The organism is Bacteroidales bacterium, assembly GCA_021648725.1.
Taxonomy (GTDB): domain Bacteria; phylum Bacteroidota; class Bacteroidia; order Bacteroidales; family JAADGE01; genus JAADGE01.
This window is the reverse complement of record JAKISF010000005.1, coordinates 57,672-115,342: the sequence shown is the minus strand read 5'-3', so window position 1 is coordinate 115,342 and position 57,671 is coordinate 57,672. Positions and strand designations below refer to the sequence as shown.

Genomic DNA, 57,671 nt, shown 5'->3' with positions numbered 1-57,671 from the left:
AAACATTATATATTTCTAAATTTAATTTAAAAAAAGTTGAATTAAGAGAACTCAATAAACTTGAAAACATCAAATTAAATAATTGTAACTTAAGCATAATTCCTAAATCAATTTTTACACTTAATAGTTTAAAAAAGTTAGAATTAAAAAATAATAATATTAAAGAAATATCTCAAGAAATTAAAGAATTGAAAAAACTTAAAGATTTAAATTTGTCATCTAATCAAATTTCATGTATTCATAGGAATATATCAAAATTAAAAAATCTGAAGAGGTTAAAATTAGATAATAATAACCTTACTGAACTTCCGGATGAGCTGTTCAAACTAATAAATTTAAATGATTTGATTTTAGCAAAAAATCCAATTAATGAAATTTCAAAAAAGACAGGAAAACTGATAAACTTGGAACAATTGGCAATAAGTGATACAAATATTTCAGATTTACCGGTGGAACTGAATGCATGCATAAACTTAAAGAGTATTTATATAAAAGGAACACCTTTGGCAAAAAATAATAAACGTATAAAAGAACTTGAAGAATTACTGAAAAAGAAATTAAGAATATATCCGGAAATGTAAATTTTACTATTTATTAAGAAAACAAATGCAAACCCAAACAAAAATAAAAATAAAAATCATAACAATACTGTTACTAATCCTGCAACTAACATTTTCAGCAACAGCACAAAAAATAAACAAAGCAGACACAAGCCAAACAGAAGAACCGAACCCAAAAATTCATGTATTGGCAAAAGTAAGCGATACAGAAATTGTATTACGTTGGGCTCCGGATAATCCTATTGCATGGCATTATGCCAACCAATACGGTTATACCATTGAGCGGCACACCCTAATCAGAGACGGCAAACAAGTTATTCCTGCCGATAAAAAAATAATTACAAAAAACATTAAGCCCTGCTAATCGAAGTTTGCAACTTCGATTTTTCATTATAGTCGTTTTCAACTACTATCCGTTGTAAAACGGACAGGTTACTTCCCAAATGTTTAACTAGGGCTTGCTGAAAAGCTCAGATGTGCGTCTATTTTGGATTTTGTGAGATGTAGATGTATATAAATACTTCAAATTGAACAAAATACAAAAGAGATGTGCAGTTGAGCAGCAAAAATTTGGTAGTTTTATTAAAATAAGTGCAAGGGTTTTAAAATGTTTCATTCAGAAACCTTGCACTTTATCGCAAAAATGCAAATATAAAGTATTGAATTACAACATATTTAGCGTTTTAAAGCAAGCCCTAAATAATGGTATGGCAGCTTTAATACTACTGCGTTTATTGTTTGTATCTTTAAAAATATTAAAGGCCTCTTGATGCAAAGCCCTTAATATTGTAGCATTCATTATATGTATTCTATATTAGTCTGTATATTCACCATTTTTTGGCTTTAACCCTTTAACAATAATCAAAATAAAATCAATTAAAGTCCATATTCCAAAAAACCCCAAAGTTAGCAACTGAATAACTCCTATTACGGGATAACCTAAATAAAACCTATGTATCCCTAAGGCTCCCAAAAAAAAGCACAAAAGTAATGCTGCAACCCAACTTTTATCATTACCTTCCTTTATATCTTTTATTCTTTTCTTGATTTTAACAAATCTTTGTTTTTTTATCTTATTAACAGTTGCAGGTTGTACAGAGCTTTGTGTTACTCCTGCTTGCGATAACTCAATATTCGAATTAACTTTGTTTATAACATAACTTTCAACGGAATATGCATTTATGTTTATAATAAACGCAAAAATAATTAATGTAATAATCTTTTTCATCATAAATAATTTTGTTTAACTCCGACCCAAAAGCTGTTAGAATTATAAATAAGAGGCGTGAGTCTGTAACTTGCCGGTATCAGAGGTATCACCAAACACCCACTTACCAAATAAGAACAGCCCACGCCAAACGTGAGCGTCTTACTTTTTTTCGGTGAGTTTTGAAATTGATGATTTCCTGATACCGGATAAAAGCTAACGCTGTTTTATATTTTATTACTTTATATTATGTCATATTATTTTAGAAATACAAACTAAAATTAAACAATAATTCAATTACACAAAAAAAACAGAAGAAAAATAATTGATTTCCTTTCACTATTAACCGATATGTTTATATTTGCATATTGAAAAATTCAAAAAATGGCAGGTTCAAAAGGTTCAAAATATTTCGATGTTTTTTTAAACTATAAGTTTTGGTTAAATACAAAAGCAGGTATCGAAATTCTTAACGAAAATACTATTAATATTTTAAAAGATATTGACAAAGAAGGTTCAATGCAAGCAGCAGCAGCAAAAAACAATGTAAGTTACAGAAAAGTATGGGGAGATATTAAAAAGGCAGAAGAAACTTTAAACTTCTGTATCACCGAAAAAAAACGCGGCGGAAAAGAGGGAGGAAAAACATTATTAACAACTGACGGGAAAAATATGTTAAAAGCATTTGCAGAACTCGAAGATGAATTTGACAAAGCAATTTATAATACGGCAAAAAAGTTTTTTCACAGTTTAAATAAAAAGTAGATGCAGTCCGGCGGGCTGTCTCAAAATAAAAAAACACACATGATAACATTTGAAGATGCTTATAAAATAGTAAAAAAGTCTGTAAAAGAAATCGGTACGGAAACAATACCTTTTTCAGAATCAGTAAATCGGGTTTTAGCCGAAGACGTAAAATCCGATATTGAAATGCCGCCTTTCGATAAATCGGCAGTTGACGGTTTTGCCTGCAAAGAAGAAGATTTAGATATGACTTTGGAAGTAATTGAAGTTGTGCAAGCAGGACAAACTCCTTCAAAAAAAGTTAAAACAGGACAATGTACACAAATTATGACAGGTGCTCCCGTTCCTAAAGGTGCAAATACGGTTGTAATGGTTGAACATACGAAAGTTGCGGGCAAGCAGGTTACAATCAAAAAAAAACAACCAAAAACAAATATAAGTTATCAGGCGGAAGATGTAATAGAAGGGCAAACAGTTCTTAAAAAAAGTATTATCATAAAGCCTCAACATATTGCAATATTCGCTTCGGTGGGTTATACAAATGTTCTTGTATATAAAAAAGTAAGAGTGGGAATAATATCAACCGGTGACGAATTGGTTGAACCGAATGAAAAACCCGGCATTTCAAAAATCAGAAACAGCAACGGTCACCAACTTATGGCACAAGTTGCAGCAACAGGAGCAACACCTGTTAACTACGGTATTGCAAAAGATACTTATGAAGATACCTTCAAAATTGTTACAAAAGCATTATCTGAAAATGATATTATTCTTTTAACCGGCGGTGTTTCGGTAGGTGAATTTGATTTTGTTCCTGAAGTTCTGAAAAAAGCCGGAATTAAAATTCTGTTTGACAGCATTGCGGTTACTCCCGGAAAGCCCACAACTTTCGGAAAATCAGACACAAAATTTTGTTTCGGTTTGCCCGGAAATCCGGTTTCATCTTTTGTTCAATTTGAATTATTAACAAAACCGTTTATATACGGAATGATGGGTTATGATTATAAAGCACCGGAAATAAAGCTTCCCGTTGCAAAAGATTATTCACGAAAAAGAACAAGCCGAAAAGCTTTTATTCCCGTTCATATAAAAAACGGAAAGGTTGAACGTGTTGAATATCACGGTTCAGCACATATTCATGCACTTTCGTCAGCAAACGGAATTATTTCTTTCCCGATAGGAAAAGAAACATTAAAAAAAGGAGAACTTGTTGATGTACGACAAATATAAAAGAAAGATAAATTACTTGCGGGTTTCCGTAACCGACAGATGCAATTTAAGATGCACCTACTGTATGCCTGCCGAAGGTGTTAAGTTGATGCAACATAAAGACATTTTAAGATTTCACGAAATTGTTGAAACAATTAAATATGCCGTAAGTTCGGGAGTTAATAAAATTCGTATAACCGGCGGTGAACCTCTCGTAAAAAAAGGAATTATTGATTTGGTGAAGATGATTGCCGAAATTGACGGCATTAAAGATTTCGGAATGACAACAAACGGTATTTTACTTGATAAATATGCACAAGATTTAGCTGATGCCGGTTTACACAGAGTAAATATCAGTTTAGATACCTTAGATTCTGAAAAATACAGAAAAATTACAAGAGTCGGAGATATTACAAAAGTTTATGCAGGAATTAAAGCTGCAAAAAAAGCCGGTTTAACACCTGTAAAAATAAATTGTGTTATTAAAAATTCTGTTAATGAACCCGATGCGATTGAAATTGCAAAATTTTGTAAAGAAAACGCTTTGCAAGTTCGTTTTATTAATGAAATGAATTTAGAAACAGGAAGTTTTTCGGCAGTAAAAGGCGGAACAGGAGGAAATTGCAGTATCTGCAACCGATTAAGACTTACTGCAAAAGGAGATATCTTACCATGTCTTTTCAGCGATGCAAGATACAACATAAGAGAACTCGGAATTGAAAAAGCATTTGAGAAAGCAATCTCAAACAAACCAAAAAGCGGACATATTGCCGTAAAATCAAAGTTTTATAATATCGGAGGATAAAATTAAAACTAACAATTGCCAGATAACAAAAAGATGCCAAAACTAAGTCACGTAGATAATTCAGGAAAAGCAAACATGGTTGATGTAGGTAGTAAGCCTAACCAAAAAAGAGTTGCAGTTGCCGAGGGTCATATAAAAATTTCCGAAGACGCAATAAAACTGATTAAAGAAAACAGCAATAAAAAAGGTGATGTTCTTACAATTTCAGAAATTGCAGGCATTATGGGCGGCAAAAAAACTTATGAACTTATTCCTCTTTGCCATCCTTTGCAAATAACAAAAATTGACGTGAAAGCAAACCTGAACAAAACAGGTGTAAAAGTTATTGCCGAAACAAGATGTATCGGTCAAACCGGAATAGAGATGGAAGCACTCACGGCAGTTTCCGTTGCATTACTGACAGTTTATGATATGTGCAAAGCTGTTGACAAAAATATGGTAATTGAAGAAATCACTTTGATGAAAAAAACGAAAGAAGATATTATGTAAAACTTTATCATACTAATAATGATACAGTTCTGCATTATGCGGTATTTCTTAAAAACTGTATAAATACCAATTTCCTTCCCTTTTTACAAGTACCATTACCTCTTTTTTATCTCCGTTAGGTCCGAAACTAAAAGGAAGTTCAGCATATTCTACTCCGTCATCTTTTTCGATATCAACTTCTCCGGTAATTTTTCCTTTTGAGAAATACTTTTTAAATTCTGAAATAAGTTCTTTATCCGCATTTTCTGCGGCAACTTCACAAATCATTTGTACATCTTTGTCTCCCTCTCCTTTCGGGTCACAAAAATCTTTCAGTAAAGCATAGTCTCCGGAATTTGCAGCACTAAATACAGCATTTAAGATACTCTCAGGTTTTGTTTGGTCAACTTCGGAACTCCCGCCGCAAGAAAAAAGAAAACCCGCAACTAAAATAATAATAAAATTTTTCATAAGTAATATTTTTAAATTTAATAATTTGAGGTCGAATATATCAATTTTCTTAGAATTTTTAAAAAATATTTGATAAAAATAATCGTCATGTATCCTTCGATAGCTGAAACAAAACAGAAGTTTAAAGTCTTTCGGATGTTTCTGCATTTAGCAAAGGCTTCCCTTTTTTAACACCCGAAACTTTACATTTTAAACTTTTAGGATTTATTCCGTCAATCAGCAAACTCTTTTCAGACATAAATTTCACATATTCTCCGAAAATATCCTTTACCGTAATATCATAATCTCCTGTAATCTTACTTTTTGCATCTTTTTCTTCTTTCACAAATTCAAACTCATAAGTTTTCCCTATTTCATAGTACGGATGCTTCGGTTCTAAAATATAATAGCCTTTTGAGCTGTATTTAATTATTGTACATTCAATTATTTGCCCCTTTTTTAAATTATGATGCCGGTAAAATTCACACTTTAAAAGATTAATATTGTTTTGTTCATCTGTTAAAATGTAATATTTTATATTATCTTTCAAAGTTTTAATGTCAGAAATCTTAAACTTATAATATTCTCCTTTATTAAAATCTACTTGTGATTTTTGATTTACAAGAGATAAATACAACTTTCCTTTTTTTATTCTTTCCACCTTGCAACTTAAATGTCTGCCGACCGTATACTCCTGAAAATCAGCACTTCCCAGCGTACAAGTTGCAACATTGCCTATATTATCAATAAACTTAATTGAAACAACACCCTTTCCTGTTCTGTCTTTTGTAATTTCGGCTTTATTAATCTTAAAATCATAAATTTTCCCTTCCTTATAAAAAGGATGCTCAGGTTCAAGGAATATTTTTCCGGAACAATTAATATGATCAACTCTGCAAATTATATCTTGTCCGATTTTGAAATTATAATTCTCATAAAAATCCGATTTCAACAATTGCTTTCTTCCGAATTCATCCTTCAAAACATAATAATTCTCATTTTCAGACAATTCAATATGCTTATTAATCTTAAATCGAATACTTTCCCCTTCTTTATAACTTATAGATTGTGCCACTTTTACGTTTAAAGTTTAAGCAAAAGTACAAAATCATTTAACAACATTTGATATACAACAAATATTCATTCTTTTTTGGATATGTTTTATATTACATATCGTATTTTTTCATATTTTTGCATAAATTTAATGAAATAAAGAATGCAATATAAAGGAACTGTTATTTCAGTCAATATATCAGAAAAAAAAGGTGTCATAAAATCACCTGTTAAAAATATAGTTCTCAATAACAAAGGAATTGAAAACGATGCACATGCAGGCGATTGGCACAGGCAAGTCAGTCTTCTTGCCGATGAAAGTATAAACCGTTTTAAAGGTGTTCTCGGCAGAGACATTGAATACGGCGAATTTGCCGAGAATATTACAACCAAAGGTTTGGTTCTTTTTGAAATGAAACCGGGCGATATTATTAAAATAGGAAAAGAAGTTGTTATGGAAGTAACGCAAATCGGCAAAAAATGCCACGGTGACGGTTGTGCAATATTTACAGCTGCCGGAAAATGCGTTATGCCGAAAGAAGGAATATTCTGTAAGGTTATAAAAGACGGAAATATTACCGTAAATGATAAAATAATATATTTACCTGCAAACAAAACAGAACTTCAATAAATTTAATTTTTAAAATTTCTTTAAGTAACTTTGTATTTAATATTTTTTAAATACGAAACATGAAAGAAATAAAAATACTTTCCGTAAACCTTAAAAACGAAAAAGGAATAAAACACCCGGTTAAAGAAATTGAATTTACTGAAAAAGGTATTAAAGGTGATGTTCATTCAACTGCAAATGGCAAAATAAGCATAATAGACAGCGACCATATTGAATTATTCAAAAAAATAACCGGCACAAAAGATATAAAATTCGGAGAATTTAAGGAAGACTTAACCGTTTCCGGAATCGGAAAAACTAAAATTATTCCTTTCGATAAATTTAAAATCGGAAATGCCGAGTTAGAAGTTACACAAATCGGGAAACCCTTTCATGATAAATTTAAAGAACTCGGAAATTATGTAATGCCTCGCACAGGAATTTTTTGCAGAATAAACAAAGCCGGAAAAGTAAAAGCCGGAGACATAATGCAATATATTCCTAAAACATATAAAGCTCTTATTATTACTTTAAGCGACCGAGCAAGCAAAGGAGTATATAAAGACAAAAGCGGTCCTGCTGTTTATATGCAATTAACCGACCTTTTCGACAAAAAAGAGCTTCCGCATAAAATTGAGACAAAAATAATTCCTGATGATGCAGATAAACTGAAAGAATTAATTAAACAGGCTGCAAAAGAAAAATACGATGTAATTATTACAACCGGAGGAACAGGAATAGGCAAAAGAGACATAACCGTTGAAACCGTTCAACCCATGCTCAATAAAGAAATTCCCGGAATAATGGAACATATTCGTTATAAATACGGTTCAATAAAACCAAATGCTCTTTTAAGCAGAGGTGTTGCAGGAACAATTGACGAAAGTTTGATATATACTCTTCCCGGCAGCATAAAAGCCGTCAACGAATATATGACCGAAATATTAAAAACCTTGCATCATTTATTTTATATGCTGCGTGGGGTTGATGTACATTAACACATTAAGCAATTAGTTTTACAGGTAATTGTTCTAATTTGTAGCATCTTGAAGAAAATTTAATTCAAGAACATTTTCATTCTCTTTACTTAAAAGAACACGAGAGTTTTTAATATATAATTTCATTTTTGCATAATCGGCAGGATTTTTAAAGAAATCTTTTTTATTTTCATAAAGTGATGCAGGTAAAATAAAAAAATCATAAATATTTCCTGTTCTCAGCTTTTTATATACCCAAGTTAAAATATAATTACTCGTATCAATAAATGTTTTTCCGTTTTCTTTTCTTAAAACTAATCTTGCCATAACACCTCCGTCAGTCTTTGTTTTTCTTTGATTCGAAACAAAATTGCCGAGCGAATATGCAACAAATTTTTCTTTAATGCTGTCATTTTCCGGCAAATACATCATTTTTTGAATTACGTGAGGATGTGAGCCTATAATAATATCAGCACCTTTCTTAAACAGAAAAGAAACTAAATCTTTTTGAGTTTTATTCGGGTAAGATTGATACTCACTTCCGAAATGAAGAACAATAATTAATTTATCTAAACTGTCTTTTTTTGCAGAATTAATATCTTTATGCATTACGGCAGTATCAATTAAATTAACAACAGCAGGCTCAGGAACGGGAATGCCGTTAGTACCGTAAGTATAATTCAAAATTCCTACTTTAATACTGTCTTTCTCTAAAATAATAAGATTTGTTGTGTCTCTTGCATCTTTATTTTTAAAAGTTCCTGTATGCGTTATTTCTAATGTATCTAAAACATCAATTGTTCTGTTTAATCCTTGTAAACGCCTGTCAACACAATGATTATTTGCTGTTACAAAAACATCAATCCCGGCTTTTTTACCGGCTTCCGCCAAAGCATCGGGCGAACTGAATTGAGGATAACCCTTATAAATAGGACCTGCCAAAGTAACTTCTAAATTTGCAATTGTAAAATCCGGTTCTGACATTACATCGTTTAAATAATAAAAAACCGTATCATAGTTATAAGTATTAGTTTTAATATTATATGCTGAACGAATTTGAGAGCCGTGCCCCATAACATCCCCGATAAATAATAATGACATTGTTTGAGGCTGTATCGAATCATTAAAATTATTTGATATTGTATCAGAAATATTAACTGTTGTATCTTTTTCAAAACTGACAGAATCAATTTGTGCATCAGAAAGCTTAATAAAAATAATGCTTAAAAATGTTATTAAAACAAGTCTATACATGATAATTCTCATATTTATATTTTTTAATATATTGCAACTTTGAATTGTCAAAAATAACATAAAATATCAATAATAAATATCCAATTAATTATGTGTTTAGCAGTACCCGGTAAAATAATATCAATTGATAAAAGCAATTCTGAATTTGTAACCGCAAAAGTAAGTTTCGGAGGAGCAATAAAAGAAATAAATATTCAATGGTTACCTGAGGCAAAAGTCGGCGATTATGTTATGGCTCATGTAGGAACGGCACTTGAAATAATTAGCACAGAAGAAGCCGAAGAAGCAATAAAAACTTCAAACGAGTTTGCCGAAATGCAAAAAGAAGAAGACGATAAATTCTCAAAAAAAGCAGAATAAGATGAAATACGTTGATGAGTTCAGAAATATCGAAACAGTAAAAAATCTTTCAAAAAAGATAAAAGCCGCAACAAAAAATAAATGGACAATTATGGAAATATGCGGCGGTCAAACGCATTCCATAATGAAATACGGATTGCAAGAATTTTTGCCCGAAGAAATTACACTTGTTCACGGTCCGGGTTGCCCTGTATGCGTAACTCCTTTGGAAATTATTGACAAGGCTCATTTTATTGCTCGAAAAGAAGATGTTATTTTTACCTCATTCGGTGATATGCTTCGAGTTCCCGGCTCCTCAACAGATTTATTAAAAATAAAAGCCGAAGGCGGTGATGTAAGAATTGTTTACTCTCCGCTTGATGCCGTTAATATTGCCGAAAAAAATCCTGACAAAAAAGTTGTTTTTCTTGCAGTGGGTTTTGAAACAACAGCACCGGCAAATGCAATGTCGGTTCTTGAAGCAAAAAGACGCAAACTTAACAACTATTTGATTTTAAGCTCTCATGTTTTGGTTCCGCCTGCAATGCATACAATATTATCTTCGCCCGACAATTTAATTCAAGGTTTTTTAGCCGCAGGGCATGTGTGTACAATTATGGGTTATGAAGAGTATATACCTATTGCCGAGCAATATAAAACCCCGATTGTTGTAACAGGTTTTGAACCCGTTGATATTTTAAAAGGAATTTTGGCAACCGTAAAACAATTAGAAAGCAAGAAATATATTGTTGAAAATGAATACAAAAGACTTGCAAGAAAAGAAGGTAATATTCCTGCACAAAAAACTATGTTTGAAATTTTTGAAATAACCGACAGAAGTTGGCGAGGTATCGGTGAAATTCCGAAAAGCGGTTTAAAAATTAAAGAAAAATATAAAGAATTTGATGCCGATAAAATATTCAAGTTGGAAAAATATAAAATTGAAGAGCCTAAAATTTGTATTTCAGGCGAAATTATGCAAGGATTAAAAAAACCTTCTCAATGTCCGGCATTCAGGAAAGAATGTAAACCCGAAAATCCGCTTGGTGCACCTATGGTTTCCAACGAAGGAGCATGCAATGCATATTTCAGATATAAAAAATAAAAAACATGTTAAATTTTATTTTACTGCACGGCAGCACAGGTTTAAGTTATTCCGAAATACCGATTTTGGCAGGTTTAGTAATGAGTATGATTCATGTAATTTCCGGGCCCGACCATCTTGCAGCCGTAACACCTTTAACAATCGACAGCAAAAAGAAATCATGGTCAATAGGTTTTTCTTGGGGCATAGGACACACACTCGGAATGCTTATTATCGGTATTATTTTTATTTTACTGAAAGAACAAATAAATATTGAAGCAATTTCCGAACACGGAGAAAAATTTGTAGGGTTTCTGTTAATTGCAATCGGTATTTTTGCTTTTTTAAGAATCAAAAAAAAACACGGGAGCAAACACAAACATAGTCATCCGCATACACATGACAATGAAGTACATATACATTCACACAAACACGGAGAAGAAGAAAAACATACCCACAAGCATAAAAGAAATCATAGGCAAAATGTATTAAGTGCATTAGGAATAGGAATTATACACGGTGTTGCAGGTGTTTCTCATTTAATTGCAATATTACCGACATTAGCATTGCCTTCAAAAATTGACTCAGTAATGTACTTAAGCGGTTTCGGTGCAGGAACTATTTTAGCAATGGTTGCATATTCCGTTACATTAGGAATAATTACACAAAAAACCGATGAAAAAAACAACAAAAAGCTCTCAATTTTTTTAAGAATCTTCGGAGGTTCGGCAGCTGTTATTGTGGGAATAATATGGATTATTATTGCATTTTAAACTATTCATAATACTCAAAAGCATCAATAATATCTAAATAAACACCATCGAATCCGGCATCAAGTATTTTTTTTAGATATGAGTTGCTGTTTCCGTAAATAATTGCTTGCCATTCGCTGTTCCAATACCAAACTTTATAGTTTCCTTTCCAATTAGGGTTTTCTTTATCCAACCATTCCGGTTTATCTTTATTCCATTCGTCTTTCCAATAATACCTGTAATCTTCGGCTTCACCTATGCTCATATATGAAATCACCAAACGTTTTCCTCCGTTTAATTTTGTTTTTAGAGAAGTGATTTCACTTACAGTAAATTCTTCTTCATTAAAGAAATAATCTATTAATACAAGGTCATAATTTGTTTGCGAAATTGCATTTATAAAATCTTGTTTTACTGAATAGCTCTCAGGATTAATAAGATACAGAAAATTTTTTGCGTCGGCAAGTATATTTATATCATCCGAATTTACATTGTAAGGCACTGCCGGATAATCCGGAATTACATTTAAATTTCTTTCGGATGCCGCAAAAGAAATAAACCCGAGATTATTATTTTGAGAATATGAGTCATCCATTTTTGAATGTGTATAGCAATAATCTGTTACCATAACCTTCACGCCTGCATTTTTTTCAATAAGAAGAAAAGTTTTTAAATAATTTTTATCTTCTTCCGAAGTTGCTCGGTCATCATTGTTGTAACCGTAAAATAAATCCTCTTGTCCTTGTCCGTCAACTGCATTTAAATATGTTGTTGCAGGGTTTCCGTTTTCATCTCCGTTTTCTGTTGCAAGTTCGTTTCCGTTTTGCGGAATAATAATAAAATCGGGATTTATATTCTTTGCATAAGAACTTATTCCTTGCACAAAGTTTCTCATTTCTTGTTTAAAATCAAGATTATCCGGAATATTGTTTCTTTTACAATTTACTGAAAACAATATAGGTGAAAATAAAATTATAAATATTTTTTTCATAATAAAAATTAAAAAGGGGTAACTGTTAAGCTACCCCAAATATATGAAATATTTATTAAAGTTATTTAAAATCCGGTATTCTTCCCGGTGACCAAGGGCTTCCTGCTGCATTTGCTCTTTTTTCAAGTAATTGTAATTTTTGGTCAAGAACTTTTACTTGTTTTATAAGTGAGCTTACACCTTTTCTTACAATAACTAAGTTATCTTTTAAAGTTTGTGTTGCATCAGAGCCGTGATAAGCACCGTAAGTTACCGCCGAAATTCTCCAGTTTAAATTCGGAGATTCATTTTCGTTCATTTTTTCAATTATTTCATCTCCCGAAAGCGTTCTCTTCATTTCTCTTAAATCTGCTATAATTTCATCAGCTCGCATAATATCCTCTTCGGTAGAACCGCCGCCGTTTATTAATGCTGTTCTTAATGCTTTTACATCCTCGCTCATAGCATCAACATATTTGGTTAAACCTACGGTTACGCCGTAAACTTCCGCCGCTTCTTTTTTAAACTTCTCTAATGCAATCGGGTCCTCAGCGGGTAAACTTAAATTATCAAGTCTTTTGAGATTAAAAATTTGTTGTTCGTCTAAAATTGTTTCAATTCCGTTAACAACTTTTGACATCATTACAAAATATTTACCCGGAGGAACAGGTATTCCGCCGGTTTGTTTATTATGCATAGGCGAACCGCCTTTTGTTACAGGATACATATTAAATCTTCGTAATCCCCAATTAAATCTTTTTAAACCGGGAGAAGCACTTCTTTTAATTCTGCGAACAATTTCACCTTCTTCATTCCTAATCGTAAACATCAAATATGGTTTAATTTCATCTGCTTCCTCTCTTAAAACGTCAAATGAAGGAAAATTAATTTCAGCATTACTTTCTTTTGCTTTTTTCTCAGCTTCTAATCTGTAATCTTTTTTTGTTTTAATTTTATCTTTGATATAATATGTGAAAGTTACGCCGTATTCAGGATTTTTTCCGCTGTAAACTGTTGCTCCCTGTCCGTATTTTTTTGAAGTTTGAGAATAAATAAGTCCGTCTTTAACAGGAAATAAAATATTATCTTTTTTTAATGTCTTGTCCGTAATCTTTCTTAAGAGAGAAAAGTCATCTAAAATATAAAAACCTCTTCCGAATGTAGCCAGAACCAAATCATCTTCATCTTTTTGAATTTTCATATCTCTTATTGCTATAGTCGGGATTCCTGATTTAAGCTGTATCCATTTACCGCCTCCGTTAACGGAAAAATAAATTCCGAACTCTGTTCCCGCAAATAATAATTGAGGTTCAACAGGGTCTTCAATAATTGAATAAACTGTACCTCTTTCGGGCAAATCAGTTACAATTTCAAACCATGTTTTCCCTTTATTCATACTTTTCATTAAATACGGCTTTAAATCGTTATTTTTTCTGCCGTCAAAAGTAGCATATACAACATTTTCATCATGTTGCGATGCAAATAAACAACTTACATAAGTCATTTCGGGAACATTTTTAATTTTTTCAATTTTTCGCCAATTTGCTCCTCCGTCTTCGGTAATTTGAATTAAACCGTCATCGGTTCCGACATATAATAAGTTTTCATTAACAGGAGATTCGTCAAAAGCTACAATATTACCGAAAATTGATGTTGAAGAATTTTTTGCCACCGCATCAATTGGTTGAACAATACCCATTACTTTTAATTCATTACGGTTAAGCTGTCGAGTTAAATCAGGGCTTATTACTTTCCAAGAATTTCCTCTGTCATCACTTCTGAATAATTTATTTGCTGCAAAATATAAACGCTTATTATCAAAATTACTTATTTTAAAAGGTGCATTCCAATTCCAGCGATAAGCTTCGCCTTCGGGCGGTAAAGGTTGTATATAAACTCTTTCTCCGCTTTTTTTATCATACCTGACCATTCCTCCGTATTGCGATTCGGAATACATAATGTTCGGATTTTTTGTATCAAAAGCCGAAAAGAAACCGTCGCCGCCCTGAGTAACTTTCCAGTCTCCGACAAAAATTCCGTCTCTGCAAATTGTTTGCGAAGGACCTACCATGCTGTTATTATCCTGTGTTCCTCCGGCAACATTATAAAATGGTTTTGAATTATCAACAGCAACTCTGTAATATTGTATAACAGGAAGATTCGGAGCATGCCTCCAATTCGCTCCCATGTCAAATGTTTCATAAATGCCTCCGTCACCGCCTATTATAAGGTGTTCAGTATTATTCGGATCTATCCATAAAGCATGATCGTCAACATGTCGATTTGAGAGTCCGAACTTTGTCCATGTTTTTCCGCCGTCGGTCGAATATCTGCTTTGTGTATCCATTGAATATACTTTATCAGGGTTAACAGGGTCACAATATATTCTGTTGTAATATTGCGGACTTGTAGAAACATACGAATTCATTTTAGACCATGTTTCTCCTCTGTTTGTCGTTCTGTAGAATCCTCCCGAGCCGTTTGTTCCTTCAATTATTGCATAAACATAATCCGGATTAACGGGAGAAATTGCTAAACCAATTCTTCCTACTAAACCTCCGGGTAGTCCTCCTCCTAATTTGTTCCATGTTTTACCGGCATCTTCAGATTTGTAAATTGCCGACTCAGGTCCTCCGTTTATTAATGTAAAAACACGACGTCTTCTTTGGTATGAAGACGCATATAATACATCAGGATTTTTAGGATTAATAACAATATCATTAAAACCTGTATTTTCACTGATTGTAAATAATGTATCCCAAGTTTTACCCATATCTGATGTTTTAAATATTCCTCGTTCACCTCCCGGTCCCCACAAAGGTCCTTGTGCTGCGATATAAACATCAGAGTTTCTCGGGTCAATTGCAATTCTTCCGATATGCTCAGTATTTTTTAAGCCTACATTTTTAAATGATTTTCCTCCGTTTTTAGAAAGATAAATACCGTCTCCGTAGCCGATTGCCCTTTGACTGTTATATTCTCCTGTTCCTACCCAAACAACATTTGTATTATTGGGATCAATTTCAACATCTGCAATTGAATATGAACCGTAATTATCAAAAATAGGGCTAAAAGTCGTGCCTGCATTATTTGTTTTCCAAACATTTCCTGCTGCAACTGCAACATAAAATTCAGAATGATTATCGGGATTTACTGCAAAATCTGCAACTCTGCCCGATGCATAAGCCGGACCGATGCTTCTAAATTTAAAAGCTGAAAACGTTGATGATTTCATTAAAGATGTCTCATCTGATTTATTCTGGGAGATAACTTCAAAAGCAGGAAATAAAAGCAAAATTGCAATTATTCCGGTAATAGAAAATTTAAATAATTTATTCATAGTTATTAATATTAGATATTTTTACTAATTTAGATAGAATTTAATTCACTTATTAACACATGATTACAATACAAGCATAAAAGTAAAGTATAATATATACAAAAGTCATGCAATAATTTTTTATTCAACTAATATATTGCTACTTAATATGCTTTTTATAACCTAATATTTAATTTATTAGTTTAATTTTTATAAATTTGTTAAATTAAAATTAAAATTATTTAATATGAATGCAATATTCTTTAAGAAATCAAACTTAACAATCTTATTTCTGTTATTTAATATATTTGTAATAACAGGGCAAATTGATTCGAAAACAGACAGTATTAAATCTGTTATCAGCACAATGCCCGATGATTCAACAAAAGTTAATGAATTAAATGATTTAGTATGGCAAATAAAAATTTCCGATTATGAAAATGCCGTTAAATACGGAAAAGAAAGCTATGAATTGGCAAAGAAAATTAACTATACAAAAGGTGTTGCGTATGCAACTAAGAACCTCGGTGCGGCTTATTTCTACAGAGCCGATTATGAAAATGCTTATCAATATTACCAAGAGAGTTTAGAAGCATTTAATAAAGCCGAAAATAAGAAAGGGATTGCTATTGCATTAAGAAATATAGGTAATGTTTTTTATCAAATAGGAGACTGGAAACAAGCACTGGATAATTACTTTAAAAGTCTGGCATTAAGAGAAGAAATCGGAGATAAAAAAGGAATTGCCGCAGTAAATGATGCTATTGGTTTGGTTTATGCTTCGTATAAACCGGAAGACTTTAATACTCCTGCCGAGTATCATAATAAAGCATTAGAAATAAATAGAGAATTAGAAAATGATTACGGCTTATCAACTTCCTATTTATATCTTGGAAGACTGTATTACGGAAAATTTATTCTTGATACTTTAAAAACTTCAGCTGATACTGCAATTTTATATTTGAACAAATGCAGGAAAATAAGTAAAAAAATGCAAAATATCAGATACCTAACAACTATTGATGATATTTTGGGACAAATTTATCTTGCCTCCGAACAATATGATTCTGCATACAATTATTTTAAAGGCAGTTTGGATTTGAAAGAACAAATAGGAAACGCATACGGTATTGTTAGTTCATATATATATTTATCTAATTACTACGGTAGTAACGGGAATTATATTAAAAGTGAAAAATATCTTAACGATGCTTTAGGTTTATCAAAAAAAATAAATTCGAGAAATCAAATAAAAGAAATTTACGGTTCGTTGGCAAACGTATATTATCAACTTGGTAATTATAAAAAATCAGCAAAAGTTTTACAAAAATATATCGGATTAAAAGATTCCCTCCAAAATGAAGAAAAAACAAAAGAAATGACCCAGCTTGCCATGCAGCATGAATTTGATAAAAAAGAAAAATTAAGGCAACTTGAAGAAAAGAAAAAAGCAGAATTGCAGGCGGAACAGGACAAAAGAGATAAACTGGTAAAATTGGCCTTGAGTGCCGGATTATTATTTATGCTTATTATAGCTTTTACAATGGTTCGTTCATATAAACGGAAGGTAAAAGCAAATCAAATACTTAAAGAAAAAAACAATGAAATTTCTCAAAAAAATGCTGTCCTAAATCAACAAAAAGAAGAAATACTGGCACAAGCCGAAAATTTACAGGAAGCATACGATAAAATAGAAAAACAACATCGTAATATTACCGACAGTATTATCTATGCTCAAAGAATTCAAGAAGCAGTTTTACCGCCGAAAGAATATTTCGATACTTTACTTGAAAATTATTTCATATTATATAAACCCAGAGATATTGTCAGCGGTGATTATTATTGGGCAAGAAAACATAATAACATAAAAATTATAATTGCAGCAGATTGTACAGGACACGGTGTTCCCGGTGCATTTATGAGCTTGTTGGCAATCTCTAATTTAAATGAAATAGTTAATCATCTGTTCCATAAATTTGAAAATAACATAAAAGCTTCAGAAATTTTAAATAGACTGAGAACTTCGATTAAAACAGCTTTAAGGCAAACCGGAAAAGACGGTGAATCAAAAGACGGAATGGATATGTCCGTTTGTGTTATTAACGAAGATAAAATGACAGCAACTGTTGCAGGAGCTCAAAACCCCGTATTACTTATAAGAAATAATGAGATTATTAAAATAAAAGGTGACAGAATGCCTGTAGGTATTCACTACGGAGAAGAAAAACCTTTTAGTGATACAGAAATAACATTAATAAAAGGGGATAAATTTTATATGCTTTCTGACGGATATATCGACCAGTTTGGCGGTGAAAAAAGCAGAAAATTTATGATACATAACCTTAAAAAACTTTTACTGGAAATTTATACCAAACCTATGCCGGAACAAAAAGAAATATTAAACAAAGTAATTAATGATTGGCAGAATAAACCCGACAAAACAGGGAATAGTTTCGAACAAATAGATGACATCCTGGTTATTGGATTTGAAATATAAATCTCGGTATTTTATCTAAAAAAAAAGAATGTCTAATATTTTTTTACGACATTCTTTTTTTTTTCGTATATTTATATTTTTAAAATCTTAAAAAAATATTATGAAAACTTTCAAAAAAATATTCTTATTTGCAGGAATATTATTTATGACTAACGGGACAGTAAAATCTCAAATTACGGGTCCCGGAGGCACTTTTAACACTTTCTCCGAAGTCGTTTCTTATTTACAAGGAGTTTCGTCATTTACCCAAGACGTAATATATGAGGTTATGCCGGGAACATACAACGAACAAATTGTTATGCCCTATTTGCCTGCAAATACAAGTTTTAAAATAATTTTTCAAAAAAAATTGGGAGAAACAGGTGAAGTATTTGTAATATATGCTCCTTCCGGCTCAGACGGAAATTATGTCATAAAAATTGAAGGTGCTCATTATCAGTTTGAAAATATCCATTTTCAAAATACTTCAAGTGAAACCGAAAATAAAGGAACAGTTCTGACATTTTTAAACACAAGTAACTATAATGATGATAATTGGTTTAAAAACTGTAAATTTACCGGGCTTACATTAAGTAATTCTTCAAATTTCTATGCTCAAAATTTTTCCGTAATCGGATATTCAGATAATTATTATATAAGTAATACACAATTTGAAAATGATACTATTGTCGGAGGTTCAAACGGTATTTACCTTGAACATTTTGCAATAAGATCTTATAATATAGGAATTAAAAATTGCATTATCAAAGATTTTACAAGCACCGGAATATTTATGAATAATATGGGAAGTGTTATTATATCCGGAAATAAAATTATTACCTCATCAGGAGATAATTTAAATATGGTCAGCGGAATAGTTTTAATGTCAATTGACGGCACATTTACCGTAAAAACCAATAAAATAGATTTATCTTCTCAGACATATAAAACTTGTATTGATATTTCGGATATAAATACAACAACTTCCTGTTCTGTCTTAAATAATATGCTTACTATTCGCGGAGCAGGAACATCATATCAATCAACAGGAATTTCATTAGGAGCATACATTGATTTATTAAGTCCTGACATTTTATATAACAGTATTCATGTACAAGACGGCAATAACCTAAGTGCTGCAGTTTCTATTGATCCTAGTGCTTCCGGCATTAGGTCCTTTAATAATTTGTTTATTAATACCGGATTAGGAAATGCCTTAATACTCGATAATCAAACTCAATTACAATCATCAGGTAACAATGTTTACTATACTCCTTCAAAAAACAATACAATTGATATGTTAGGTTACACTTCATTACATGATTGGCAATTTATTGATATTCAAAACATATTTGAAGCAAGTTCTTTCTATGCCTTTCCTGTTTTTGTCGCCCCCGATGATTTACATATTCTTTCGCAAGAATATACTGTTGTAGAAAGCAGAGCCGACCCAAATTGGAACGGATCTGTAAATTATATTGATTTTGACGGAAACGCAAGAGATAACAGTTTCCCCGACATCGGTGCCGACGAAGGAATGTTCTCATTATTATGGGTAGGAGATATCTTGGATAATACCTTTTGGCACGGAGATTTATTTGTTAAAGATACAGTAACGGTTTATTATTTCCCGCTATTTAAATCAGGTAATTTAACAATCTTACCAAATACAAAAATAAAATTTCTGACCGACGCAAAATTAATTGTTGCCGGTACAATTAATGCAACAGGAACAAAAGATGCGTTAATTACGTTTACGGCTGCCGACACCCTGCAATCTTGGGCGGGTATAGACCATGTGACAAACGAAATTTCTTATTATAAGTTTTGCAAATTTGAATATTCCTCAACAGATTTGGGTGGAGTTTTTAATTTTTCTAATAGCAGCAATACAAAAATAGAACATTCAGCTTTTTATAAAAATACGGCAACACAATACGGCGGTGCAATATACAGCTTCGACTCTTATCCGACAATAAATGCAAATATGTTTTATAAAAACTCAGCAACTGAAGGCGGAGCAATATATCATACCGGTATTGAACCTGCAATTTTAAACAATATTTTTTACGATAATTCTGCCGTAAATTCCGGAGGTGCTGTTGTAATTAATAATACTTCATCTGCGGGGCGTATTTATAACAATACCTTTTATAAAAATGTTGCCGGAAATACACAGGGGAATGATTTGTATCTGAACAATACAAATGTACCGATAACAAATTGTATATTTTGGAATGATGAAATAAATAACAGGGTGTATGAAATTAACGGTCTCGGAAATTCAATTAATAATTGTATTATTAAAGGCGGTGCTGCGGGTACAAATTTAAGCAGCCCGACATTAATCCCTTGTACCGATCCCGGATTTACCGCCCCTTTGAATCTGAATTTTTCGCTTCAACCTAATTCCGATGCAATTAATACGGGCACATATTATACAAATGCAGAATTTGATTTGGATTTTACCGGTGAAAACAGAATTTATGAATATAGTTTCGGGGGACAAATAGATATAGGAGCTTATGAACTTCAAGCTCCCAAACTTGTTGCCGATGCAGGTGCTGATATATCCGCTTGCAACAGTATCCAATATCCGATTTTTCCTGATCCGTTCCCATATTTCGGAAATTTAACAACAAACTCTCCCGGTGTTACTATAAGCGGAATTGATTATTTTGTTGAAGTACATAATATACCTCCGGGAACAACCGAATTCTATTGGACAGTTACAAACGGAATCGTTTCAGATACAGATACATTATTGATAACTAATATACAACCCTATGTAAACGCCGGTGAGGATATTTTTATGATTAATCCGGATATTAATAATAATATTTATCCCGATACAATATTCAATGCAAATCCTTTGCAGGGAATACAAACAGGAAATTGGTCTCAACTTTCCGGAAATCCAATAACAATAAGCAACTCATCAATAAATAATCCTGTTGTATCAGATATAACATACGGTCAGCATTTGTTTAAATGGACAATAAATGATAACGGATGTTTTAACAGCGACAGTATAATGTTGATTGCCGGTCACAGTTTTGTATCGGTTCCCGATGACGGAATATTAGATTGGAATAATCCTGCCGACTGGGATGTAAACAGTATCCCCGGATCCGCCGATTCGGTTACTGTTTTCAATTGTACGGCAAATGTCAATATCCCGGATGCAAAATGCGACAGGTTAATTGTCGGAAACGGAGGAAATTTAAATTTTGAAGGAACAGCAAAAGTTCCCGTAAATTTCTCTTGCAGAACAATTTTTATCGAACAAAATGCAAAAAAATTTAAAGATATAAAGGGAACAGCAAATATACATATCGGAGCTAATTCAACGGTAAATATCGGAAGCGGGTACTTATCGAAGTCAATGTCAACAAGCGGCTCCGGATTATTTATTGACGGAGGCGGCTCCGTATTCGTTAATACAAATATTGCAAAAGCCGGCGAAGCTACACTTAATATCGGAAACGGAAGCATAATTTTCATTGAACAAAATGCTGAAAAAGGTGTCGGAGATGCAGGGTTTCATATTGGAGACGGCGGATTTGTATTTATGGAACAAAATGCAGAAAAAAATAAAAACACTGTTAAAAGTGCAGGAAATTCCGATTTTTATGTAGGAACCGGAGGTTATGTATTTATGGAACAAAATGCTGAAAAAGGAACGGGAGGATTTTTGCATCTTTCACCCGGCAGAACAATGTTTGTAGAACAGAGTATTGTTAAATCCGAAACAGGAGGAGCTCACATAGGTCTGTACGGAGGAACGATTTTTATAGAACAAAATGCTGAAAAAAATAATAAAAACTCACAAGTTTACGGTTTGTATTTGGGACAAGGCGGAACAATATTTATTGAACAAAATGCAGAAAAAGTTCTTTCAGATCCGATGCTCATAGTTCCTCAAGCTGTAATTAACGGAGGTCAAATAAAAGTCGGAAATGCAACTAAATCTGCAACCGGAATATTTCAATTCAGAAATTTATTTATTGAACAAAATACTGTAAATAACTCTCTTGATACTGCTTTAATTGTCTATCCTTCAGGAACTTTTATTCTTAGTGACTCTTCTTACTTGAACTTACCCGAAATTTATATAGGAAAAGGAAATATAGTTGAATTTGCCGAAGGTACAACAATAAATATGTCCAATACACTTTTAGAGCAAGTAATGCTTAATGTTGACGAAGGAGCATCTTTTATTGACTATAATCCCGGTACGACATATTACGGAAAGCGTTCTCATATTTTTTACGGAGACAAAGAAGAACTTTATTCTCCGATTATTAAAAATTTTGATGTATTTAATTTCTATCAAAATACAGAGATTTCAGATTGGGATGAAGCAACACTTAATTGGATACCTTTAACTGATGCAGATATTTTATACCCCGGCAAAGGATACCTTTTTAATTCGCAAATTTTAGATACTCTTGCATCTTTCTACGGCTATTATAACCAAGGCGATATTAATGTTCCGCTTACAGTTCTTAATGCCGGTAATTTTAATATGCAAGGATGGAATTTCCTCGGCAATCCGTATCCATCATACATAGACCTTGAAAATATAAACATTCCTTTTGAAATTAACAGAAACTTTTATTTTGTAAGTCCCGAAAATCCTGTCGTAAAAATATATCAACAAGGAGGAATAAACATTAACGGAGCCGATCAATTTACAGCACCTTCTGAAGTATTTCTTGTAAAAGCTGATGCTGATGCAAATTTCACATTTTCTAATTATGCCAGAGTTCATTTTCCGCAATCCGGCTCTGTAAAAACTGCAACCGACTATATTAAGTTAAAAGTTGCCGATGCCGGTTTTTCCGATGAAATAGCATTATCTTTCAATACAAATGCAACTGATTATTTTGACGGTCAATATGATGCCGTTAAACTTATGTTATTTGATGTTGTTCGACCTCAATTTTATTCGGCTTTGCAAGACAATACACAGCTTGCAATCAATACATTTGCCGATTTTAACGATTCAAAAACAATTCCGTTGTTTTTTACGACAATGCAAAACGGCAGCTATTCTTTAACTCTTACCGGAATGAACTTTACAAATGGAACATCGGTAACATTAAAAGATTTGAAAAACAATAACACACAAGACTTAATCGCAAACCCTGTTTATAATTTTACCTCTGAAAGCGGAGATAATGCGAACAGATTTGAAATAATATTCGGAAAATCAAGTGCTGTTAAAAACATAACAAACAATGAAAAAATTAAGATATTTACAGACGGAAGAAGAATTTTCGTAAATAATAACTTTGACAATGCATTTATAGAAGTTTATGACATAAACGGACAAATATTGATGCAACAAAATATAACTAAAGGATTAAATACATTTAATTTGAATTTGCCCAATGCTGTTTATTTTGTCAGAATAAGTTCAGGTAAAAATATTTTTAATAAAAAAATAATATTGATAAAATAGACTGAAAAGAACATAAGTTTTAAAGAGTCGATTAATCGACTCTTTTTTATTAAAACCCAAATTATGTATTAGAAGTTTGTTATGAGGTTTGAAAATACAATAAAATATGACATTTTATTATATTAAGCATAGCACCGCTATGCTTAATGTGAAAAATGTAACGAAGTGTTATATTTTGAAGTAGTTTCATACCGTAATAGAATTTCTAATGCATATTTTGGGTTAAATTTAGAATATAATTTTAAAAGATATAACTTTGCCAAATTTCATTTTAAAATGAGCAGTATATAATGGATAAATTCATACAAGTAACAGGTGCAAGAGTTCATAACTTAAAAAATATAGATGTTACTATTCCTCGTAATAAACTTACGGTAATTACAGGTTTAAGCGGCAGCGGTAAATCTTCACTTGCATTTGATACTATTTATGCTGAAGGACAAAGACGTTATATTGAAACTTTCTCAGCTTATGCACGCCAATTTCTCGGAAATCTGGAACGACCCGATGTTGATAAAATTACCGGTTTAAGTCCGGTAATTTCAATTGAACAAAAAACAACAAACAGAAACCCTCGTTCAACTGTCGGAACAATTACCGAAATATATGATTTTCTCAGGCTTTTATATGCTCGTGCAGGAACTGCATATTCATATATTACCGAAGAAAAAATGGTAAAATATACTACCGAACAAATAATTGATTTAATTTTTGAAGAATATAAAGACAAAAAACTGATTATTCTTTCGCCTGTTGTAAAAAGCAGAAAAGGACATTATAGAGAACTTTTTGTAACAATCCGAAAAAAAGGTTTTCTTCAAGCCCGAATTAACGGAAAAATAAGTGAACTAACTCCCGGATTAAAGTTAGACAGATATAAAACACATGAAATTGAAATTGTTATTGACAAACTTAAAGTTGACGAAAAAAACAGAAAACGATTAAAAGAATCTGTTAAAACCGCATTACATCACGGAAAAGGTGTTTTAATGACTTCAGAATACGGAACAAACAACATTCGATATTTCAGTAAAAACTTAATGTGCCCTTCTACCGGTTTATCTTATGACGAACCTGCCCCAAACTCGTTTTCTTTTAATTCTCCGCAAGGTGCTTGCTCACACTGCAAAGGATTAGGACATGTCAATAAAATCGATATCAATAAAATTATTCCTGATGATTCAATCAGCATAAAAAGAGGCGGAATAAAACCTATCGGCGAATATCAAAACACACTAATATTTTGGCAAATTGAAGCAATATTAAAAAAATATAAAGCCGAAATTAAAACTCCGATAAAAAATATTCCCGAAAAAGCTTTACAAAAAATTTTAGGCGGAACTGAAGAAACTTTAAGAATTGAAAACTCGACACTCGGTATTTCTTCAAAAATTGAACTAAGTTTTGACGGTATTTATTATTATTTAGAAAGGCACGCAAACGGAACAAATGCAAATTCACGTAAAATAAAAAATAATTATTTCTCAGAAGAACTATGCCCTGTTTGTAAAGGAAAAAAATTAAAAAAAGAATCACTATGGTTTCGATTTGCAGAAAAAAACATTTCAGAGCTTGCAGAAACAGATATAAACGAGCTATATAAATTCTTTGTAAATATAAATTCTAAACTCTCCGACAAACAAAATATTATTGCAAAAGAAATTATTAAAGAATTACTTACACGATTACATTTCTTATTAGATGTAGGGCTGGGATATCTGAACTTAAACAGAAGCTCGCGAAGTCTTTCCGGCGGCGAAAGCCAAAGAATAAGATTGGCTTCGCAAATAGGCTCAAAACTTGTAAACGTTCTTTATATTTTAGACGAACCCAGCATAGGTTTACACCAAAGAGATAATCACAGGCTAATAAATTCTTTAAAGCAACTTCGAGATACAGGAAATTCGGTTATAGTTGTAGAGCATGACAAAGATATGATGCTTGCTTCGGATTATCTGATAGATATGGGACCGTTTGCAGGAAGACACGGAGGAGAAATATCTGCTGCCGGAACCCCCGGCGAAGTTTTAAAGAGCAATACTCTTACAGCACAATACTTAAACAATAAAAAAGAAATACCGATTCCCGAAAAAAGAAGAAACGGCAAAAAAGAAGAGATAAGATTAAAAGGTGCATCCGGAAACAATTTGAAAAATATCAATGCAGAATTTCCTCTCGGCAAATTTATTTGCGTAACAGGCGTTTCAGGCAGCGGAAAATCAACATTAGTAAATGACACTTTGCATCCCATTTTAAGCAAGCATTTTTACAGATCCCTTAAAACTCCCCTGCCCTATAAATCAATAGCGGGCATTGAACATATCGATAAAGTAATAGAAGTAAATCAATCTCCGATAGGCAGAACCCCGAGAAGCAACCCTGCAACTTACACAAAACTATTCGATGAAATAAGAAAACTCTATGCTCAACTGCCCGAATCTAAAATCAGAGCCTATAAGCTCGGAAGATTTTCATTTAACGTAAAAGGGGGAAGATGCGAAACTTGCCAAGGAGCAGGTTTACGAACAATTGAAATGAATTTTTTACCCGATGTTTATATTCATTGCGAAGATTGCCAAGGAAAAAGATACAACAGAGAAACTTTGGAAGTTAGATATAAAGGCAAATCAATAAGTGATGTTTTAGGTATGACAATAAATACTGCTTTTGAGTTCTTTGAAAAAATTCCAAAAATAAGAAAAACACTAAAAGCTCTGAAAGACGTAGGGCTCGGATATATCACTCTCGGACAATCTTCCGTAACCATTTCGGGCGGTGAAGCACAACGAGTTAAGCTGGCAACCGAACTTGCAAAAAGAGATACCGGCAAAACTTTATATATTTTAGACGAACCCACAACAGGCTTGCACTTCGAAGATATAAAAATGTTACTTAATGTATTAAACAGGCTTGTTGATAAAGGCAATACAGTTATTGTTATCGAACATAATATGGATGTTATAAAAGTTGCAGATTATATTATCGATATCGGGAAAGAAGGCGGAATTAAAGGAGGCGAAATTATTGCGAAAGGAACTCCCGAAGAAATAATAAAAAACAAAAACAGCTATACAGCAAAATTTCTTAAAAATGAATTGATAAAATAAATTATTCTATTTTTTTTTGTAACTTTGGAATCCTTAATTTCTAATTCAATTATTCATTTAAAAATATAATTATGAAACGAAAAATATTACTTTTATTTGCCGTAATGTGGACAACAATCTCTTTCGGGCAAACAGACCTGATAATTACAGGAGTCTATGACGGACCTTTAACCGGGGGAATTCCGAAAGGAATAGAACTATATGTTGCTAACGATATTGCAGATTTAGCATTATATGCAATAGGAAGTGCCAATAATGGCGGCGGAACCGACGGACCGGAATTTACATTGTCAGGAACAGCAACTGCAGGAGATTTCATATATATAGCCTCAGAATCTGTCGAGTTTACAAACTTCTTTGGTTTTGCCCCTAATTTTACTTCAAGTTCAATGGCAATCAATGGTGATGATGCAGTTGAGCTGTTTTTTGATGCCACGGGAGCTTTCACCGGAACAGAAGTTGTCGTTGACCTTTTTGGAGATGCTAATGTTGACGGAACAGGACAAACATGGGAATACATGGACGGTTGGGCATACAGAAACAATGCAACAGGACCGGATCCTATATTTACGGATACAGATTGGTTTTATAGTGGTATTAATGCACTCGACGGAGAAACAACAAATGCTACAGCTGCAACACCGTTTCCTTTAGGAACATATTTAGTTCCGACAAACGACCAAACTTCCACAGTTACAGCTCCGACAACACAAATAGCAGCAGGAACACTATCTTCTGTTAATATTGATTCTGTTCCGGTTATTCAATTTGTAATTACAGATGCTGCAAGTGGTGATGGTTTACCGACAAACGTTACCGGAATTTTCCTTAACGCAGGACCTAATAATACATTAAATTTTAATACCGAAATTTCAGGAGGCGGAGTCTATAATATTACAAACGCTGCAGTTATTACTCTGACAGCCCAACCTACTGTCACGACAAACTCTGTATATCTGCCGGTAGCATTAACTATTCCTGACGGCGGCTCCGTAACTGTCGAAGGTTACGTTTACCTTGACAATACAAATGCTCTTGACGGCAATATTTTGCAGTTTCAGGTTAATGCTGCATCACATGGGTTTACATCTGATTTAAGCGGTTCAAATTTTGAAAATACTTTTGCAGGCGGCGATATTGTAGGAAACAACTTCACAGTAAGTGTTGTTGCTACTCAATTTTCATTCTTGACACAACCAAGCAATGTTATTGTTAATACTGTCATGAACAATGTTGTTATAGGAACAACAGATGCATACGGAAACATCGATGTAGATTTTCCGTCAACACTGATAGAAGTCTTATTTTCAGGAACCGGAATAATGGCTGGAACAAGCGGAGTATCTACAACTAACGGAGTATCCACATATACAGATTTAACTTTTGATACTGAACAAACCGCAGTTTATTTAACTGCTAACGATATAAATACTACAACCGGTTTTGCAGATGTTCTGAGTAGTACATTTGATATTTCAGTTCCTCCTGCAGGAGGCAGCACATGTGCAACTGCTGCTGTTATTACCGCAGGAACACACCAAGCAATACATACTGTTGATAATGATTATGATCAGTGGTATTCATTTGTTGCTACCGTAACAGGAACAGCAACTGTTGAAAATTGTGATTCTGATGTTGACGTATATGTAGCAATCGACAAAGCTACTTGTGGGTCAGGATATGATTTACAGGAAGATGCATGCGGACCATCAGGTTTTTCGGTTAATTTAACATTTAACATTACACAGGGAGAAACCTACTTTATAGGCTTCGGAAACTGGGATCAAGCAACAACCCCGAACTATAGCTGGAGTTTAACAGAATCAGATGTTACTCCGGTAAATTCTATTGCTTTATTGAGAGCAGGAACTGCAGGACTTAAATATGAACTAACAAGCGAAGCTGTTCTTACCTACCAACAATCGTACAGAAATCAAAAATTTATTGAAGATGCAACAGGAGCCATTTTAATTGACGATAATTCCGGAATAATAACAACTGCATATAACCGATATGACGGAATTACAGGAATTACAGGAACATTGTCAGAATATAACGGTATGCTTCAATTTGTGCCTATTGCTGACCCGGGAACAGCAACATCAACAAATAATACCATTACACCGCAAGTTATTACGCTTGCCCAATTCAATTCAAATTTTGAAACATACGAAGCAGAACTGATAAAAGTAGAAAATATTACTTTTACCGATGCCGGAGGAACTTTTGCAAACGGAATTGTTTATTCTGTTTCTGATGCCTCAAAAGCTAATGCAAGTTTCAGAACAAACTTTTATGATGTTGACTACATCGGAGGAACTATACCCGGCAATATAAATGTTACCGGACTTTGCATTGACAAAGGAACAGCCGGAGACGGATATACATTTACGGCAAGAGATTTGGCAGATTTTGAAGTCATACTTGCAACAGATGCAACATTAAGTGACCTAACCGTTGACGGAACTACTGTTACAGGTTTTAGCCCGTCAACTTTAACGTATAATGTTGAACTTGCATACGGAACAACAACTGTTCCTACTGTAGTGGGAACTCCTACTGATGCTAATGCAAATGCTGTTACAACCGATGCATCCGGGCTGCCGGGTTCGTCAACAGTATTGGTTACTGCAGAAGACGGTTCTACGACAGAAACATATACAGTTAATTTTACTGTAGCATCAACAGGCATTAACGAGTTAGACTCAGAAATTTTAATATATCCGAATCCTTCAACCGGTGTATTCAACATTAAAACTGACGGTATTCTTAATATTGAAATATCTGATATTACAGGAAAAGTAATTAATTCAAAAACTATTTCAGGAAATTCGTCAATTCAGATTAATACTCAAGGCGTTTATTTCTTGAAATTCTCAAATGATAAAGGTTCATTTACTCAAAAAGTAATCGTTCAATAGAAATTGAATTAAAATTACATTTAAATTTATTAGGGAGTTGTCTTTTATAAGGCAACTTCCTTTTTATTTTGAGAAATAGTACTCTTATAAAAAAAATGAGTATTTTTATTGTTTAAAATTATTTTATGAAAAAGAGAATCATTTATTACATATCAGTATCATTAGTTATTGTATCTGTTTTATTATTAGCTTTTAAATTTAATTTATTTCTTACAACTTCTGCGGTCAGTATTTCTGAGAAAAGTGAAGATTCAATAACAGTTACTGTTCCTAACGATACAATTCAAATCATTAATCAAACTTACCTCGGAAACAATGAACATAATTTCTACGGAGATTCTGCACCCGCAAAACTTAATATTATTTGGAAAAAACATCTCGGAACAGGAAAAACAAAAGTAGGAAGTGAATATAAAGTATGGGCAGGTGCAGGTTGGACAGGACAACCGTTAATGATTTCCGAAAAAGGTAAAAAATACATCATACAAGGATCATACAGCCATAAAATAAGAAAAATTAATGCCGAAACCGGAGAATTTATTTGGGAATATAAATTTAATGACGTTATAAAAGGAACAGGAAGTATATGGAAAAATGATAATGCTGAAAACATTGAAGATAAGTTTGTTATACTTCAGGGAAGTAGAAGAGGAACTAATAAAACCAACAGTTCTAAAGTTGTTCCGAGCTACAGAGCAATTTCTTATTTCTCAGGCAAAGAACTTTGGCGATACAACAGCAAAAAAACAAGAAGTTACAGCAGAGATGTTGACGGCTCCGCAATAATAATAAATGATACTGCCTATCTCGGTTTAGAAAATGCGAGATTTATTGTATTTGACCCGAATTACAAAAATGCTGACTCAATTGACGGAATTCTGCAACCGCATATTTTTTCAGAACATAAAATTTATAAAGATTCTGACCCGAAACTTCACGGCGGAAACCTTGTTTGCGAAGCATCTGTTACAAAACTTAAAAACAGAGTTTATATTGCAACCGGTGCCGGACACATATACGGCTATAACCTAAAAACAGACAGCATTGATTGGGATTTTTTTACAGGTTCAGATATTGACGGAACTCCTGTAGTTACCGATGACGGTTGTTTGCTTGTAAGCATCGAAAAACAATATATAAAAGGTTCAGGCGGTGTTTTTAAACTCAATCCGGACCTTCCTCCCGACAGTTCTGTTATTTGGTTTTTCCCGACTAAAAACAAAGGGTTTCATACTTGGAAAGGCGGTATTATAGGTTCCGTAACGGTAAATGATTACTACAACAAAAATAATAAATACAAACGAATTGCCGTTTTTACCGCAATTGACGGCAATATGTATATAATTGACCGAGACTCTGTTACAAATGAAACCACACCCGGACCCAACTTAAAACATACATATTTTAAACCGCATTTAATCACAAAATATTATACAGGACCGGCAATAGCAACCCCGATAATTGTTCAAAACAGAATTATTGCTCCGACATACAAAGGTGTATATCTTTTTGAATTTGACGAAGATATGAACCTTAAACTTTTAGACAAATTTGAATCGTCATTTGAAGCAACACCGTTCGTTGATGCAGGAAGAATTTATTTAGCATCTCGAAACGGGTTTTTGTATTGTTTTGGTGATACTGCAAGCTATGTGAAAAAAGAAAACGGGCTTGTCAGAACAGACAGTTTAAAAGTTGATTCTGTTATTAAATTTCAATAATAAAAAGTTGAAATGGAATTAATGAAAAGTTAAAAAAAACATGATTTTTAATTTCTGTATGTATATTTGCACGTTTCAAAAAGGAAATACAGAAAAACAATGAAAAAAGGAAACATTAATTTTAATATAATTTTCAGGGTTTTAGGCTCATTACTTTTCATTGAAGCATTCTTTTTGTTTCTTTCAATGTCGGTTTCTTTATTATATTCCGAAGAAGATACGCTTGCATTTTTAATAACTATAGGCATTGCTGTTTTTACCGGTTTAATTTCAAGACTTTTAACAAAAAAATCAAAAAAAGATATAGGAAAACGCGAAGGTTTTATTATTGTAAGTTTTGTTTGGATTGTTTTTTCGTTTGTCGGTTCACTTCCGTTTATCATAAGCGGATATATTCCTGGTTTAACAAATGCCTTTTTTGAAACGATTTCCGGATTTACCACAACAGGCTCATCAATATTAAATGATATAGAATCTTTACCGCACGGATTATTATTTTGGAGAAGCATAATACAATGGATGGGAGGAATGGGGATAATTGTTCTTTCATTAGCAATACTTCCGATTTTAGGAATAGGCGGAATGCAGTTGTTCACAGCCGAAGTACCGGGACCTGTTCCTGATAAACTACATCCCAGAATAAAAGAAACCGCAAAACGCTTATGGTTAATTTATCTTTTCTTTACAATTGCAGAAACAATATTATTGATGTTCGGCGGAATGGATTTATTTGATGCCGTAAATCACTCTTTTACAACAATGGCAACAGGCGGATATTCAACAAAACAAGCAAGCATTGCATATTGGGATTCGCCTTATATTCACTATGTTATAATTCTTTTTATGTTTATTGCCGGAACTAATTTTACATTAGCATATTTTGGTTTAAAATTCAAATTTAAAAAGATTATACAAAATGAAGAGTTCAGATATTATTTCGGATTTACTTTTTTCTTTGCAATTGTAACTGCTGTTGCTCTATACTTCACAACCGATTTAGGTGCTGAAAATTCATTTAGAGATTCACTTTTTCAAGTTGTTTCATTAATCACCACAACAGGGTATGCTACCGCCGATTACTTAAAATGGATTCCGTTTTTAATTGTTTTTCTGTTTGTTGCAATGTTTTTTGGGGGTTCGGCAGGTTCAACCGGAGGCGGTATAAAGATAATGAGAATTGTTTTACTTATAAAAAACAGCGTTGCCGAATTTAAAAGGTTAATTCATCCGCAAGCAATAATTCCCGTAAGATTTAACCATAATACCGTTAAAGCTCAAATCATTAATAATGTTCTTGCGTTTATTGTATTATATATATTAATATTTGTTGTAGGAACTGTTGTTATGTCAGCATTAGGTTTAGATTTTGATTCGGCTATGGGAGCTGTTATTGCAACTCTCGGAAACATCGGTCCCGGAATAGGCAATGTAGGTCCTGCCGAAAACTTTTCAGCTATTCCTGCAGCAGGCAAGTGGTTTTTATCTTTTTTAATGCTGGTCGGTCGCCTTGAACTGTTTACCGTTCTTATCCTTTTTTCTCCTACTTTTTGGAGAAAATAAAGCTATTTTACCGGACTGTTGAATGAATTAAAGTAATTTTGAATTACAGAAGTTTTATCATTTGATTTTGTAATCACAATTAATTGATATTGAACATGATTAATAATCAGAACTCGATAAAAAACATTTAAATTTTTATCGTCAATTGTAATAAATGCATCAATTGCATTTGTTTTTTTATATTTAATATTGTCTTTATTAACAATTGAACCTCCCACACCGTTTACAAAAGATTCTACTGATGCATTCAAGTAAACTTCATTATCAGACGAAACTGCAGGATTTTTATGCTCCGAAAACTTAAACATAAAAATATCTTCTCCCAAAAAAGATTTGTAAAATTCTGTTTTTAATCCTTTGTTTTCAGAACTTTCTTCAAGTTTATACTCAGAAGGAAAACGAATTGAAAAACTCGGTCTATTTTTTTTTAAAACAAAACCTGTTGATTTTGAATTATCATTTGTCTTTTGAGCATAAATGTTTGATTGAGAGAATACAACTAATGCCAAAATTGAAATTAACAGTTTATTCATAGTTATTTTTTTAAGTAATATACAAATGTATTGAAATTTTATTAATTGAAATAATATCCTGAAATATATTTTCTTAACATATCTAATGCTTTTGAACTTGCAAACCTTACATTAACATCTCTCATTTTACCGAAAGTGTATTTTTTTGATATTATTCCTTCGTCTCCCGCAACTGCAATCCATGTTGTCCCGACCGGTTTATCGGGTGTTCCGCCTCCGGGTCCGGCAATACCGGAAATTGCAACCGCATAATCTGTTTTAAAAGATTCTTTTTGTCCTTTTACCATTGCTTCAACAACTTCTTTGCTTACCGCACCGTACTTTTTAATTAAAACTTCCGGAACATTCAGGAATTTATTTTTTATTTCATTTGAATAGGCAACAATTCCGCCTTTAAAATATTCCGAACTTCCGGGAACGCTCGTAATTAATCTTGCAACATTTCCGGATGTACAACTTTCGGCGACAGACAAAGTTGATTTTCGGTCTTTTAATATTTTTCCTGTTGCATCTTGTAAAAAGTAATCTCCGTATCCGAAAATCGCTTTTCCTATTATTTTTTTTAATTTTTCAATTTCGGCATTAATTATTTTTAAAGCTTTATCTTTTTCTTTACATACCATGCTGAAGCGTAAACGAATTCTTTCGGGAGAAGGCAAGTATGCTAATTTTATTTTCTCGTGAAGATTCTTTTCCCAATCTGATAAAAGCTCGGCAAGCGAAGATTCGGGAATTCCGTATGTTAATACCGTTTTATGAATAACGTTTGAAGTTGTCATCTTCTGCCCTAACAACGGCAGAACTTTTGTTTTTACAAGTTCTTTCATTTCAAAAGGTACAGCGGGTAATGAAATAAAAACTGTATTATTTTTTTCAAACCACATTCCGGGTGCCGTACCGTTTTCATTTCTTATAATTTTACAATTTGCGGGAACTTCTGCTTGCTTTATGTTACGTTCGTTTAAGCTGAAGCCTTTTGATTGCACAAATTCTTTCACATCACTTAATACATCTTTATTTAATTTCAAATCGGTATTAAAATATTCTGTTAAGGTTTCTTTTGTAATATCATCTTCCGTAGGACCGAGACCTCCTGTAATAATTACAAGGTCTGTTTGAGCGGAAATATCATTCAATATTTTTTTTATTTGCAGTTTGTCATCACCGACTGTTGTAATTTGCCTTATTTCAAAACCGACAAGATTCAGTTGTTCTGCAATCCATTGAGAATTTGTGTCGGTAATTTGACCTATTAATATTTCATCGCCTATTGTTATTATATCAGCCTTCATACTTTTTATACATTAAAAAAGCGTAAAACTATAAAGTTAAACGCTTTTATTTTAATTATATTAAAGAATTATATTTTACTTAGTTTTTCTTCTTTTTATTTCTGTTGCTATAAGTGCTAATTCTCTGCTTGTTTGTCCTTTAACAGAAGTATTTTCTTCGGCTCTTCTGAATAAATAAGGTAAAACATGTTTAACGGGTCCGAAAGGAAGATATTTTGCAACATTATAGCCGGCTTTTGCCATATTAAAACTGATATTATCACTCATTCCGTATAATTGCGAGAACCAAAATCTTTTGTCATCCTTATCTATGTTTTCTTTTTCCATTAATTCTGCTAAAAGTAAAGTGCTCTCATCATTATGCGTTCCGTTAAATATAGAAATAACATCTCTGTGTTCAAAAGAATATCTTAAAGCATCATTATACGACTTATCAGTTGCATCTTTATCATCACAAATAGGAGATTCATAACCCATTTTTTCTGCTCTTTCTCTTTCTTTTTCCATATACGCCCCTCGCACAAACTTTGCACCGAGAAAATAATCTCCTTCAACTGCTTTTTTATAAGTTTGTTCCAAATGTTCTAATCTGTCTTTTCTGTACATTTGCCATGTATTATAAACAATTGCTTTTTCTTTGTTATACAACTGCATCATTTCTTCAGTTGTTTCATCTATAAACTTCTGATACCAAGAGTCTTCCGCATCAATCAGTATCGGAATGTCTAAATCGAAAGCGGCTTTACAAAGCTTATTTACTCTGTCTTTGAAATTTTGAGCTTCTTTTTTTTCTTCCTCCGTTAATTCTTCTCCGGCACTTACTTTTGTCAGTACATTAGAAGTAGTAAAAGCCGTAGGTTTAAAAACAGCAAACGGAATATTTGAATTATTACCTGCATTTTTGATTGAATTTAAAGTTTCCTCCATAGCTTTATTAATATCTTCTATTGATTCTTTTCCTTCAACAGAATAGTCTAGAATTGCTTTAACATTATGCTTTGATAAAACTTTAACAGAATCTGTACATTCATCAATTGTTTCACCGCCTACAAAAAGGTTGTAAATTGTAGGTTTAACAATCCAGTTTACAGGAAACCTTATTGACATTGCAAATTGTGTTAACACCTTGGCAGCTTTAGTAACAAAAGGACTTGCCATTACTTTATATAAAAATTTTGCTTTTTTTAAATCTTTATCTGATTTTGAGATAAAAGCAACTTCTGTGTTTTTAAAATCGATATTCATTTGTTCTTTATTAGAATGTTTGCAAAATTAGAACTTTAGTTATTTCTTTCAGAAAAGAGTCTTGTATTATTAAACATTATTTTTAAATTTATTATCTACTTTAGCGTTTTAAATTTTAATGCAAAATTAATAATTGAGATGCAAAAAAATAATGATATAATTCATATAAATGATATAAATACAGAATTAACACATATTTTTAAGAAATATGAAAAAGAAAAAATATTTCTGTTAACCGACAGCAATTGTAATAAATACTGTTTGCCTCTGTTATCGGAAAACTTTCTTGAAAAAGCAGATATAATAAAAATAAAAAACGGAGAAAGTTCAAAGAACATTGAAACATTACAATTTGTTTGGGATTTTTTAATAAAGCATAATGCAAGCCGAAATTCATTATTGATAAACTTAGGCGGCGGAGTAATAACAGACATAGGAGGTTTTGCAGCTTCAACTTATAAAAGAGGGATGAATTTTATAAACATTCCCACAAGCCTTCTTGCTCAGGTAGATGCATCAATAGGCGGAAAAACCGGAATAAACTATAACGGTCTTAAAAATGAAATTGGTGTAATTAACCTTCCGGAGAAAGTTATTATAAGTTCTTCTTTTTTAAAAACTTTGAAAAAAACAGAGCTTTTATCGGGTTTTGCCGAAATGATAAAACACAGCTTAATTTATGACAAAACCCACTATTATGAATTGAAGGAGTTTTACTTTAATGATTTTAAAACCGGAGAAATTGAAAAAATCAATAATTTAATTGCTAAATCCGTCAAGATAAAAGAGCATTTCATCAAAAATGATATTGATGACAAAGGAATAAGACAAATATTAAATTTCGGGCATACATTCGGGCATGCATTAGAAAGTTATTTTATTGAAAATGAAAAAACTACATTAAAACACGGATATGCTGTTGCATACGGGATGATTTGCGAATTATACATTTCCGTAAAAAAATTAAAGTTCCCTGAACATGATTTTAATGACATTTATACATTTATTTTAGGGGTTTTCGGAAAAATAAGTATCAAACCTGAAAATTTTGAAGTTTTTTTTCAATATATGAAACATGATAAAAAGAACAATTTCGGAGAAATTAATTGTGTGCTTATTGATGAATTCAATAAAGCCTCAACCGGCAATAAAATTAGCAAAGAGGACATGATAGAGGCACTTAATTTTCTTAATAAAAAATAGGATAAGCATATAATATTAATTCCGGTATTTATTTTGCAGATAAACATTTTATAAAAATATTAATAATAATATTTTAATATATCACGTTAATTTCTATATTTGTAGGTACAAAAAACAGGTAAATTGAAAAAAATAGTCGGATTATTATTAATTTTGCTGTTAATATTGCAAACAGGGAAATCGCAGATTTCCCATTACTCGCAGTTTTATTCTACACCGATGACAATTGCTCCGTCATTTGCAGGTTTAACTGAGGCCAGTAGGCTATCTTTAAATTACAGGGATCAATGGCCTGCAATACCGGGTGTTTTCAGAACATATTCTATGGGGTTAGACCATTATTTTGAAAGAGCAAAAAGCGGTCTTGGTCTTTTAGTTTTCAGAGATGTTGCAGGAGAAGGTGATTTAGGGCTTACAGAAGCCGGGTTACTTTATTCTTATAAAATAAAAGTGGGGCAAAAAAGAGGTAATATTAATAACGAATGGTTCTTAAGACCGGGGATTCAATTTAAATATTCTCAACGTTCCGTAAATTTTGATGCTCTTATTTTCGGCGACCAAATTTTAGGCGGACAAGGAACTTCGGTTGAACCGACACCTTTGTTGAAAAAATCTTACATTGATTTTTCTGCATCTTTAATGGGGTACACAGATTTGTACTGGGCAGGATTTGCCGTTGATCATTTATTAAGACCTACACAATCATTATACGGTTATAATGACCGACTTAATATGAAATTTTCATTATTCGGAGGTGCAAAAGTAATGTTAGGTTCTCAAAGGAACAGAAGGGTAAGATATGACAGAGAAGGGGAAAATGTTACTTTCGCCGTAAACTATCAATATTGGGATAAATTCGACCAATTAGATATCGGCGCCTATTGGACACATGACCCTATTATTTTAGGTGCTTGGTTCAGAGGGATCCCGGTTGTTGACAAACAAACAAAAAGTTTTAATAATATTGATGCAATAATTGTTTTATTCGGACTTAAAGTTACTCCGAATTTAAAAATAGGATACAGTTATGATATGACTATTATACGAAATCTTTTCAGTCATACAGGCGGTGCTCACGAAATTTCATTAGTCTATGAATTTAACAAAGGATTAAGCAGCAGGTATAAACACACAATTATTCCTTGTCCTAGTTTTTAAACTAAATATTTCTTAAATACTTTTCTTGAGATTGGAAAGTAAATTGAGATTAAATTTGATTATCTCCTATGTTTTCTTTTTCTTCTTTTTAGCAGCCGGAAAAAGAATATTATTTAATATCAAACGATAGCCTGCCGAGTTAGGGTGCAGTTTTAACTCAGTTTTAGGATCACCTACATAATGTCTGTAATCCTCAGGATCATGACCTCCGTAAAAAGTCCATGTTCCTTGTCCGAATTCCGAATGAATGTATCGTGCCTCATCTTTAGATTTCAATTCTCCCATAATAAGAACTTCAGACTTTATGAATTTCTTTCGGAATGAAGTTGTTTGCCCCATAAATCCGTGAATTATTTTTGTATGATTTTGACATAGCATCGTAGGAATCGGATCCCATTTTGCAGAATACTCAAACAACGTAAAAAAATCATTATCTTCACTGACGTTTCCTCTTTGTTGTGTGGCATCTATATCTGAAAATTCATATTCAAAAGGATTTTTAACCAAAGTAAAGTCTTTAAATGCTAATGTTTTTGAATAATCAAGTTTTTTTTGACAATTAGGGTCGGCGGAATCTCCGTCAAACATAGTTTCGCAAATATCTGTATTTTCTGCTGCGAGGGAAATGTCATACGAATCTGTTGCCGAGCACATTGCAAATAAAAATCCGCCGCTGAAAACATATTCTTTAATTCGTTTTGCAACAAATAATTTTAATTTTGATACTTTATTAAACCCTAATGTTGCCGCATCTGCTTCCGCTTTCTTTTGTGCTTCCTTATACCAGGGAGCATGTCGATATGCACCGTAAAATTTACCGTATTGTCCCGTAAAATCTTCATGATGAAGATGTAACCAGTCATATTTTGAAAGTTCTCCGTTTACAATTTCTTTATCGTATATTCTGTCGTACGGAATTTCGGCATAAGCTAAAACTAATGTAACCGCATCATCCCAAGGCTGTTTTCCGTCGGGAGAATAAACCGCAATTTTAGGGGGTTTTTCTAACTTAATTTTATCTTGATTTACTTCCGGACTTGCTATTCTGTTATAAATAATAGAAATCTCGGCATCACTGACTATCTCAAAACTTACACCTCTTATAGTACATTCATCTGCAATATCTTTTACATAATCAAAGCTGAAGCTTCCTCCTCTGTAATTCAGCAACCAATTTGCTTCTAATCCGTTTTCCAAAACCCAGTATGTTATTCCGTATGCTTTTAAGTGGTCTTTTTGGCTTTCATCCATAGGAATCAATATGGTGTTTGCTGTAAGATTTACAGAAAAACTAATCACTAAAACAATGACTAATATGAATAAAGTTTTTAATTTCATGATTAAATAATATTCAATTAAAACGGAGCATCTCCGTCATTATTGTCAGAATTATCATTCTTGGCAAAGTTGTTAAAATAACCGTCATCTTCATCATCATTCATTTTGGATTCGAATGATACACTTCCGTTTCCGGATGCTTCCTCTAAGGGAGATAAAAAACTTTCGTTAAGTTCTTCAAAACGAGCAAATTCTTCTCTGAACCTTAATTGAACATCAGCTATAGCACCGTTCCTGTGTTTTGCAATAATAATTTCCGCCAAACCTTTTGTTGAATTTCCGGCTTCGTCTTCTGTTAAACCCATTTTCTCCGGTCTGTGTATAAACATAACGATATCGGCATCTTGCTCAATGGCACCGGATTCTCGAAGGTCAGACAACTGGGGTCTTTTCATTCCGGAACGCATCTCAACCGAACGATTTAACTGAGATAAAGCAATAATCGGCAAATTTAATTCTTTGGCAATTGCTTTTAAACCTCTTGAAATTGTACTGACTTCCTGCTCTCTGTTGCCTTTTGTTTCTTGCGGGCCGGTCATTAGTTGTAAATAATCAATTACAACCAAGTCAATATGTTCACGTGTTTTTAATTTTCTTAATTTCGATCTCAACTCAAATAAACTGATTGCCGGAGTATCGTCAATAAAAAGTCGAGCTTTCTCCAGATTAGTGATTTTATCTTCCAATTGTTGCCATTCGTAATCTTTTAGATTTCCGCTCCGCAGTTTCTCGCTTCCCAATTCCGTTTCCGAAGAGATTAATCTTGTAACCAACTGCAAAGATGACATCTCTAATGAAAAAAAAGCAACAGTTTTATTGTGATTAACAGTCATATTTCGAGCCATTGAAAGCACAAATGCCGTTTTACCCATGGAAGGACGAGCTGCAATAATTACCAAATCTGAATTTTGCCAACCGGATGTTATTCTGTCGAGACTCGAATAGCCCGAAGGCACACCGCTTAAACCATCCTCTCTGTTTTTCGCATCTTCGATTTGCTGTATGGCATCATCTAATAGTGAATCAATTCTTATGGCATCTTTTTTTATACTGCCCAGTGCTAATTCAAAAATTTGTTGCTGAGAAAACTCAAGCAAATCATCAACATCTTCAGAATCATCATAAGACCTAGATTGAATTTCCGAACTGACTCTTATCAATTCTCGTTGAATGTATTTTTCAGCAATAATTTTTGAATGGTATTCGATATGTGCTGCTGACCCGACTCGCTGTGATAAGCTTACGACAAAACCCGGACCGCCGACCTCTTCTAATGTTCCGTTCTTTTTTAATCTTTCAATTACGGTATGATAATCAATCGGCTGGTGATCAACAGATAAATCATAAATTGCTTGAAATATTTTTTGATGTTCGGTTTTATAAAAGCTCTCAGGTTTTAAAATATCAAGAACAACAATATCTTTCCCTCTTTCCAAGAGCAAACCTCCGAGAACATCCATTTCAATATCTGTTGCTTGCGGCGGTAATTTTCCTAATTGATTGTTAATCTCAAAAACAGGATTTTTTTTATTATAGGTTTTGAATGTTTGTTTGGCCATGATAGAACCTCTATTTTATTTAGTTAAAAAGAGACAGTCAAAATGACTGTCTCATGTATATATCTGTAATGCTGATAATTAGCTATTCATTATAAACGCCGATATTAATATATTTTTGCATTCTTTTTTCAATACGTTCTTCTGCATCCATTTTTTTCAATTCTGCTAATTCTTTAATTAATGTATATTTAACTGTTTTGTATATTTTTTCGGGATTAACATGTGCACCGCCGAGAGGTTCTTCTATAATTCCGTCAACCAACCCGTTTGCCAACATATCTTCTGAAGTCAATTTTAAAGCATCAGCTGCTTTCTCTTTATGATCCCACGATCGCCATAAAATAGAAGAGCATGACTCAGGAGAAATTACGGAATACCAAGTATTTTCAAGCATTAAAACTTTATCGCCTACACCAATACCTATTGCTCCGCCTGATGCACCTTCGCCTATAATAACACAAATTACAGGTACTTTTAAACGAAACATTTCATAAATATTTCTGGCAATGGCTTCTCCTTGACCTCGTTCTTCTGCCTCAAGCCCGGGATAGGCTCCGGGTGTATCAATAATTGTAATAATAGGTTTGTTAAATTTCTCGGCTAATTTCATTAAACGCAATGCTTTTCGATAGCCTTCGGGGTTTGCCATTCCGAAATTACGGTACTGGCGACTTTTAGTATCAAAGCCTTTTTGCTGTCCGATAAACATGACTGTTTCACCGTTTAATGTTCCGAAACCGCCAATCATTGCCTTATCGTCTTTAACGCCTCTGTCTCCGTGCAGTTCAATAAAATCACCATCTGTCAGTTCCTTGATATAAGAAAGAGTATAAGGTCTTTCAGGATGACGCGATACCTGTACCCTTTGCCAAGGTGTTAATCTTGAGTAAATATTTTTTCTGGTTTTATTAATTTTGTTTTCCAAATCTTTAATAGTTTGAGAAACATCAACACCGGATTGCTCTCCTATGTCTTTTGCTTTTTCCAGTTGCTCTTGCAATATTCCGATAGGTTCTTCAAAATCAAGTAAAATCATAAATTTTCTGTTTTTAAATGAGTTTGTAAATTTACTAATTATATTTGAAGTTTGATAAGCAAAAAGTTGTTAAATAAATTAACATTTATTTAAATTATTTAATATCTGACTATTACACATTATTATTGTTAGAAAAAAAATATAATGCTGATTTTCCCGAATACAAAAATAAATATAGGACTGAATATTACAGAAAAAAGAGCCGACGGATTTCATAATATAGAAACTATTTTCTTTCCTGTTTCATTATCTGATATTTTAGAATTTGTTGAAACTAAAAAAAATACGGTATTTACAAACACAGGAATAGTAGTTGATTCTTCAGAATTTGATAACCTTGTATTGAAAGCATATAAACTTTTGAAACTTGATTTTAAGCTTCCGCCGTTAAATATACACCTGCATAAAATTGTACCCCTCGGTGCAGGCCTCGGGGGAGGTTCTTCTGATGCAAGCTTTATGTTAAAAGCATTAAATAATTGTTTTAAATTAAACTTATCCGGTAAAGAATTAATCAATTATGCTCAAAAATTAGGCAGCGACTGTCCTTTTTTCATAAAAAATAACCCCGTTTTTGCAGAAGGTACAGGCAATATTTTCACAAATATTGAATTAGACTTAAGTTCTTATTATATTTTACTTGTAAAGCCTGATATTCACATCAGTACAAAAGATGCATTTTCAAATATAAAACCGCATAAACCTAAAAAACCATTAACTGAACTTATAAAACAACCAATTAATAAATGGGAAAAAATAATAAAAAATGATTTTGAAACAAGCATTTTTAAAATTTATCCCGAAATAAAAAAAATAAAAGACACCTTATATGATATTGGAGCAATTTATGCACAATTGAGCGGCAGCGGGGCTACAGTTTACGGTATATTTAAAAATGAACCGGAAACAAATAATCTCTTTAAAAAACACTTTTTATACCTGCAAAAACCTTTATAATTTTCACTTCGAAAGCATTATGTTTTTACATACTATTTTTCATTGTAAACTTAAAACATCTCACATTTTTTTATACTTTTGCAAATTATTTTAAATATACATGGAAGAACTTAATAAAAAGCAAAAAAGAAAATTACATCTTTCAATCTTTGATGCTCATACTTTTGAAGAAGTCAAATCATTAAAATTTTCAAGACCGCTAATATTCTCATTGATAGGTGCGAGTATTTTAATTATATTCGGTTTAGTTTTTTTACTTCTGGTTTACACGCCGCTTAATTTGTTAATACCTTCAAAAGCAAGCTTGGAAGCAAAAAACAGTGTAATAGAAACATCATTAATGATTGACAGCCTCGAAAGAAAAATTATTTCGGAAGAAACATATCTAACACAAATAAAAAATATTATTCAAGGAAAAATTGCTGCCGATACTTTTAATGTAGAAAAACTATATAACGATTCATCAATTGTAATCTCAAAATCGGAGTTCGGAAACTCAAATTTAGATTCAATTATCAGAGCTGAACTTGAAGAAACAGAAGCCGGAGTTATAGGAGAACAAATAAAAGAAATAAAAGAAACGTTAAAAAATTTGCATTTTATTGTTCCTTTGAAAGGATTGGTAAGTAACGAATTTGATGCAAAAAAATCACACTTCGGAATTGATATAGTTCCCGGAAATGACGAAACTGTTCTTGCAGCATTATCAGGTACGGTTATTTTATCAACATGGAGTGTTGAAACCGGCTACATAATAGGCATTCAACATAATTGGAATCTGCTTTCTCTTTATAAACATAATTCAGTATTATTAAAAAAAGTAGGTGACAGAGTAAAATCGGGAGAATCAATTGCAATTGTCGGAAATTCGGGGGAACAAACAAGCGGCAAACATCTTCATTTCGAATTGTGGCATAACGGAACACCTACAAACCCGAGAGATTATATTACATTCTGAAAATTATGAAAAAAATTGCAATACTCGGCTCAACAGGTTCTATCGGAACACAAACGCTTGAAGTTATTAAAAATAATTCGAAATATTTTTCCGTTGAAGTTTTAACAGCAAATAATAATGCTGATGAACTTATAAAACAAGCTGTTGAATTCAAACCTAATGCAGTTGTAATTGCAAATGAAGATAATTATAAAAAAGTTTCCGGTGCACTTTCAAAATATCCGATTAAAGTTTTTGCCGGCAATAAATCTATTGAGCAAATTGTAGAATCATCAGAAATTGATATCGTATTAACTGCAATGGTCGGCTTTTCAGGTCTTTTACCCACAATAAATGCAATAAAAGCAAAAAAAAACATTGCCCTTGCAAATAAAGAAACATTAGTTGTTGCAGGCGACATTATTTCAAGTTTAATAAAAGAAAACAATGTAAGCATTTATCCTGTCGATTCGGAACATTCTGCAATCTTTCAATGCTTGGCGGGAGAATTTAATAATGAAATTGAAAAAATATATTTAACTGCATCCGGCGGTCCTTTCAGAACAAAAAGTTTACATGAACTAAAAAAAGTAACAAAACAACAAGCTCTTAAACATCCGAATTGGGATATGGGAGCAAAAATCACTATTGATTCGGCAAGCATGATGAATAAAGGCTTGGAAGCAATTGAAGCAAAATGGCTTTTCAATTTAAAACCTGAACAAATTGATATAATCGTTCATCCGCAATCTATAATTCATTCTATCGTGCAATTTACTGACGGTTCTATGAAAGCTCAAATGGGATTGCCTGATATGAAACTTCCCATTCAATATGCATTAACTTATCCCGGCAGAATAAAAAATAATTTTAAACGTTTCAACTTCTTAGATTATCCTGAATTAACATTTGAAAAACCTGATTTAATAAAATTCAGAAATATTCAAATTGCTTATGATGCAATGAACAAAGGCGGAAATACAGCTTGTGTAATGAATGCGGCAAATGAAATTGCAGTTGACGGTTTTCTTAAAGAAAAAATTAATTTCTTAGAAATTCCGGAAATTATTGAAAAAACAATTAATAAAATTAATTTTGTCGACTTTCCGTCATTAAATGATTATATTGAATGTGATAAGGAAGCAAGAATTATTTCAAAAGAATTAATTAATAACATAAAGAAAATTTAAAAAAGATGGTTTTTTTCATAAAAACAGCACAATTATTACTGAGTTTATCAATACTCGTTATTCTTCATGAATTCGGGCATTTTGCATTTGCAAAATTATTTAAAACAAGAGTTGAAAAATTTTATTTATTTTTTAACCCGTGGTTTTCATTATTTAAAATCAAAAGAGGCGAAACCGAATACGGAATAGGTTGGTTGCCTCTCGGCGGATATGTAAAAATATCAGGAATGATTGATGAGTCAATGGATAAAGAGCAAATGAAACAACCGCCTCAACCGCATGAATTCAGGTCGAAAAAAGCTTGGCAAAGATTGTTAATTATGCTCGGCGGTGTAATTATGAATTTTATTTTGGCAGGATTAGTCTTCGTCGCAGTTTTATATACCTGGGGAACAGACTCTTTGCCGGTCGAAAATATGAAATACGGAATTTCTGCTGATTCTGTTGCCTATAATATCGGTTTTGAAGACGGAGATAAACTTATTTCGGTTAATGATGTAAAATATTCTACATTTCAAGAAATAAATAAAGAAATTATTCTCGGAAGCGACAGGGTTGTTAAGGTTAACAGAAAAGGTGAATTTGTCAACATTACAATAAGTGACGAACAAATAGGAATGATTTTGGCAAATAAAAGTCTTTTTATTAAAGCCAGGCATGAATTTATTATTGATACAATACTGCCGGAGTCGGCTCCCGAAAAAATAGGATTAAAAAAAGGCGATAAATTAATCGGAATAAATGATTCAAGCGTTCTTTTCCACGATCAATACGTAAAATATTTCAGAACACATAAAAATTCCGAACTAAAACTTTTGGTTGAAAGAAATAACACTCAATTTACCGTTAATGCAAAAATTGACAGCACCGGAAAATTAGGTGTAGGTTATGTTCCTTTCGGAGATTTAAAAACAGTTCACACAAACTATACATTCTTTGAATCAATACCTGCCGGTATTTCAAAAGGAATAAAAGAAGTAAAAGATTATTTACGTCAATTCAAACTAATATTTAATTCTAAAACAAAAGCATATAAATCAGTAGGCAGTTTCGGAGCAATAGGAAGCATGTTTGCTCCTGTTTGGGATTGGCACTCGTTTTGGTTTATGACAGCTTTGCTTTCAATTATTCTCGGAGTAGTTAATATTCTTCCGATTCCTGCTCTCGACGGAGGACACGTAATGTTTGTACTTTACGAAATGATAAGCGGCAGAAAACCAAGCGACAAGTTTTTAGAATATGCTCAAATTACAGGATTTGTAATATTATTAGCAATTATGGCATTTGCATTAAAAAATGATATTGTAAATTTCTTGTTTTAGCCTGAAATTAATTATTTTTTACAGTATATTTGCAGAAATTAAAAAACTTAAAAAATGACATTGTTTATTATAGCAGGAATGTTAGGTCCGTGGCAAATTGTTTTAATTGTTATTGTTGTTATTCTGTTATTCGGCGGAAGAAAAATCCCTGAATTAATGAAAGGTTTAGGTCAAGGCATGAAAGAGTTTAAAAATGCCACAAAAGACATGAAAAAAGATAAAGAGGATGAAATTGTAAGTGAAAAAGATGATTCCGGAGAGGAAAAATAAAATCTTTTTTTAAATAAGTTCATATAGCCGAGCAATACTCGGCTATTTTTGAATTAAAGCACCTTACTAAAATGTAAAAAGTACTGCTTTATTAAACTACTAAAAAATAAAAGATGAAAAACATATTTTTAGCATTATTTATCATAAGCATTTTAGCGGCATGCGAACAAAACTCAGAACGAATAATACCGTCTTCAACAGGTGCTCCCGGACAAATATTAGTTGTTATGCCTAATCATTTTTGGCAACAAGAACCGGGAAAAATTGTAAAAGAAACCCTGACACAAGATTATGAAGTATTGCCTCAATCTGAGCCTCTGTATGACATCACTCATCTTCCGAATGAAGCATATTCTAAAATAATGCAAAGAACCCGAAATATTCTTTATATTGATATTTCTTCAAAAGTAAAAAAGCCGGAAGTTCTGATTGCTTACGACAAACATTCTAAACCTCAATTAATTATATCAGTCAGAGCAAAAGATGATAAAGATTTTATTGAAATTTTCAATAAACAAAAAGAAAAAATACTTTCATCATACAAAAATGCCGAACGTAACAGACTTATAAAAGCTTACGGGAATACATTATTAAACAAAACCATAAAAAAACAACTTGAAAAAGGGCATAACATAAGTTTGAATATTCCTAAAGGTTATAATCTTGATGTTGACAGCTCCGATTTTGTATGGATTAGTCAAGAAACACAATATTCTTCGCAAGGAATTTTAATTTGGGATTATCTTTATACAGATACAAGTGAGTTTCATTTTGAGAATTTAATTGCAAAAAGAGATTCAATTACAAAAATTCATGTTCCCGGTCCTGCCGACAGCTCATATATGGTAACAGAAGATTTAATCAGCCCGCAATTTATAGAATTTATGAAAGACGGTAAATACACAACAGAAATAAGAGGTTTATGGAAAATAGGCGGAGAAGCGGAAGGAATTTTTATGGGCGGTCCTTTTATAAATTACTCAACCGTTGACAGAAAACGAAACAGAATTGTAACTGTTGACGGATATATATACGGCGGTAAAAAGAAAAAAAGAGAACTTGTAAGACAAGTAGAAGCAATTTTATATTCTTTAAAGATACTTGAATAACCTTAAACTTTACAATTTCAAATTTGATTATGGCAATAATAAAATCAGTAAGAGGTTTTGCACCAAAATACGGTAAAAATTGTTTTTTTGCAGAAAATGCCGTAATTGTGGGTGATGTTATAATAGGAGAAACATGCAGCATCTGGTTCAGTGCAGTTTTAAGAGGCGATGTTAATTCAATTCGTATCGGAAATAATGTAAATATTCAAGACAATGCAACTTTACATACTTTATATCAAAAATCGACAATTGAGATAGGCAACAATGTTTCGGTAGGGCATAATGCAGTTATTCACGGAGCAAAAATCAGCAACAATGTTCTTATAGGAATAGGAGCAATAATATTAGACCATGTCGAAATAGGCGAAAATTCTATAATTGCTGCCGGGGCAATGGTGAAAACAGGAACAAAAGTTGAACCGAACAGTATTTATGCAGGTGTTCCCGCAAAAAAAGTTAAAGATATTGAACCCGAACAAACAAAAGAAATGATAAATAAAATTGCCGATAACTACAGCATGTATGCAAGTTGGTATAAAAAATAATCATCCGGATAAACAAGTATAATTTAACTTTATTTTATAATCCGGTATTCTTATCTACTTTTGTTATCCTAAAAACAAATGATTTATTATGCTTTTTAATTCGTTAATCTTCCTTATTTTCGGATTTCTTTTCTTCGTTATTCTTCCGCAAATTAATAAGTTGAGAAATAACTTTAGGTGGTTATTTTTTACTTTTGCTTCATTTGTTTTTTACGGTTGGTGGGATTGGAGATTCTTATTTCTTATTATCGGAAGCGGATTAATTGATTTTTTTGCCGGAAAAATAATCTTCAAAAAGCCGAAACACAAAACCTTTTTCCTTATTCTTTCATTAATCGGAAATTTAGGAAGTCTTGCGGCTTTTAAATACAGTTCATTTTTTGCGGAAAATATTAGTTTGCTGTTAAGTAATTTCGGAATTATAATTGACCTGAAAAGTAAAATTCCCGAATTTATGCTGATTCTTCCCGTAGGAATCAGTTTCTACACATTTCAATCAATGAGCTACACAATAGATGTTTACAGAGGAAGATTAAAACCTACCGATAACATTTTGCAATTTTTCTCATATCTTGCAATGTTTCCGCAACTTGTTGCAGGACCTATTGTAAGAGCTCGTGATTTACTGCCTCAATTAAAGAAAGTAAGAAAAGTATCTGACTTTGAAAATTGGAACGGTTTTAAATTAATATTAGTCGGTTTTTTTAAAAAAGTAGTATTAGCTGATAATATAGCACCTTTAATAAATTATGCTTTCAGCGATGTTAATACTTCAACTTCAACTTTATATTGGTGGATTGCAATAATAGGTTTTGCATTCCAAATATACTTTGATTTCAGCGGTTACAGCGATATTGCGAGAGGGCTGGCAAAATGGATGGGCTTCCATTTCAGAGTTAATTTTAATCATCCGTATATTTCAACTTCGATAAGAGAATTTTGGACACGTTGGCATATCTCATTATCTACTTGGTTCAAAGATTATGTTTATATTCCGATAGGAGGTTCAAAAAAGGGAAAATTAAGAGGGCATCTAAATATGTGGATTACAATGATTGTTTCGGGTTTTTGGCACGGAGCAGCATGGACATTCGTAATTTGGGGAGCCTTACACGCTTTTTTCTTAAGTTTAGAAAGAATATTCAAAATACCGAAGTTTTTATTAAAATTCAGAATAGGAAAAATATTTGCATTAGCTTTGGTACTTTTTCAAGTAATGATTGCTTGGGTATTTTTCAGAGCAGATTCCTTTGGGCAAGCAATTCAAGTTACAAAATACCTTCTGAACTTTAATTTTGTTCAAGATTTTAATCCGAATGACAAGGTATTTATAAACGGAATTTTCTTTATATCTGTCGGAATTCTAATTGAATCATTCTTTTTCTTCAATATAAAAAGAGTTAATTTTATTAAACATATTAATTTGCGAAGTAAAAGAATTATAGAATATGCTTACTTTGTTATTCTAATATTAGCAATAATATTTTTCAGAGGAAAAGGAGAAGAATTTATTTATTTTCAATTTTAAACTTGTATGCTCAGCAAGAACGTAATCATAACAATTATAGTTTCACTAATTTTTGCTTCCGCCGTTGCAATTATTACCGATAATAAAATTGATGACGAAGCATATAAAGCCCTTTTTGTTCACAAAGTAAGAACTTCCGAAAAATATGACATTATTATTGCCGGAGACTCAAGGATTTACAGAGGTATTTCCTCAAAAATAATAGGCGGTAAATTAAAATCTTCTGCAATTAATTTAGGATTCTCATCAGGCGGTCACAGTAATTTATTATTTGACTTAATTGATAAGCGAATAAATCTAAACAGTAAAGAAAAAATAATAATTTTAGGAATAACTCCTCTTTCATTAAGTAAAAAGGCATCAGAAAACGGGCATATTAAAAGAATTCTAAAGAAAAAGAAAGAAGAAATATTAGAATACAAATATTTATTCCCCGTAAAAAATTTCTTTGCACCTACTTCGCCCGCTCAAATAAGAAAAAATTTAACAGAAAAAGGATTTAATAAATATCATCAAGAATTTTATATTGAAGACGGCTGGGTAGCTTCGTGGTATGACAGTCCTTTTCCTTACCATGCTCTTGAAAGTTATAAAAAAACATTCAGCGAAACTGAAATTTCACGGGAAGTTATTAATAACCTATACCTAAAAGTTAAGGAATGGAAATCAAAAGGAATTAAAGTTTACGGCTTTTTTGTGCCCTCTTCAATAAATATGGAAGAACTCGAGAAAAACGTCGGAAAATTTAAACCTGATACTTTTTTAAGAGGATTTTTCAATGCCGGCGGTTTATGGATTAATATTGAAAACAGTTATGAAAGTTACGACGGAAGCCATTTAAACAAAGAAAGTGCAATAAGATTATCAGAAGAAGTTGCCGATAAAATTAAAAATAACAACATTCTAACAAAATATCAATCGGGTTTAAAAATAAATGATATTTACACAATTAAAAATTGCAAATTTACTGAAGAAAAACTTTTTAAATCTGACAGTTTAAATACTCTTTCATTATTTATAAAAGAGAATCAAGAAAATGATTCAAACTCGGTAAAAACAATAATCTTTTCCGAAGTTCTGAAGAAAGCAAAAGAAAATAATATCAATAAAATTAAAACATCGCTAAACGTTTACTATACTGACTCGCTTACCGAAGCAATATTTGCATGCAAAATTAACAATCATAAAGTTGAAATTAATACGAATTACACCACTGTTTCTAAAAAATGGTGCAAATTGTATTTAGATTATAAATTTCCTGAAAATTACGCAGAAACTGATACTTTATTAATTTATATTGACAATTTAAAAAATACAGAATTTTATATTGACAGTTTAAAAGTTTATTATTATTAAAATACTCGTTAAAATGAAACTTAGTATAGTCATTCCCGCATATAATGAAGAAAAAAATATATCTCTTTTATATTCTCAAATAAAAGAAGCATTATCTGATTATGAATATGAATGTATTTTTATTGATGACGGAAGTAATGATAATACATTTAATGAAATTCAAAAATTATCGGAGAAAGATAAAAAAGTTAAGGGAATCTCTTTTTCCAGAAACTTCGGACACCAAACAGCTTTACTCGCAGGCTTAAAAGAAGCTCGAAATGATATTGTAATTACAATGGATGCCGACGGGCAACATCCTCCCGAAATAATACCGAAACTTATTGAAGAATCTCAAAAAGGTTTTGATATTGTTAATACTCGGCGTATTTCTACTGCCGATGCCAAACATTTGAAAAAAATTACTTCAAAATGGTATTATAAAATCCTAAATAAGTTAACCGATGTAAAAATTGAACATGCTTCTTCCGATTTCAGATTAATGAACAAGAAAACCGTTGATGCTTTTTTGAAAATTGACGAAAAAGACAGATTTACAAGAGGACTTATTAAGTGGATGGGGTTTAAACAATCAATTATCGAATTTGAAGCTCCGGAACGCATGACAGGAAAATCGAAATATACTTTTCGAAAAATGCTACGCTTTGCATTTGACGGTATAACTTCTTTTTCATCAAAACCGTTAAAATTCAGCACAATATTAGGCGTTACATCATTAATATTCGGTTTTTTATATTCAATCTATATTTTAATAATGTTTTTTACCGGAAATACTGCTTCCGGCTGGGCTTCAACTATGTTGGTAATATTAATATTAGGAGGCTTTCAACTGTTAAGCATCGGCATAATAGGAGAATATATTTCAAGAATTTTTAACGAATCAAAAAACAGACCTCACTATTTTATAAAAGACAGATGTTAAATAAGAATTTTATATCTTCACTTCTCATCATTTACCAAATAAGCTTTATTATTTTCCCTTTTGAATTTAATATTATTCATTACATATAAAATAGTTTTGTTTTCATACATCAAACTGTCAACAGGTTCTCCGAAATTAGCTTTTATCTTATTTGCATCGAATTTATTTGTTAAAATAAAACTGAATAAAGGTTTGTTATATCTTCCTTTATCATAATCAAAATACCAATTTTTGTTCATAACATGATACCACGGATCTAATTTCTCATTTATAACCGTATATACCCTTAAATTATTTTTTGAAAACATAATTGTATATTTTGCGTCCCAATATTCAGACAAACCGAATTTTAAATTATTTTCAACTGCAAATTCATCAATTATTCTAACCTTTTCAGGATAAAATGTCCCAAGTTTTTTTACTCCGGAAAACAACCCTTTTTCATTATCAACTTTTATGATTGAAAAAGTATAAAAAATAAAAATAACTGCCGATACCGAATAAATGTATATTTTTCTGTTTTTTACAACAAAATAAAGAAAGAATACAATATTAAATACACTCAAATAAAAAGAAAATATATTATATCGCAAATGTCCTTCTCCCAAATAATATCCGTTAATAACAGGTGTAAAAAGGGTTAAGAATATTGAAATAAAAATAAACACCAAATAAAAAACCTCCTGAGCAATAAACTTATTTTCTGAAATATGTTGCTTATATTTTTTATACTTTTTTATAATAAAAACAGGTAAAATAAAAAAGTTAATACCTGCAATTATCGAAATAAAACCTTGTAACCTTAGTTCTTTAATATATCTTATATGCTGGCTTATTAAATTATCAAGCGATATAAGGATATTATCAAAGTTCATATATTTTTGATCTAAACTGATACATGTAAAAACATTATTTGTATTCGTATATTTAAACAGAACTAATGATAAAACAGTTGACAAAATAACCGCAAAACCGCTTATTTTTATTTGCTTATTCTTTATAAAAAACAAATTAAACAGAAATACTGACAATACCGGAACTGAAAATAAGACCAAAAAAAGTCTGTCGTTATATGTTCCGATGATGGTGATGATACTGAGCAACAATAAAAAGAATATATTATTACTTTTGAAACTTTTGAAAAAAAGAATTGATGCTAATAAGAAATTGATAAAAACTCCGGTATGAAAACTATGGCTAAAAACAAAATATGTATATAAATAATTACCTGAAATTAAGGCAACTAACAAAAAAATCGGGAATAATAAATTTAATAAAACCAAGTACTCATTTTTTATTTCTTTATTTATTGATTTAAGTAAAACATTTAACAGAAATAAGATTAAGAAGTATTGTACAAAACTAAATACAATGTACGCAACTCTAAAATCGCTAAAAAGAAAGTTGACAATAAAGTACAAAAACATATCCGGAAAAAAGTTTGGTGCAGCATTTAAGTACCAACCTTTAAAACCTGTTCCGTCAATAAAAATATCTTTATATAATGAACCTAAATATAAAGTGTCCGAATTAAAATATGTTCTAAAATCTCCTTCTTTCATCGAAGAAAACGTTGCAAAAACCAGAAGCAGATTAATAAATACAGTTAATATATAAAAAAGCTTTTTTGACACACTCATTTCAAGACATTTACATTCTCAACAATAAATCGTGAAATTAATAATTAAAACTTTAAATTCATATATTTGCATTTTAAAAATTTCGTTATTATTTCTTACACAATAAACCTGATGAACTTTACGGAAAGATTGAAAAAAAACTTACACAGTAAATATGTAATCCTTTTATTTATAATCGCTATACCCTTTGTAAATTTTAATCATCATAATTATTCAAAAGACGAAGGGGTAATTGTTTGGGATATAAAATCATATTACGCATACTTGCCGGCAACATTTATTTATAACGATTTATCATTTGAATTTACTGAAAAAAACAATGAAATTGATTTTAATAAATGGATATGGACAATGAAGTCGCCGAAAGGTAAAAAAACAATTAAAACTTCAATAGGTTTATCAATTTTATACAGTCCTTTCTTTTTTATAGGCCATGCCGTTGCAAAAATACACCCTAAATATAATGCTGACGGATACAGTTTGCCTTATCATATCGCATTAACATTTAGTGCATATATTTATTTCATTTTAGCACTGTTTATTCTGAGAAAAGTTCTTTTAAAATTTTATGATGATAAAATTACGGCACTTACTTTATTCTTTATCGGAGCAGGAACAAACTTATTTTATTATGTTACATACGAAGCTCCGATGTCACATTCATACAACTTCTTTTTAATTACTTTATTTGTTTATTTATTAATAAAATGGCACGATTCTAAAAACATTAAAAATTCAATTTTCTTAGGTCTTACAGGCGGATTAATTGCTTTAGTAAGACCTACAAATATTATTATATTATTATTAATTCCGTTATACGGTGTTACAAATTTCAAAACCCTAAAAGAAAGTATCGCCAATTTGCTGAAACATTGGCACTTAGTTTTGGTAATGGTTTTATCTTTCGTAATTATTTGGATACCTCAATTTGCATATTGGTTTTATGTTTCAGGTAAAATTTTATATTTTTCATACGGAGAATCGAACGAACAATTCTTTTTTAATAACCCCCAAATCACAAACTTTTTATTCAGTTATAAAAAAGGTTGGTTTATATATACTCCTTTAATGCTTTTTGCAACATTCGGTTTTTTTGCTTTATTTAAAGATAAAAACAAATTTTCAACAGCAATATTAACTGTATTGATATTAAATATTTATATACTTTCATCGTGGTGGAGTTGGTGGTTCGGAGGTTCTTTCGGACAAAGATCAATGGTTGATATGTACGGTTTGACGGCAATTCCGTTAGCAGCTTTGCTTACACAAGTAAAAAAGAACAAAATTATTAATATAATCACAATTACAATATTGTTTACTTTAACGGCTTTTAATCAATTTCAAATACAGCAATATCGCAAAGGTGCAATTCACTTTTGGTGGATGAGCAAAGAAGCCTATTGGGAAAATTTCTTACATTTAAATGCAACTTGCAAATATTGGAAAATTGCACAAAGACCTGATTATGACAAAGCAAGGAAAGGGATTTATGAATTTACTCATGAAAATGACAGAAATGCCGTAATTACTGATGAAATGTTGGTAAATGCAATATTGGAAGATGTAAAATCCAACAAATCACTGTCAGACAGTATTTTGAAAAACCAAGAAAATATTAGCACAAACACAGACAGCATATATTCAAAATATGCCGAGAGCATAATTAAAGAACATAAAGCCGGAAAATATTTTAAACAGCTGAAAATAAATCACTATACAAGTTACATTAATAATTGCTCTTCGTGGAAAAAGGAAGTTGAGAGAAAAGCAAAAAAACAAGGAATTTCATATAAATCGGCATTAATTAATGAAGCAAACAGTATTTATAATAATTATTCCGAGAAATATACAGATACTTTTTAATTGCTCTTTTTAACAAAAACTGCCGATAAGAAAATAAATAATTCACCGCTTATATACCAAATTCTGGAAACTACCGAAATACTTACCGCAATTTCAACAGGCATCCCGCTGAGCACCATAAATGTAACCATTATTCCTTCCCTTACACCTATTCCGCCGGGAACAATAACAGCCAATAAACCTATAGTTACGCTGAGAGGAAAAATAAATCCTATTTGAACGGTTGTATCGGGATATAATGAAAGAGATAAAAAGTAGAAAGCAATAATCCAGGAAGTCCAATAAATAAAAATATATACAAGTAGTTTTAAATTCTTTTTAAATGATATATGCGGTATTTCAATATCTTTTTTTAAAACTTTTTTCAAAGACCAAATTACAAAAATTCTGAATTTATCAGAAAAATTAATAAAACTTATTCCGACAAATAAAACCGAAACGCTTATTGAAAAAATATCAATCCCTCTGTACAAAAACAATGGAAGTGCACTTATCAATAAACCGAGCCAAACATATAACAACTGCTCTTTTAAAGAAGCAAAAGATGCCGTTTTAACAGAATATTTTTGCTCAGTTGCCTTTGCCGCACGACCTAACACAACCCAAATTTTTCCCGGGATGTATTTTGCAAAAACAGAAAGACCGTGTGACTTTAAAGAAGTTCTTTTTGAGATATTTATATTATGTTTTTTTAATACATACCACCAGCTCAATGTACTTAAATAAAAACCGCCCCAAAGAAATAACAATGATACCAGCAAATATAACACATTGACATCTAAGCCCTTAACCTCATCAACATTAAGCCTGTACAAATATACTACGAGAAAAATTAATGATAAATAAAGCAGAATATTGAACAACAATTTAGTTTTCATCAATATTTATCTTTTATATAATTTTTCATTATCCTGAATATCCATCCACATTGCAAAAAATAATGATTGCAAGGAAGATATTGTTAAGAATATGAATATAATCAACCAACTTTCTTGTGTTGCAGCACCTTTTACCGTATAATTTTTTATTAACTCTACAATAAAAGGAATATCAATTAAAAATAAAAGGAACGATAATATATAAAAGAAAAACAGCGGGTGAAAATCTCTGAAAAAATATTTTACAAACAAACGTTTAAAGAATGATTTAAACAACAAAAATGAAAGTCGCGGAATTAACTTCAAAATTTTCATTTTTGATTTTTCGCCTACATTATAAATAGGTTTAATTTCAACTTCTTTCAAAGTGCATGAAGCAATATTTAGTTTTACCAAAATATCATTCGGATAACCGTATTTTTTATAAAGCTTATCTAAACGAATTGAATTTAATCCGTTTCTTGAAATTGCAGTAAAAGCAGTTTGGGTATCGCTTACCGCCCAATAACCGCTTGCAATTTTTGTCATTATTGATAAAACTGAATTGCCGAGATATCTTATCTCGGGTATTACAAGTTTTGAACTTTTATGTATCAATCGGTTACCTTTTACATAATCAATATTTTCTTCTGCAACGGGTTTGCAAATATTATATAATTCAGCAGGGTCCATTTGTCCGTCGCCGTCAACTTTTGCGGTAATATCAATATTATTTTCTCTGCACCACTGAAAACCGG

The 57,671-nt window shown here is 31.9% G+C and carries 45 protein-coding genes (2 of these 45 cut by a window edge); 30 read left to right on the top strand and 15 right to left on the bottom strand.

Features of this window, described 5'->3' with window-relative positions:
- On the top strand, positions 1–581 hold the 3' portion of the coding sequence (locus L3J35_03350) for a hypothetical protein (GenBank protein MCF6365217.1). The gene continues 190 nt to the left of window position 1, outside the view; the window shows 581 of its 771 coding nt (coding positions 191–771); the start codon falls outside the window, past its left edge; its stop codon occupies positions 579–581.
- A gap of 25 nt (positions 582–606) precedes the next feature.
- Positions 607–924: a hypothetical protein gene (locus tag L3J35_03345; protein ID MCF6365216.1), complete on the top strand. Its 318-nt coding sequence runs from the start codon at positions 607–609 to the stop codon at positions 922–924.
- Between the two features lie 450 nt (positions 925–1,374).
- Here L3J35_03345 and L3J35_03340 read toward each other — a convergent pair whose 3' ends face one another.
- Entirely contained in the window at positions 1,375–1,791 is a 417-nt protein-coding gene (locus L3J35_03340) for a TM2 domain-containing protein (protein MCF6365215.1), read from the bottom strand.
- A 360-nt stretch (positions 1,792–2,151) separates the two neighbouring features.
- Between L3J35_03340 and L3J35_03335 the strand changes: the two genes are divergently transcribed.
- The 4 genes from L3J35_03335 to moaC are packed head-to-tail and all read left to right on the top strand — an operon-like array spanning position 2,152 to position 5,014.
- Positions 2,152–2,532, top strand: coding sequence for a LysR family transcriptional regulator (locus L3J35_03335; protein MCF6365214.1), 381 nt, complete (start codon positions 2,152–2,154; stop codon positions 2,530–2,532).
- Between the two features lie 39 nt (positions 2,533–2,571).
- Complete coding sequence (locus L3J35_03330) at positions 2,572–3,741, top strand: molybdopterin molybdotransferase MoeA (GenBank protein ID MCF6365213.1); 1,170 nt, start codon at positions 2,572–2,574, stop codon at positions 3,739–3,741.
- Positions 3,725–4,525: a radical SAM protein gene (locus tag L3J35_03325; GenBank protein ID MCF6365212.1), complete on the top strand. Its 801-nt coding sequence runs from the start codon at positions 3,725–3,727 to the stop codon at positions 4,523–4,525. The genes L3J35_03330 and L3J35_03325 overlap by 17 nt, the downstream gene beginning before the upstream one ends.
- Before the next feature lie 33 nt (positions 4,526–4,558).
- The gene (moaC, locus tag L3J35_03320; protein MCF6365211.1) at positions 4,559–5,014 is read left to right on the top strand and encodes a cyclic pyranopterin monophosphate synthase MoaC; all 456 of its coding nucleotides are present in this window, start codon (positions 4,559–4,561) and stop codon (positions 5,012–5,014) included.
- Between the two features lie 48 nt (positions 5,015–5,062).
- Here the strand turns inward: moaC and L3J35_03315 are convergent, their stop codons facing one another.
- Positions 5,063–5,464: a hypothetical protein gene (locus L3J35_03315; protein MCF6365210.1), complete on the bottom strand. Its 402-nt coding sequence runs from the start codon at positions 5,462–5,464 to the stop codon at positions 5,063–5,065.
- A 121-nt stretch (positions 5,465–5,585) separates the two neighbouring features.
- Entirely contained in the window at positions 5,586–6,518 is a 933-nt protein-coding gene (locus L3J35_03310; GenBank protein ID MCF6365209.1) for a hypothetical protein, read from the bottom strand.
- Between the two features lie 141 nt (positions 6,519–6,659).
- On the opposite strand from L3J35_03310, the gene L3J35_03305 reads away from it, so the two are divergent.
- Both L3J35_03305 and L3J35_03300 read left to right on the top strand, forming a co-directional pair.
- Positions 6,660–7,127 (top strand): hypothetical protein, encoded by a 468-nt coding sequence (locus tag L3J35_03305; GenBank protein MCF6365208.1) that lies wholly within the window; start codon positions 6,660–6,662, stop codon positions 7,125–7,127.
- A gap of 59 nt (positions 7,128–7,186) precedes the next feature.
- Positions 7,187–8,104: a molybdopterin-binding protein gene (locus L3J35_03300; protein ID MCF6365207.1), complete on the top strand. Its 918-nt coding sequence runs from the start codon at positions 7,187–7,189 to the stop codon at positions 8,102–8,104.
- 33 nt (positions 8,105–8,137) lie between these two features.
- On the opposite strand, the gene L3J35_03295 is transcribed toward L3J35_03300, so the two are convergent.
- Complete coding sequence (locus tag L3J35_03295) at positions 8,138–9,349, bottom strand: CapA family protein (protein MCF6365206.1); 1,212 nt, start codon at positions 9,347–9,349, stop codon at positions 8,138–8,140.
- Between the two features lie 78 nt (positions 9,350–9,427).
- Between L3J35_03295 and L3J35_03290 the strand changes: the two genes are divergently transcribed.
- Genes L3J35_03290 through L3J35_03280 form a run of 3 tightly spaced genes read left to right on the top strand, consistent with a single transcriptional unit; the run spans position 9,428 to position 11,533 of the window.
- Positions 9,428–9,697, top strand: a complete 270-nt coding sequence (locus L3J35_03290; protein MCF6365205.1) for a HypC/HybG/HupF family hydrogenase formation chaperone — start codon at positions 9,428–9,430, stop codon at positions 9,695–9,697.
- Position 9,698: 1 nt separating this feature from the next.
- The gene (hypD, locus tag L3J35_03285; protein MCF6365204.1) at positions 9,699–10,781 is read left to right on the top strand and encodes a hydrogenase formation protein HypD; all 1,083 of its coding nucleotides are present in this window, start codon (positions 9,699–9,701) and stop codon (positions 10,779–10,781) included.
- Between the two features lie 5 nt (positions 10,782–10,786).
- The gene (locus L3J35_03280) at positions 10,787–11,533 is read left to right on the top strand and encodes a sulfite exporter TauE/SafE family protein (GenBank protein ID MCF6365203.1); all 747 of its coding nucleotides are present in this window, start codon (positions 10,787–10,789) and stop codon (positions 11,531–11,533) included.
- A gap of 1 nt (position 11,534) precedes the next feature.
- On the opposite strand, the gene L3J35_03275 is transcribed toward L3J35_03280, so the two are convergent.
- Complete coding sequence (locus L3J35_03275; GenBank protein MCF6365202.1) at positions 11,535–12,503, bottom strand: endo alpha-1,4 polygalactosaminidase; 969 nt, start codon at positions 12,501–12,503, stop codon at positions 11,535–11,537.
- A 61-nt stretch (positions 12,504–12,564) separates the two neighbouring features.
- A complete protein-coding gene (locus L3J35_03270; GenBank protein MCF6365201.1) occupies positions 12,565–15,822 on the bottom strand; it encodes a hypothetical protein in 3,258 nt (1,085 codons plus the stop codon).
- A gap of 226 nt (positions 15,823–16,048) precedes the next feature.
- On the opposite strand from L3J35_03270, the gene L3J35_03265 reads away from it, so the two are divergent.
- From L3J35_03265 to L3J35_03240, 6 genes are all read left to right on the top strand, one after another.
- On the top strand, positions 16,049–18,298 hold the full coding sequence (locus tag L3J35_03265; protein MCF6365200.1) for a tetratricopeptide repeat protein: 2,250 nt from the start codon (positions 16,049–16,051) through the stop codon (positions 18,296–18,298).
- 100 nt (positions 18,299–18,398) lie between these two features.
- Complete coding sequence (locus L3J35_03260; protein ID MCF6365199.1) at positions 18,399–23,744, top strand: T9SS type A sorting domain-containing protein; 5,346 nt, start codon at positions 18,399–18,401, stop codon at positions 23,742–23,744.
- A gap of 290 nt (positions 23,745–24,034) precedes the next feature.
- Positions 24,035–26,851, top strand: coding sequence for an excinuclease ABC subunit UvrA (uvrA, locus tag L3J35_03255; protein ID MCF6365198.1), 2,817 nt, complete (start codon positions 24,035–24,037; stop codon positions 26,849–26,851).
- A gap of 71 nt (positions 26,852–26,922) precedes the next feature.
- Positions 26,923–29,772: a T9SS type A sorting domain-containing protein gene (locus tag L3J35_03250; GenBank protein ID MCF6365197.1), complete on the top strand. Its 2,850-nt coding sequence runs from the start codon at positions 26,923–26,925 to the stop codon at positions 29,770–29,772.
- A gap of 125 nt (positions 29,773–29,897) precedes the next feature.
- Entirely contained in the window at positions 29,898–31,493 is a 1,596-nt protein-coding gene (locus L3J35_03245) for a hypothetical protein (GenBank protein ID MCF6365196.1), read from the top strand.
- A 99-nt stretch (positions 31,494–31,592) separates the two neighbouring features.
- Positions 31,593–33,053: a TrkH family potassium uptake protein gene (locus tag L3J35_03240; GenBank protein MCF6365195.1), complete on the top strand. Its 1,461-nt coding sequence runs from the start codon at positions 31,593–31,595 to the stop codon at positions 33,051–33,053.
- Positions 33,054–33,055: 2 nt separating this feature from the next.
- Here the strand turns inward: L3J35_03240 and L3J35_03235 are convergent, their stop codons facing one another.
- The 3 genes from L3J35_03235 to L3J35_03225 all read right to left on the bottom strand — a co-directional run bounded on the left by L3J35_03235 (position 33,056) and on the right by L3J35_03225 (position 36,123).
- Complete coding sequence (locus tag L3J35_03235; protein ID MCF6365194.1) at positions 33,056–33,586, bottom strand: hypothetical protein; 531 nt, start codon at positions 33,584–33,586, stop codon at positions 33,056–33,058.
- A gap of 41 nt (positions 33,587–33,627) precedes the next feature.
- Positions 33,628–34,878, bottom strand: a complete 1,251-nt coding sequence (locus L3J35_03230; protein ID MCF6365193.1) for a competence/damage-inducible protein A — start codon at positions 34,876–34,878, stop codon at positions 33,628–33,630.
- Positions 34,879–34,953: 75 nt separating this feature from the next.
- A complete protein-coding gene (locus L3J35_03225) occupies positions 34,954–36,123 on the bottom strand; it encodes a proline dehydrogenase family protein (protein MCF6365192.1) in 1,170 nt (389 codons plus the stop codon).
- A gap of 138 nt (positions 36,124–36,261) precedes the next feature.
- Between L3J35_03225 and aroB the strand changes: the two genes are divergently transcribed.
- Together aroB and L3J35_03215 are read left to right on the top strand one after the other, a co-directional pair.
- On the top strand, positions 36,262–37,326 hold the full coding sequence (gene aroB, locus L3J35_03220; protein ID MCF6365191.1) for a 3-dehydroquinate synthase: 1,065 nt from the start codon (positions 36,262–36,264) through the stop codon (positions 37,324–37,326).
- Positions 37,327–37,449: 123 nt separating this feature from the next.
- Positions 37,450–38,484, top strand: a complete 1,035-nt coding sequence (locus tag L3J35_03215) for a PorP/SprF family type IX secretion system membrane protein (GenBank protein MCF6365190.1) — start codon at positions 37,450–37,452, stop codon at positions 38,482–38,484.
- Between the two features lie 66 nt (positions 38,485–38,550).
- Here the strand turns inward: L3J35_03215 and L3J35_03210 are convergent, their stop codons facing one another.
- The 3 genes from L3J35_03210 to L3J35_03200 all read right to left on the bottom strand — a co-directional run bounded on the left by L3J35_03210 (position 38,551) and on the right by L3J35_03200 (position 42,417).
- Complete coding sequence (locus L3J35_03210) at positions 38,551–39,822, bottom strand: asparagine synthetase B (GenBank protein MCF6365189.1); 1,272 nt, start codon at positions 39,820–39,822, stop codon at positions 38,551–38,553.
- A 17-nt stretch (positions 39,823–39,839) separates the two neighbouring features.
- On the bottom strand, positions 39,840–41,381 hold the full coding sequence (gene dnaB, locus L3J35_03205; protein MCF6365188.1) for a replicative DNA helicase: 1,542 nt from the start codon (positions 41,379–41,381) through the stop codon (positions 39,840–39,842).
- Between the two features lie 82 nt (positions 41,382–41,463).
- Positions 41,464–42,417: an acetyl-CoA carboxylase carboxyltransferase subunit alpha gene (locus L3J35_03200; GenBank protein ID MCF6365187.1), complete on the bottom strand. Its 954-nt coding sequence runs from the start codon at positions 42,415–42,417 to the stop codon at positions 41,464–41,466.
- A 144-nt stretch (positions 42,418–42,561) separates the two neighbouring features.
- Here L3J35_03200 and ispE point away from each other — a divergent pair, with 144 nt between their 5' ends.
- The 10 genes from ispE to L3J35_03150 all read left to right on the top strand — a co-directional run bounded on the left by ispE (position 42,562) and on the right by L3J35_03150 (position 52,553).
- A complete protein-coding gene (gene ispE / locus L3J35_03195) occupies positions 42,562–43,374 on the top strand; it encodes a 4-(cytidine 5'-diphospho)-2-C-methyl-D-erythritol kinase (GenBank protein MCF6365186.1) in 813 nt (270 codons plus the stop codon).
- Positions 43,375–43,474: 100 nt separating this feature from the next.
- Positions 43,475–44,332 (top strand): M23 family metallopeptidase, encoded by an 858-nt coding sequence (locus tag L3J35_03190; protein ID MCF6365185.1) that lies wholly within the window; start codon positions 43,475–43,477, stop codon positions 44,330–44,332.
- 5 nt (positions 44,333–44,337) lie between these two features.
- Positions 44,338–45,501: a 1-deoxy-D-xylulose-5-phosphate reductoisomerase gene (locus L3J35_03185; GenBank protein ID MCF6365184.1), complete on the top strand. Its 1,164-nt coding sequence runs from the start codon at positions 44,338–44,340 to the stop codon at positions 45,499–45,501.
- Positions 45,502–45,506: 5 nt separating this feature from the next.
- Positions 45,507–46,823 (top strand): RIP metalloprotease RseP, encoded by a 1,317-nt coding sequence (gene rseP, locus L3J35_03180; protein MCF6365183.1) that lies wholly within the window; start codon positions 45,507–45,509, stop codon positions 46,821–46,823.
- A 54-nt stretch (positions 46,824–46,877) separates the two neighbouring features.
- The gene (locus L3J35_03175) at positions 46,878–47,093 is read left to right on the top strand and encodes a twin-arginine translocase TatA/TatE family subunit (GenBank protein ID MCF6365182.1); all 216 of its coding nucleotides are present in this window, start codon (positions 46,878–46,880) and stop codon (positions 47,091–47,093) included.
- Between the two features lie 113 nt (positions 47,094–47,206).
- Positions 47,207–48,202, top strand: coding sequence for a DUF4837 family protein (locus L3J35_03170; protein MCF6365181.1), 996 nt, complete (start codon positions 47,207–47,209; stop codon positions 48,200–48,202).
- Positions 48,203–48,231: 29 nt separating this feature from the next.
- Positions 48,232–48,747: a gamma carbonic anhydrase family protein gene (locus tag L3J35_03165; GenBank protein ID MCF6365180.1), complete on the top strand. Its 516-nt coding sequence runs from the start codon at positions 48,232–48,234 to the stop codon at positions 48,745–48,747.
- An 88-nt stretch (positions 48,748–48,835) separates the two neighbouring features.
- Positions 48,836–50,275 carry an MBOAT family protein gene (locus tag L3J35_03160; GenBank protein ID MCF6365179.1) on the top strand — a complete coding sequence of 480 codons (1,440 nt, stop codon included), beginning with the start codon at positions 48,836–48,838 and terminating at the stop codon, positions 50,273–50,275.
- Positions 50,276–50,281: 6 nt separating this feature from the next.
- Positions 50,282–51,631, top strand: a complete 1,350-nt coding sequence (locus L3J35_03155) for a hypothetical protein (GenBank protein MCF6365178.1) — start codon at positions 50,282–50,284, stop codon at positions 51,629–51,631.
- Between the two features lie 13 nt (positions 51,632–51,644).
- The gene (locus tag L3J35_03150) at positions 51,645–52,553 is read left to right on the top strand and encodes a glycosyltransferase family 2 protein (GenBank protein MCF6365177.1); all 909 of its coding nucleotides are present in this window, start codon (positions 51,645–51,647) and stop codon (positions 52,551–52,553) included.
- 17 nt (positions 52,554–52,570) lie between these two features.
- Here L3J35_03150 and L3J35_03145 read toward each other — a convergent pair whose 3' ends face one another.
- Positions 52,571–54,193: a hypothetical protein gene (locus L3J35_03145; GenBank protein ID MCF6365176.1), complete on the bottom strand. Its 1,623-nt coding sequence runs from the start codon at positions 54,191–54,193 to the stop codon at positions 52,571–52,573.
- 111 nt (positions 54,194–54,304) lie between these two features.
- On the opposite strand from L3J35_03145, the gene L3J35_03140 reads away from it, so the two are divergent.
- Positions 54,305–56,056 carry a hypothetical protein gene (locus tag L3J35_03140; protein ID MCF6365175.1) on the top strand — a complete coding sequence of 584 codons (1,752 nt, stop codon included), beginning with the start codon at positions 54,305–54,307 and terminating at the stop codon, positions 56,054–56,056.
- Here L3J35_03140 and L3J35_03135 read toward each other — a convergent pair.
- On the bottom strand, positions 56,053–56,934 hold the full coding sequence (locus tag L3J35_03135; protein ID MCF6365174.1) for a flippase-like domain-containing protein: 882 nt from the start codon (positions 56,932–56,934) through the stop codon (positions 56,053–56,055). The genes L3J35_03140 and L3J35_03135 overlap by 4 nt on opposite strands.
- A gap of 6 nt (positions 56,935–56,940) precedes the next feature.
- Positions 56,941–57,671, bottom strand: partial view of a glycosyltransferase family 2 protein gene (locus L3J35_03130; GenBank protein MCF6365173.1) — the 3' portion only. 373 nt of this gene lie beyond the right edge of the window; 731 of the gene's 1,104 nt are visible here — the last part of the coding sequence; its start codon lies off the right edge, out of view — the gene reads right to left on this strand; the stop codon is at positions 56,941–56,943.

What these genes read in the sequence shown, in the direction of transcription:
- L3J35_03210 (MCF6365189.1), bottom strand. Translation starts at nt 39,822, where the DNA reads ATGAAATTAAAAACTTTATTCATATTAGTCATTGTTTTAGTGATTAGT.
- dnaB (MCF6365188.1), bottom strand. Translation starts at nt 41,381, where the DNA reads ATGGCCAAACAAACATTCAAAACCTATAATAAAAAAAATCCTGTTTTT.
- L3J35_03135 (MCF6365174.1), bottom strand. Translation starts at nt 56,934, where the DNA reads ATGAAAACTAAATTGTTGTTCAATATTCTGCTTTATTTATCATTAATT.
- L3J35_03275 (MCF6365202.1), bottom strand. Translation starts at nt 12,503, where the DNA reads ATGAAAAAAATATTTATAATTTTATTTTCACCTATATTGTTTTCAGTA.
- L3J35_03315 (MCF6365210.1), bottom strand. Translation starts at nt 5,464, where the DNA reads ATGAAAAATTTTATTATTATTTTAGTTGCGGGTTTTCTTTTTTCTTGC.
- L3J35_03145 (MCF6365176.1), bottom strand. Translation starts at nt 54,193, where the DNA reads ATGAGTGTGTCAAAAAAGCTTTTTTATATATTAACTGTATTTATTAAT.
- hypD (MCF6365204.1), top strand. Translation starts at nt 9,699, where the DNA reads ATGAAATACGTTGATGAGTTCAGAAATATCGAAACAGTAAAAAATCTT.
- L3J35_03260 (MCF6365199.1), top strand. Translation starts at nt 18,399, where the DNA reads ATGAAAACTTTCAAAAAAATATTCTTATTTGCAGGAATATTATTTATG.
- L3J35_03345 (MCF6365216.1), top strand. Translation starts at nt 607, where the DNA reads ATGCAAACCCAAACAAAAATAAAAATAAAAATCATAACAATACTGTTA.
- L3J35_03240 (MCF6365195.1), top strand. Translation starts at nt 31,593, where the DNA reads ATGAAAAAAGGAAACATTAATTTTAATATAATTTTCAGGGTTTTAGGC.
- L3J35_03230 (MCF6365193.1), bottom strand. Translation starts at nt 34,878, where the DNA reads ATGAAGGCTGATATAATAACAATAGGCGATGAAATATTAATAGGTCAA.
- L3J35_03170 (MCF6365181.1), top strand. Translation starts at nt 47,207, where the DNA reads ATGAAAAACATATTTTTAGCATTATTTATCATAAGCATTTTAGCGGCA.
- L3J35_03340 (MCF6365215.1), bottom strand. Translation starts at nt 1,791, where the DNA reads ATGATGAAAAAGATTATTACATTAATTATTTTTGCGTTTATTATAAAC.
- L3J35_03280 (MCF6365203.1), top strand. Translation starts at nt 10,787, where the DNA reads ATGTTAAATTTTATTTTACTGCACGGCAGCACAGGTTTAAGTTATTCC.
- L3J35_03245 (MCF6365196.1), top strand. Translation starts at nt 29,898, where the DNA reads ATGAAAAAGAGAATCATTTATTACATATCAGTATCATTAGTTATTGTA.
- L3J35_03270 (MCF6365201.1), bottom strand. Translation starts at nt 15,822, where the DNA reads ATGAATAAATTATTTAAATTTTCTATTACCGGAATAATTGCAATTTTG.
- L3J35_03200 (MCF6365187.1), bottom strand. Translation starts at nt 42,417, where the DNA reads ATGATTTTACTTGATTTTGAAGAACCTATCGGAATATTGCAAGAGCAA.
- L3J35_03150 (MCF6365177.1), top strand. Translation starts at nt 51,645, where the DNA reads ATGAAACTTAGTATAGTCATTCCCGCATATAATGAAGAAAAAAATATA.
- L3J35_03300 (MCF6365207.1), top strand. Translation starts at nt 7,187, where the DNA reads ATGAAAGAAATAAAAATACTTTCCGTAAACCTTAAAAACGAAAAAGGA.
- L3J35_03235 (MCF6365194.1), bottom strand. Translation starts at nt 33,586, where the DNA reads ATGAATAAACTGTTAATTTCAATTTTGGCATTAGTTGTATTCTCTCAA.
- L3J35_03250 (MCF6365197.1), top strand. Translation starts at nt 26,923, where the DNA reads ATGAAACGAAAAATATTACTTTTATTTGCCGTAATGTGGACAACAATC.
- L3J35_03190 (MCF6365185.1), top strand. Translation starts at nt 43,475, where the DNA reads ATGGAAGAACTTAATAAAAAGCAAAAAAGAAAATTACATCTTTCAATC.
- ispE (MCF6365186.1), top strand. Translation starts at nt 42,562, where the DNA reads ATGCTGATTTTCCCGAATACAAAAATAAATATAGGACTGAATATTACA.
- aroB (MCF6365191.1), top strand. Translation starts at nt 36,262, where the DNA reads ATGCAAAAAAATAATGATATAATTCATATAAATGATATAAATACAGAA.
- L3J35_03140 (MCF6365175.1), top strand. Translation starts at nt 54,305, where the DNA reads ATGAACTTTACGGAAAGATTGAAAAAAAACTTACACAGTAAATATGTA.
- L3J35_03185 (MCF6365184.1), top strand. Translation starts at nt 44,338, where the DNA reads ATGAAAAAAATTGCAATACTCGGCTCAACAGGTTCTATCGGAACACAA.
- L3J35_03175 (MCF6365182.1), top strand. Translation starts at nt 46,878, where the DNA reads ATGACATTGTTTATTATAGCAGGAATGTTAGGTCCGTGGCAAATTGTT.
- rseP (MCF6365183.1), top strand. Translation starts at nt 45,507, where the DNA reads ATGGTTTTTTTCATAAAAACAGCACAATTATTACTGAGTTTATCAATA.
- L3J35_03155 (MCF6365178.1), top strand. Translation starts at nt 50,282, where the DNA reads ATGCTCAGCAAGAACGTAATCATAACAATTATAGTTTCACTAATTTTT.
- L3J35_03160 (MCF6365179.1), top strand. Translation starts at nt 48,836, where the DNA reads ATGCTTTTTAATTCGTTAATCTTCCTTATTTTCGGATTTCTTTTCTTC.
- L3J35_03295 (MCF6365206.1), bottom strand. Translation starts at nt 9,349, where the DNA reads ATGAGAATTATCATGTATAGACTTGTTTTAATAACATTTTTAAGCATT.
- L3J35_03265 (MCF6365200.1), top strand. Translation starts at nt 16,049, where the DNA reads ATGAATGCAATATTCTTTAAGAAATCAAACTTAACAATCTTATTTCTG.
- L3J35_03290 (MCF6365205.1), top strand. Translation starts at nt 9,428, where the DNA reads ATGTGTTTAGCAGTACCCGGTAAAATAATATCAATTGATAAAAGCAAT.
- L3J35_03335 (MCF6365214.1), top strand. Translation starts at nt 2,152, where the DNA reads ATGGCAGGTTCAAAAGGTTCAAAATATTTCGATGTTTTTTTAAACTAT.
- uvrA (MCF6365198.1), top strand. Translation starts at nt 24,035, where the DNA reads ATGGATAAATTCATACAAGTAACAGGTGCAAGAGTTCATAACTTAAAA.
- L3J35_03165 (MCF6365180.1), top strand. Translation starts at nt 48,232, where the DNA reads ATGGCAATAATAAAATCAGTAAGAGGTTTTGCACCAAAATACGGTAAA.
- L3J35_03325 (MCF6365212.1), top strand. Translation starts at nt 3,725, where the DNA reads ATGTACGACAAATATAAAAGAAAGATAAATTACTTGCGGGTTTCCGTA.
- L3J35_03225 (MCF6365192.1), bottom strand. Translation starts at nt 36,123, where the DNA reads ATGAATATCGATTTTAAAAACACAGAAGTTGCTTTTATCTCAAAATCA.
- L3J35_03330 (MCF6365213.1), top strand. Translation starts at nt 2,572, where the DNA reads ATGATAACATTTGAAGATGCTTATAAAATAGTAAAAAAGTCTGTAAAA.
- L3J35_03305 (MCF6365208.1), top strand. Translation starts at nt 6,660, where the DNA reads ATGCAATATAAAGGAACTGTTATTTCAGTCAATATATCAGAAAAAAAA.
- moaC (MCF6365211.1), top strand. Translation starts at nt 4,559, where the DNA reads ATGCCAAAACTAAGTCACGTAGATAATTCAGGAAAAGCAAACATGGTT.